Origin of the sequence: Acinetobacter sp. YH12058, from assembly GCF_013419805.1 — a bacterium.
In the GTDB taxonomy this organism is placed as follows: Bacteria; Pseudomonadota; Gammaproteobacteria; order Pseudomonadales; family Moraxellaceae; genus Acinetobacter; species Acinetobacter towneri.
The window spans coordinates 57,672-112,794 of record NZ_VOZL01000007.1; the positions used below are offsets into that span (position 1 = coordinate 57,672).

General features: G+C 41.6%; 53 protein-coding genes and 1 pseudogene. 34 read left to right on the forward strand and 20 right to left on the reverse strand.

The window, feature by feature from the left end:
• The first annotated feature begins 37 nt into the window (after window positions 1–37).
• Window positions 38–979 carry a hypothetical protein gene (locus tag FTU09_RS06375; RefSeq protein WP_180079859.1) on the forward strand — a complete coding sequence of 314 codons (942 nt, stop codon included), beginning with the start codon at window positions 38–40 and terminating at the stop codon, window positions 977–979.
• Window positions 980–1,014: 35 nt separating this feature from the next.
• Here FTU09_RS06375 and FTU09_RS06380 read toward each other — a convergent pair whose 3' ends face one another.
• The 4 genes from FTU09_RS06380 to gatC form a co-directional block, all read right to left on the reverse strand.
• Window positions 1,015–1,815 (reverse strand): NYN domain-containing protein, encoded by an 801-nt coding sequence (locus FTU09_RS06380; protein WP_180061215.1) that lies wholly within the window; start codon window positions 1,813–1,815, stop codon window positions 1,015–1,017.
• Between the two features lie 73 nt (window positions 1,816–1,888).
• On the reverse strand, window positions 1,889–3,364 hold the full coding sequence (gatB, locus tag FTU09_RS06385; protein ID WP_180079837.1) for an Asp-tRNA(Asn)/Glu-tRNA(Gln) amidotransferase subunit GatB: 1,476 nt from the start codon (window positions 3,362–3,364) through the stop codon (window positions 1,889–1,891).
• Window positions 3,364–4,842: an Asp-tRNA(Asn)/Glu-tRNA(Gln) amidotransferase subunit GatA gene (gatA, locus tag FTU09_RS06390; protein WP_180060373.1), complete on the reverse strand. Its 1,479-nt coding sequence runs from the start codon at window positions 4,840–4,842 to the stop codon at window positions 3,364–3,366. Before gatA ends, gatB begins: the two co-directional genes overlap by 1 nt.
• 52 nt (window positions 4,843–4,894) lie before the next feature.
• Entirely contained in the window at window positions 4,895–5,209 is a 315-nt protein-coding gene (gatC, locus tag FTU09_RS06395; RefSeq protein ID WP_004975405.1) for an Asp-tRNA(Asn)/Glu-tRNA(Gln) amidotransferase subunit GatC, read from the reverse strand.
• Between the two features lie 137 nt (window positions 5,210–5,346).
• Here gatC and FTU09_RS06400 point away from each other — a divergent pair, with 137 nt between their 5' ends.
• From FTU09_RS06400 to FTU09_RS06425, 6 genes are all read left to right on the forward strand, one after another.
• Window positions 5,347–6,393 (forward strand): rod shape-determining protein, encoded by a 1,047-nt coding sequence (locus FTU09_RS06400; RefSeq protein WP_004975408.1) that lies wholly within the window; start codon window positions 5,347–5,349, stop codon window positions 6,391–6,393.
• A gap of 16 nt (window positions 6,394–6,409) precedes the next feature.
• On the forward strand, window positions 6,410–7,267 hold the full coding sequence (gene mreC / locus FTU09_RS06405) for a rod shape-determining protein MreC (RefSeq protein ID WP_167846190.1): 858 nt from the start codon (window positions 6,410–6,412) through the stop codon (window positions 7,265–7,267).
• Window positions 7,254–7,760, forward strand: a complete 507-nt coding sequence (gene mreD / locus FTU09_RS06410) for a rod shape-determining protein MreD (protein WP_154320436.1) — start codon at window positions 7,254–7,256, stop codon at window positions 7,758–7,760. The genes mreC and mreD overlap by 14 nt, the downstream gene beginning before the upstream one ends.
• Complete coding sequence (locus FTU09_RS06415) at window positions 7,748–8,314, forward strand: Maf-like protein (protein WP_004975413.1); 567 nt, start codon at window positions 7,748–7,750, stop codon at window positions 8,312–8,314. The genes mreD and FTU09_RS06415 overlap by 13 nt, the downstream gene beginning before the upstream one ends.
• A 39-nt stretch (window positions 8,315–8,353) precedes the next feature.
• Window positions 8,354–9,808 carry a ribonuclease G gene (rng, locus tag FTU09_RS06420; protein ID WP_104852376.1) on the forward strand — a complete coding sequence of 485 codons (1,455 nt, stop codon included), beginning with the start codon at window positions 8,354–8,356 and terminating at the stop codon, window positions 9,806–9,808.
• Between the two features lie 129 nt (window positions 9,809–9,937).
• A complete protein-coding gene (locus FTU09_RS06425; protein ID WP_004975418.1) occupies window positions 9,938–10,108 on the forward strand; it encodes a PA1571 family protein in 171 nt (56 codons plus the stop codon).
• A gap of 59 nt (window positions 10,109–10,167) precedes the next feature.
• Here FTU09_RS06425 and FTU09_RS06430 read toward each other — a convergent pair whose 3' ends face one another.
• Both FTU09_RS06430 and FTU09_RS06435 read right to left on the reverse strand, forming a co-directional pair.
• A complete protein-coding gene (locus FTU09_RS06430; RefSeq protein WP_096901778.1) occupies window positions 10,168–11,547 on the reverse strand; it encodes a wax ester/triacylglycerol synthase family O-acyltransferase in 1,380 nt (459 codons plus the stop codon).
• A 178-nt stretch (window positions 11,548–11,725) separates the two neighbouring features.
• Window positions 11,726–12,457 (reverse strand): phosphoadenylyl-sulfate reductase, encoded by a 732-nt coding sequence (locus FTU09_RS06435; protein ID WP_131261538.1) that lies wholly within the window; start codon window positions 12,455–12,457, stop codon window positions 11,726–11,728.
• A gap of 190 nt (window positions 12,458–12,647) precedes the next feature.
• On the opposite strand from FTU09_RS06435, the gene thrH reads away from it, so the two are divergent.
• A complete protein-coding gene (gene thrH / locus FTU09_RS06440) occupies window positions 12,648–13,265 on the forward strand; it encodes a bifunctional phosphoserine phosphatase/homoserine phosphotransferase ThrH (RefSeq protein ID WP_131261537.1) in 618 nt (205 codons plus the stop codon).
• Between the two features lie 73 nt (window positions 13,266–13,338).
• On the opposite strand, the gene FTU09_RS06445 is transcribed toward thrH, so the two are convergent.
• The 6 genes from FTU09_RS06445 to FTU09_RS06470 all read right to left on the reverse strand — a co-directional run bounded on the left by FTU09_RS06445 (window position 13,339) and on the right by FTU09_RS06470 (window position 21,917).
• Complete coding sequence (locus FTU09_RS06445; RefSeq protein WP_180079839.1) at window positions 13,339–14,520, reverse strand: OmpP1/FadL family transporter; 1,182 nt, start codon at window positions 14,518–14,520, stop codon at window positions 13,339–13,341.
• A 315-nt stretch (window positions 14,521–14,835) separates the two neighbouring features.
• Window positions 14,836–16,071, reverse strand: a complete 1,236-nt coding sequence (locus FTU09_RS06450) for an OmpP1/FadL family transporter (protein WP_180079841.1) — start codon at window positions 16,069–16,071, stop codon at window positions 14,836–14,838.
• 356 nt (window positions 16,072–16,427) lie between these two features.
• Entirely contained in the window at window positions 16,428–18,050 is a 1,623-nt protein-coding gene (locus FTU09_RS06455; protein ID WP_180079843.1) for an iron ABC transporter permease, read from the reverse strand.
• Window positions 18,051–18,137: 87 nt separating this feature from the next.
• The gene (locus FTU09_RS06460; RefSeq protein ID WP_180006050.1) at window positions 18,138–19,154 is read right to left on the reverse strand and encodes an extracellular solute-binding protein; all 1,017 of its coding nucleotides are present in this window, start codon (window positions 19,152–19,154) and stop codon (window positions 18,138–18,140) included.
• A 21-nt stretch (window positions 19,155–19,175) separates the two neighbouring features.
• Window positions 19,176–20,294 (reverse strand): ABC transporter ATP-binding protein, encoded by a 1,119-nt coding sequence (locus FTU09_RS06465; RefSeq protein ID WP_180079845.1) that lies wholly within the window; start codon window positions 20,292–20,294, stop codon window positions 19,176–19,178.
• A 267-nt stretch (window positions 20,295–20,561) separates the two neighbouring features.
• Window positions 20,562–21,917, reverse strand: coding sequence for an amino acid permease (locus tag FTU09_RS06470; protein ID WP_171287414.1), 1,356 nt, complete (start codon window positions 21,915–21,917; stop codon window positions 20,562–20,564).
• A gap of 321 nt (window positions 21,918–22,238) precedes the next feature.
• On the opposite strand from FTU09_RS06470, the gene prpF reads away from it, so the two are divergent.
• Both prpF and FTU09_RS06480 read left to right on the forward strand, forming a co-directional pair.
• The gene (gene prpF, locus FTU09_RS06475) at window positions 22,239–23,429 is read left to right on the forward strand and encodes a 2-methylaconitate cis-trans isomerase PrpF (RefSeq protein WP_180006239.1); all 1,191 of its coding nucleotides are present in this window, start codon (window positions 22,239–22,241) and stop codon (window positions 23,427–23,429) included.
• Between the two features lie 423 nt (window positions 23,430–23,852).
• Window positions 23,853–24,788, forward strand: coding sequence for a polyprenyl synthetase family protein (locus FTU09_RS06480; RefSeq protein WP_178866902.1), 936 nt, complete (start codon window positions 23,853–23,855; stop codon window positions 24,786–24,788).
• Window positions 24,789–24,912: 124 nt separating this feature from the next.
• Here the strand turns inward: FTU09_RS06480 and FTU09_RS06485 are convergent, their stop codons facing one another.
• The gene (locus FTU09_RS06485; protein WP_096901797.1) at window positions 24,913–25,269 is read right to left on the reverse strand and encodes a hypothetical protein; all 357 of its coding nucleotides are present in this window, start codon (window positions 25,267–25,269) and stop codon (window positions 24,913–24,915) included.
• Between the two features lie 440 nt (window positions 25,270–25,709).
• On the opposite strand from FTU09_RS06485, the gene ndhC reads away from it, so the two are divergent.
• The 16 genes from ndhC (at window position 25,710) to FTU09_RS06565 (ending at window position 42,579) form a co-directional block, all read left to right on the forward strand.
• Window positions 25,710–26,255: an NADH-quinone oxidoreductase subunit A gene (ndhC, locus tag FTU09_RS06490; RefSeq protein WP_004975445.1), complete on the forward strand. Its 546-nt coding sequence runs from the start codon at window positions 25,710–25,712 to the stop codon at window positions 26,253–26,255.
• A gap of 6 nt (window positions 26,256–26,261) precedes the next feature.
• Complete coding sequence (locus FTU09_RS06495; RefSeq protein WP_004975447.1) at window positions 26,262–26,939, forward strand: NADH-quinone oxidoreductase subunit B family protein; 678 nt, start codon at window positions 26,262–26,264, stop codon at window positions 26,937–26,939.
• Window positions 26,940–27,024: 85 nt separating this feature from the next.
• Window positions 27,025–28,812: an NADH-quinone oxidoreductase subunit C/D gene (gene nuoC, locus FTU09_RS06500; RefSeq protein ID WP_004975450.1), complete on the forward strand. Its 1,788-nt coding sequence runs from the start codon at window positions 27,025–27,027 to the stop codon at window positions 28,810–28,812.
• 14 nt (window positions 28,813–28,826) lie between these two features.
• Window positions 28,827–29,336 carry an NADH-quinone oxidoreductase subunit NuoE gene (gene nuoE, locus FTU09_RS06505; protein ID WP_004975451.1) on the forward strand — a complete coding sequence of 170 codons (510 nt, stop codon included), beginning with the start codon at window positions 28,827–28,829 and terminating at the stop codon, window positions 29,334–29,336.
• On the forward strand, window positions 29,333–30,670 hold the full coding sequence (nuoF, locus tag FTU09_RS06510; protein ID WP_004975453.1) for an NADH-quinone oxidoreductase subunit NuoF: 1,338 nt from the start codon (window positions 29,333–29,335) through the stop codon (window positions 30,668–30,670). Before nuoE ends, nuoF begins: the two co-directional genes overlap by 4 nt.
• A gap of 11 nt (window positions 30,671–30,681) precedes the next feature.
• Window positions 30,682–33,366 (forward strand): NADH-quinone oxidoreductase subunit NuoG, encoded by a 2,685-nt coding sequence (nuoG, locus tag FTU09_RS06515; protein WP_131261530.1) that lies wholly within the window; start codon window positions 30,682–30,684, stop codon window positions 33,364–33,366.
• Between the two features lie 3 nt (window positions 33,367–33,369).
• Window positions 33,370–34,389, forward strand: coding sequence for an NADH-quinone oxidoreductase subunit NuoH (nuoH, locus tag FTU09_RS06520; protein WP_004975457.1), 1,020 nt, complete (start codon window positions 33,370–33,372; stop codon window positions 34,387–34,389).
• 18 nt (window positions 34,390–34,407) lie between these two features.
• Window positions 34,408–34,950 carry an NADH-quinone oxidoreductase subunit NuoI gene (gene nuoI / locus FTU09_RS06525; protein WP_004975460.1) on the forward strand — a complete coding sequence of 181 codons (543 nt, stop codon included), beginning with the start codon at window positions 34,408–34,410 and terminating at the stop codon, window positions 34,948–34,950.
• Entirely contained in the window at window positions 34,950–35,468 is a 519-nt protein-coding gene (nuoJ, locus tag FTU09_RS06530; RefSeq protein ID WP_171062597.1) for an NADH-quinone oxidoreductase subunit J, read from the forward strand. Before nuoI ends, nuoJ begins: the two co-directional genes overlap by 1 nt.
• Window positions 35,468–35,776 carry an NADH-quinone oxidoreductase subunit NuoK gene (gene nuoK / locus FTU09_RS06535; protein ID WP_004975463.1) on the forward strand — a complete coding sequence of 103 codons (309 nt, stop codon included), beginning with the start codon at window positions 35,468–35,470 and terminating at the stop codon, window positions 35,774–35,776. The genes nuoJ and nuoK overlap by 1 nt, the downstream gene beginning before the upstream one ends.
• Complete coding sequence (gene nuoL / locus FTU09_RS06540; protein WP_096901802.1) at window positions 35,773–37,668, forward strand: NADH-quinone oxidoreductase subunit L; 1,896 nt, start codon at window positions 35,773–35,775, stop codon at window positions 37,666–37,668. Before nuoK ends, nuoL begins: the two co-directional genes overlap by 4 nt.
• A 1-nt stretch (window position 37,669) precedes the next feature.
• Complete coding sequence (nuoM, locus tag FTU09_RS06545; protein WP_004975471.1) at window positions 37,670–39,283, forward strand: NADH-quinone oxidoreductase subunit M; 1,614 nt, start codon at window positions 37,670–37,672, stop codon at window positions 39,281–39,283.
• 3 nt (window positions 39,284–39,286) lie between these two features.
• Window positions 39,287–40,780 (forward strand): NADH-quinone oxidoreductase subunit NuoN, encoded by a 1,494-nt coding sequence (nuoN, locus tag FTU09_RS06550; protein WP_154320447.1) that lies wholly within the window; start codon window positions 39,287–39,289, stop codon window positions 40,778–40,780.
• 126 nt (window positions 40,781–40,906) lie between these two features.
• Window positions 40,907–41,542, forward strand: coding sequence for a uracil phosphoribosyltransferase (gene upp, locus FTU09_RS06555; RefSeq protein ID WP_004975475.1), 636 nt, complete (start codon window positions 40,907–40,909; stop codon window positions 41,540–41,542).
• An 81-nt stretch (window positions 41,543–41,623) separates the two neighbouring features.
• A complete protein-coding gene (locus FTU09_RS06560) occupies window positions 41,624–41,917 on the forward strand; it encodes a cold-shock protein (protein ID WP_004975478.1) in 294 nt (97 codons plus the stop codon).
• A gap of 86 nt (window positions 41,918–42,003) precedes the next feature.
• A complete protein-coding gene (locus tag FTU09_RS06565; RefSeq protein WP_180060380.1) occupies window positions 42,004–42,579 on the forward strand; it encodes a cold shock domain-containing protein in 576 nt (191 codons plus the stop codon).
• 38 nt (window positions 42,580–42,617) lie between these two features.
• On the opposite strand, the gene gigC is transcribed toward FTU09_RS06565, so the two are convergent.
• A complete protein-coding gene (gigC, locus tag FTU09_RS06570; RefSeq protein ID WP_019837525.1) occupies window positions 42,618–43,499 on the reverse strand; it encodes a LysR family transcriptional regulator GigC in 882 nt (293 codons plus the stop codon).
• 84 nt (window positions 43,500–43,583) lie between these two features.
• Here gigC and FTU09_RS06575 point away from each other — a divergent pair, with 84 nt between their 5' ends.
• Both FTU09_RS06575 and FTU09_RS06580 read left to right on the forward strand, forming a co-directional pair.
• Window positions 43,584–44,345 (forward strand): ferredoxin--NADP reductase, encoded by a 762-nt coding sequence (locus FTU09_RS06575; RefSeq protein ID WP_180060381.1) that lies wholly within the window; start codon window positions 43,584–43,586, stop codon window positions 44,343–44,345.
• A 58-nt stretch (window positions 44,346–44,403) separates the two neighbouring features.
• Window positions 44,404–45,024: a hypothetical protein gene (locus FTU09_RS06580; protein ID WP_180079847.1), complete on the forward strand. Its 621-nt coding sequence runs from the start codon at window positions 44,404–44,406 to the stop codon at window positions 45,022–45,024.
• Window positions 45,025–45,162: 138 nt separating this feature from the next.
• Here the strand turns inward: FTU09_RS06580 and FTU09_RS06585 are convergent, their stop codons facing one another.
• Window positions 45,163–45,585: a hypothetical protein gene (locus tag FTU09_RS06585; protein ID WP_004975486.1), complete on the reverse strand. Its 423-nt coding sequence runs from the start codon at window positions 45,583–45,585 to the stop codon at window positions 45,163–45,165.
• A 201-nt stretch (window positions 45,586–45,786) separates the two neighbouring features.
• Between FTU09_RS06585 and FTU09_RS06590 the strand changes: the two genes are divergently transcribed.
• The 4 genes from FTU09_RS06590 (at window position 45,787) to FTU09_RS06605 (ending at window position 48,647) form a co-directional block, all read left to right on the forward strand.
• Complete coding sequence (locus FTU09_RS06590) at window positions 45,787–46,065, forward strand: hypothetical protein (protein ID WP_004975487.1); 279 nt, start codon at window positions 45,787–45,789, stop codon at window positions 46,063–46,065.
• 254 nt (window positions 46,066–46,319) lie between these two features.
• A complete protein-coding gene (locus tag FTU09_RS06595; protein WP_180079849.1) occupies window positions 46,320–48,044 on the forward strand; it encodes a mechanosensitive ion channel in 1,725 nt (574 codons plus the stop codon).
• 95 nt (window positions 48,045–48,139) lie between these two features.
• Window positions 48,140–48,310 (forward strand): hypothetical protein, encoded by a 171-nt coding sequence (locus FTU09_RS06600; protein WP_004975491.1) that lies wholly within the window; start codon window positions 48,140–48,142, stop codon window positions 48,308–48,310.
• 169 nt (window positions 48,311–48,479) lie between these two features.
• Window positions 48,480–48,647 carry a hypothetical protein gene (locus FTU09_RS06605; RefSeq protein WP_004975492.1) on the forward strand — a complete coding sequence of 56 codons (168 nt, stop codon included), beginning with the start codon at window positions 48,480–48,482 and terminating at the stop codon, window positions 48,645–48,647.
• Between the two features lie 183 nt (window positions 48,648–48,830).
• Here the strand turns inward: FTU09_RS06605 and FTU09_RS06610 are convergent, their stop codons facing one another.
• Entirely contained in the window at window positions 48,831–50,033 is a 1,203-nt protein-coding gene (locus tag FTU09_RS06610; protein WP_180079851.1) for an NAD(P)/FAD-dependent oxidoreductase, read from the reverse strand.
• Between the two features lie 618 nt (window positions 50,034–50,651).
• The gene (locus FTU09_RS06620; RefSeq protein WP_180079853.1) at window positions 50,652–51,524 is read right to left on the reverse strand and encodes a 1-aminocyclopropane-1-carboxylate deaminase/D-cysteine desulfhydrase; all 873 of its coding nucleotides are present in this window, start codon (window positions 51,522–51,524) and stop codon (window positions 50,652–50,654) included.
• A 124-nt stretch (window positions 51,525–51,648) separates the two neighbouring features.
• Here FTU09_RS06620 and FTU09_RS06625 point away from each other — a divergent pair, with 124 nt between their 5' ends.
• Both FTU09_RS06625 and FTU09_RS06630 read left to right on the forward strand, forming a co-directional pair.
• Window positions 51,649–51,858 carry an NF038215 family lipoprotein gene (locus FTU09_RS06625; protein WP_178867172.1) on the forward strand — a complete coding sequence of 70 codons (210 nt, stop codon included), beginning with the start codon at window positions 51,649–51,651 and terminating at the stop codon, window positions 51,856–51,858.
• 75 nt (window positions 51,859–51,933) lie between these two features.
• Window positions 51,934–52,557 (forward strand): LysE family translocator, encoded by a 624-nt coding sequence (locus FTU09_RS06630; RefSeq protein ID WP_180079855.1) that lies wholly within the window; start codon window positions 51,934–51,936, stop codon window positions 52,555–52,557.
• A gap of 61 nt (window positions 52,558–52,618) precedes the next feature.
• Here FTU09_RS06630 and FTU09_RS06635 read toward each other — a convergent pair whose 3' ends face one another.
• From FTU09_RS06635 to FTU09_RS06645, 3 genes and pseudogenes are all read right to left on the reverse strand, one after another.
• Entirely contained in the window at window positions 52,619–53,596 is a 978-nt protein-coding gene (locus FTU09_RS06635; protein ID WP_180079857.1) for an MBL fold metallo-hydrolase, read from the reverse strand.
• Between the two features lie 46 nt (window positions 53,597–53,642).
• Complete coding sequence (locus FTU09_RS06640; RefSeq protein WP_257226853.1) at window positions 53,643–54,575, reverse strand: LA2681 family HEPN domain-containing protein; 933 nt, start codon at window positions 54,573–54,575, stop codon at window positions 53,643–53,645.
• Between the two features lie 430 nt (window positions 54,576–55,005).
• Window positions 55,006–55,123, reverse strand: a pseudogene (locus FTU09_RS06645) (IS982 family transposase); the annotation flags it as partial.

Consider the following 55,123-nt stretch of genomic DNA (forward strand, 5'->3'; position numbering starts at 1 on the left):
TGAGAATTGAAACGTGACCTGCAAAAAAATACTTTTGATGGGGGGGGTGGGCAGCCTATTATTTGGTTGTGCAACAGTCGATCAATATAGCCCAAATTCGGTGAAGCATTTTGCATCTGCACAAGAACTGATTGTTCAAAAAAACTTAAATCAGCCCAGTGGTGCCGCTAAAGAATATGTCTATTATTGGGGGCCACAGCGCAAAGATCAGCCTGCTGAATCTATGATTCCACGTAAATATATGGGCAGCTATTGTCAGTCACAACATGGACGCTTAACGCTTGCCTATAAAAGCTCAATGAGTTTAGTTAAAAATGCATGGTCTAAAAAATTACTCAATACTTATCGAGATGTAAAACAGGGGATTGGGGCATACCGTTGTGTAGGTAATCAGGGCGAAAGTTGGATTGTGTCTATCGAGCCTGTGGCAGAGCGACAGTTGGAACAGCGTGGTGAAGCGCGAGTGGTGAGTTTGGTTACTAAAATAATGTCTGAAGATGAAGCACGACGTTTTTACCGCGCGGTTTCTACACCTGCAAAGGCTGCACCTAAAGCAGCTCAAAGTAATCCAAAAACAACAAATGCAACCAAAGTTGCTGAAATGAAAGAAAAACCTGAAGAGAAAAAAGAGCCTGTAGTTGCGCCAGTAAAAACAGCTCCACCACGCGTGGTTGAGACACCACAACAGCAACAGACACGTTTATATGTTGCAGCACGTCGTGATTTAAATAGTGGGCGTAATCAGATTAATGCCTGTAATAATGCGCAACGTGCTTATAACTATGGCAAGTTACAGGGCGCAGAGGGTACACGTATTTATACAGAATCTGGCATGTTGGTGGCACGTTGTTTAACGGGTGTTTCGAGTTATCGGAGTCGTTTTCCAAATTCAGATGCGCAGGCGAAACGTATTTTGCAGAATTTAGCCAACAATTATAATCACGCAGGGGCTAAGAATATGTTGAGAGGCATGAAGTGAGGGTAACTCTCACTTTCAAAGCCCAACTTTTAATTTTAAATTTTTAATTTTATGTAAATTTGTTTATGTCCACTATCAAAAATACGTTCGTCATAGTCAAAAATATTTGTATAACTTTTAATCAAATCAACAACTTTTTTAAAGCCATAGTTTCTGGGATCAAAGTCATTTTGTAAAAGTTTCCATTGCGATGTAAATGAAGAAGCTGGAATCCATTCAGTATCATGATTGTCAAAAATTTGTTTAATAATATGTAGTGGTAGTTTCTGCGCTGAAGTGGTGTTGTTTAAGGCTTCAGTTTTACTAGAGGGTTGAGGATTCTGTTCTTTCTTCGTTTCAATCAAAGGGAGCTCTTTAATTTGAGGTTCTTCATATCCACTTAGGTTCTCTACATAGGTGAAGTGAGAACAAGCATTGCGGAAGGCTTCGGGCGTTTGTTTCTTGCCAAATCCATAAACGGTGGCCCCTTGCTCTTTAATGCGTATTGCTAAGGCTGTAAAGTCACTGTCACTTGATACAAGGCAGAAGCCATCAAAACGGTCTGTATAAAGTAAATCCATTGCATCGATAATCATAAAACCATCGGTTGCATTTTTACCTGTTGTATAAGCAAATTGCTGCATAGGTTTAATAGCTAAATTATTAATAGCTTGCTTCCAACTCCCATTTTGACTGACAAAGTTACCATAAATACGTTTTACCGTTGCCTCACCGTATTGAGTGATCTCATTTAAAATATTTTCAATATCTTTTGCAGAAGCATTATCTGCATCAATTAATACTGCTAATTTTGCTGTTTTTTCTTCTGAAACATTAAAGATCGTTTTTAAAACCATTTTTTTCTCTAAAAATAAAACCCTACACAAGGTAGGGTCTTTATCTCATAAAAACAAATAATTAGTCAATTAATCAACCAATCAATTTCTTCATTAATTCATTTACTTGTGCAGGGTTGGCTTTACCTTTCGCAGCTTTCATCACTTGACCAACAAGACCGTTAAAGGCTTTCTCTTTACCAGATTTATACTCTTCAACCATCTTCTCGTTCGCAGCAAGTACGTCTTTAATAATTGCTTCAATTGCGCCTGTATCAGTTTCCTGTTTCAAGCCTTTTGCAGCAATAATTTCATCCGCAGATTTGCCTTCTTCCCACATAAAGCCGAATACTTGCTTCGCGATCTTACCATTAATCGTGTTGTCCACAATACGCGCGATCATACCGCCAAGTTTTTCCGCAGATACAGGAGAATCAGCCAAGTCTAAGCCTGCTTTATTTAAAGCACCTGAGAATTCGCCCATTACCCAGTTTGCAGCAATCTTACCTTGTGCCGCACCACCAGCCGCAGCAACTACAGCTTCGTAAAATTCTGACATTTCACGAGTCAATGTGAGCACGTGAGCATCGTACTCAGTCACACCAAAGTCCGCCACGAAACGTGCACGACGTGCAGCAGGAAGCTCAGGCATAGTTGCTTTAATGGCTTCAATTTGCGCATCAGGAATAATCACAGGCAACAAGTCTGGATCAGGGAAGTAACGGTAATCGTTGGCTTCTTCCTTCGAACGCATTGAACGCGTTTCCATCTTCACAGGGTCGAATAAACGTGTTTCTTGGTCAATCGTGCCATCCCATTCCAAAATTTCCATTTGACGTTCAATTTCAACATTGATCGCTTGTTCAATGAAACGGAATGAGTTCAAGTTTTTAAGCTCACAACGTGTACCGAAGGGTTGACCCGGACGACGTAGCGACACGTTACAGTCCGCACGGAATGAACCTTCTGCCATGTTGCCGTCAGAAATGCCTAACCAACGTACCAAAGTGTGAATCGCTTTAATATAAGCAACCGCTTCTTCAACCGAACGCATATCGGGTTCAGATACAATTTCAAGCAAAGGCGTACCTGCACGGTTGAGGTCAATACCTGACATGCCTTCAAATTGATCATGAATCGACTTACCCGCATCTTCTTCAAGGTGTGCACGGGTTACGCCAATGCGTTTGGTCGTGCCATCTTCAAGTTGGATGTCGATATGACCCAAGCCTACAATCGGGTTATCCATCTGGCTAATTTGGTAGCCTTTAGGCGAGTCTGGGTAGAAGTAGTTTTTGCGCGCAAACACAGACGCTTGGTCGATGTAGGCATCAATACCTAAACCAAAACGGATTGCCAAATCCACCACTTCTTTATTCAACACAGGCAAGACGCCCGGCATAGCTAAATCAACAAGGCTGGCTTGCGTATTTGGGTCTTGACCAAATTCGGTTGATGAACCTGAGAAGATTTTAGAATTGGTTGCAAGTTGCGTGTGAATTTCAATCCCAATTACGACTTCCCAGCCATCAATCAGGTTTGATTTCGCTTTCTTTTGATTGCTCGCCATTATGCATTCTCCTCAGCAATTGCCGCGCGTTTGCTATGCCAGTCTGTCGCTTGTTGGTATTGATGTACCACAGATAGCAGTTGTGATTCAGACCAGTAGTTGCCAATCAGTTGTAAACCAACAGGCAAGTTGTCTTGGTCAAAACCAACAGGCGCACTAATTGCTGGTAAGCCTGCCAAGTTCACCGCAATGGTGTAAATATCACCCAAATACATTTCAACAGGGTCTAAAGACGCGCCAATTTTGTAGGCAGTTGTTGGTGCAGTTGGTGCTGCAATCACATCGACCTGTTCAAAGGCTTTTAAGAAGTCTTGCTGAATTAAACGACGCACCTTTTGCGCTTTCACGTAATAGGCATCGTAATAACCTGCAGAAAGGGCATAAGTACCAATCAAGATACGACGTTGTACTTCTGCACCAAAACCTTCAGAACGCGAGCGTTTGTAGAGGTCTAAAATATCTTGAGGATTTTCTGCACGGTAGCCATAACGCACACCATCGTAACGAGAAAGGTTAGATGATGCTTCTGCAGGGGCAATCAGATAGTAAGTTGGCACGTAGCTTTCAGTCATGTTGAGATCAATCTCAACCAATACTGCACCCAATTCTTCTAATTTTTTTAGTGATTCTTCAACACGTGCTTTCACCGCAGCATCTAAACCAGCCACATTGAAGTATTGTTTCGGAATACCAATGCGTAAGCCTTTGAGCGTTGTTGCATTCAGGTTCGCCACATAATCTTCAACCGCTTTATCCATAGAGGTTGAGTCTTTGGCGTCATGACCTGCCATTACATTCATTAAATATGCGCAGTCTTCTGCAGAGCGTGCCATTGGGCCTGCCTGATCTAAAGATGATGCATAAGCGATGATGCCGTAACGTGAAACACGTCCGTAAGTTGGTTTGAGACCAGTCAAACCACAGAAAGACGCAGGCTGACGGATTGAACCACCTGTATCTGTACCTGTAGCAAATGGTGCAAGGTCAGCCGCCACGACAGCAGCAGAACCACCTGACGAACCACCCGGTACATGGTCAAGTGCCCATGGGTTTTTGGTCGCGCCATAGAACGAACTTTCAGAGGTTGAACCCATTGCGAATTCGTCCATGTTCACTTTACCCAAAGTGACCAAACCTGCATTTTTACCTTGTGCCACCACAGTTGCGTCATAAGGCGAGATAAAATTGTCCAGCATTTTTGAACCCGCAGAGGTTTTAATGCCTTGGGTACAAAAAATATCTTTATGTGCAACAGGAATACCTGTCAGTGCTGTCGCTTGACCCGCCTGACGTAATGCATCGGCTGCATCCGCCTGTGCCAGTGCTACTTCATTGGTCACGGTGACATAAGAGCGCACTTGCGGATCAATTTTGGCAATACGTTTTAAATAATGTTCTGTTAGTTCGCGAGAGGAGAATTTGGCTGCCGCTAAACCCTCAGAGATTTCACGAATCGATAAGCGATGTAAATCTGTCATGAGAAAAATTCTTTTACCTTTTTATGAAGTCAAAATGTAACAGCCGAATAAATTATTCAATCACACGTGGAACAAGGTACAAGCCATCCTGAACTGCAGGGGCAACAGCTTGATATTGCTCACGATGATTCTGTTCGGTTACGACGTCTTCACGTAATGGTTGAGGGTGGTCAAATGGGCTTTTTAAAGGCTCAACGTCATCGGTATTTATGCCTTTTAAGCTTTCCATCATGCCTAAAATTTTATTTAGACTTTGAGCATACTCAGCAGATTGCGTATCATTGAGTTTAAGACGAGCAAGATGGGCAATTGCTGAAACTGTTTGTGCATTTAAATCTGCAGAATGCTGAGCATCCGAGGTAGACATAACATCACCTAAAATCAGTATTAATAAAAAATTTCAAAATATCGTGCGTTATAATAAGCGATTGACTTGTTCAACGCACCACATTTAGTTAAAGTTGCCAACTTGCGTCCACATAAAGTTTAATCGAGAACGACTCCGTGATTCTAAAACGACTAATTGGCTTGTTTTCGCCAGACCTAGCCATTGATTTAGGTACAGCAAATACACTTATTTATGCGCCAGGACGAGGCATTATATTAAATGAACCGACAGTTGTGGCAATTCGTCACAGCGGTTCACAGAAAATTGTTGCCGCAGTCGGTCTTGATGCCAAACAAATGTTGGGTCGTACCCCTGCAAACATTTCTGCAATTCGCCCAATGAAAGATGGTGTTATCGCTGATTTTGAAGTGACTGAAACCATGCTGAACCAATTTATTGGCAAAGTGCATGAAAAACGTTTATTCCCACCTGCACCGCGTGTAGTGGTGTGTGTACCATGCAAATCTACTTTGGTAGAGCGCCGTGCCATTCGTGAAGCCGTGTTTAATGCGGGCGCACGTGATGTACGTTTAATTGAAGAGCCAATGGCAGCAGCAATTGGTGCAGGTATGCCTGTCGAGCAAGCTTGTGGCTCAATGGTGGTAGATGTTGGTGGTGGCACGACAGAAATCGCGATTATTTCATTACAAGGTTGTGTTTATTCAGATTCATTGCGTATTGGTGGCGATGTGTTTGATGAGCAAATCATTAACTACGTGCGCAAGGCACATGGTTGTGTGATTGGTGAAACCACAGCAGAAACTATTAAGAAAGAAGTTGGCATGGCATTGCCAGATGAAGGTGCTAAACCACTGGAAATTGAAGTGCGTGGTCGTAACTTGGCAGAAGGTGTGCCACGTGCCATTACTGTAACTTCTGATGAAATTACCCAAGCCATTTCTGATCCGTTACAAAGCATTGTATCGGCAGTAAAATCTGCACTGGAACAAACTCCACCAGAACTTTCTTCCGATATTGCAGAGCGTGGAATTGTGCTCACCGGTGGCGGTGCGTTATTGCGTAACCTAGACAAGCTTTTGGCACAAGAAACTGGCTTGCCTGTGGTAGTCGCAGAAGAACCATTAACTTGCGTTACCCGTGGTGGTGGCAAGGTCTTGGAATTCTTTGATAATCCAAACCACGATATGTTATTTGTTGGCTAATACATAGGATTCGGCGGTGCAAACAAATCTGTTTTCCAGACAACCGCCATCTTTTCGCTCTTTTATAATTGCGGTCATTACTTGCTTGGTCATCCTGTTCTTTAACTGGCGTGTCCCGCATGTAATTCAACCTGCACGTGATGTTTTGTATGCGGCATATAATCCAATTTATGCCCTTGCAAGCTATCCTGTATTGTCGCGAGAATGGCTAAGTCAACAAAGTAAGTCTGAGGCTCAATTGCGTCGTGAAAATACCGCGATGCAGGCAGAGCTATTACAGGCTCAAGTCCGTTTGCAAAAATTGTCTGAACTCTCTGCAGAAAATACCCGCCTGCGTGGTCTACTCGATACGCCTCTAATCATTGATGGACGCATGGAAATTGCTGAAGTAATTGGTACCGATGCCGATCCTTTGCGCCACATTATTGTGATTAACCGTGGTTCACAAAATCAGCTCAAAGTCGGGCAAACCGTTTTGGATGATAAAGGCATTATGGGGCAGATCATTGCGGTGTATCCACACAGTAGCCGTGTCATGTTGCTTTCTGACAAAGAACACTCACTTTCAGTGCGTTTGGAACATACAGGCATGCGAGCCATTGTGTCGGGTACGGGCGATTTAGGGCGTTTGAAAATGGAATATGTACCGACCAGTGCCAATATTCAGGTTGGAGAGAAAGTCTATAGCTCAGGCTTGGGCGAGCATTTCCCTGCAGGATATTTGGTTGGAAGCATTGCCAAAATCAGCCGACATAATTCTGGTGAGTTTGCACAAATTGATGTGATGCCTGCAGCACAATTGGCGGGTGGTCATCATGTGGTGGTGCTGTTCTCAGAATCTTTAGCGAAGGAGCAGCCAAATGCCAATCGCTAAAATTGGACAAACCCGACTCGGACAAAACAAGAATAAAGATCCACTATTTCCGATTATTTTTTCTGTAATTGCTGCATCTGTACTCATGGTGTATCCGCTGTCTTATACAGGCTCGGGTTGGCGACCATTGTTTATGTTGATGGTGACCTTGTTTTGGGTGCTTGGGCAACCAACTTGGTGTGGTATTTGGTTTGCCTTTGGTACAGGCTTGTTTGCAGACTTGCTCCTCGATGCACCTTTGGGCATGAATGCCTTGAGTTTTGTGGTGATTACTTTTGTGGCGCGTTTCCTGACTCGTGAGCGCCGTATTATGACGTTTGCGAATTTATGGGTCATTAGTGTAATCGCAATTTTGGCTCACCTCGCCCTGATTTGGGTGATGCAAGTCATGGGTGGGATTCAGTTCCCATTTGCCCGTCATTGGCAACCTTTGCTGAGTAGTATTTTGCTCTGGCCTGTGCTGTATTATTTCTTGCGAAAATGGCGCATTTAATTCTTGCCTCAAGTTCACCGCGCCGTCGGGAACTCCTGCAACAGCTTGGGCTGGAATTTGAAATTTACAGTCCAGACATCGATGAATCTATTTTAGCGGGCGAAGATGTTGCCGCGTATGTTGAGCGGTTGGCATGTGCCAAAGCCGATGCGGTTTTACGGCTATTTCCTGATGCTATTGTGATTGCTGCCGATACCAGTCTAGGCGTAGATGGGCAGATTTTGGGCAAGCCAGAATCCAAAGCACATGCCTTTGCCATTTGGTCACAACTTTCTGGTCGAAAACATGATGTTTTTTCAGGGGTTTGTGTGCGTACAAAACAGAAAAAATCCAGTATAGTGGTACGTACACAGGTTGAATTTCAATCGCTTAGCCTAGATGATATGGAAAGCTACTGGGCAACAGGTGAGCCGATTGGAAAAGCGGGTGCTTATGCGATTCAGGGCATCGCAGCACGTTATATTCCGCGTATTGAGGGCAGTTATAGCAATGTTGTCGGCCTGCCACTCTATGAAACCGTACAGTTATTACAGACAGTTAAGGCACTAAATTAACTGCTGCACAAAAATTTTTATAATGTTTTGAGTTTTATTATGTCTGACGAGTTGTTGATTAACGTCACACCGATGGAGTGTCGGGTGGCGTTAATTCAAAACGGCACGGTCAATGAACTATTCGTTGAGCGTACAGCCAAGCGTGGTTTGGTGGGCAATATTTATAAAGGCAAAGTGGTGCGCGTGCTGCCAGGCATGCAAGCCGCTTTTGTCGATATTGGCTTATCGCGTACTGCTTTTTTACATATCAATGACATGATTTGGCCGCGCAGCCAACCTACACCGAATGTCTTTGAATTATTGCAGCCTGGGCAAATTCTGACCGTGCAAGTGATGAAAGATATGCTCGGTACTAAAGGCGCACGACTGAGCACTGATCTTTCCATTCCTTCGCGTTATTTGGTTCTAATGCCGTATGGCAGTCATATTGGCGTATCACAACGCATTGAATCGAGTGAAGAACGTGAGCGTCTACGCGGGATCATTGAAACCATTCAGGCTGAGCATAAATTACCAGGCTCAGTGATTGTACGCACAGCAGCCGAAGGCGTCGATGAAGCGGCCTTAGTGCAAGATATGTGTTACTTGGCAAAATTGTGGGAATACATTCAGCGTAAACAAAAAAGCATTGCTGTGCCTTCTTTGATTTTTGAAGAGTTGCCGTTACCGCAACGCGTAATTCGTGATTTGGCGAATGATAACACCGCCAAAATTTATGTCGATTCTCGTGAAATTCACGCCAAATTAAAAGAATTTGTGGATGAGTTTGTGCCCAATATGCACAATCGCCTGATTCATTACCCAGGCGAGCGCCCACTGTTCGATTTATACAATGTCGAAGAAGATATTCAAAAAGCGTTGCAAACCCGTGTGGCATTAAAGTCAGGCGGTTATCTGATGATTGATCAGACCGAAGCCATGACCACCATTGATGTGAATACGGGTTCTTATGTCGGTGGTCGGACTTTAGAAGACACTGTTTTTAAAACCAATATGGAAGCGACACAGGTCATTGCCCGCCAGTTACGTTTGCGTAATTTGGGTGGCATCATCATTATCGACTTCATTGATATGCAAGAAGTACAGCATCGTGATGAAGTCTTGAGTCAGTTTGAGCGTATGCTTGAACGAGATCATGCCAAGACCAAAATTACCCAAGTGTCTGAACTGGGCTTGGTCGAGATGACCCGTAAACGCACCCGTGAATCATTAGAACATTTACTTTGTGAAGCCTGTCCAACTTGTCAGGGGCGGGGATATGTCAAAACAGCAGAGTCAGTGTGTTACGAAATTTTTCGAGAAATTTTAAGATATGCACGCGCATTTGAATCACAACGTGGCTTTACTGTCGTTGCACACCCATCGGTGATTGACCGATTGTTAACTGCCGAAGCGCCAGCAGTGGCGGATTTAGAGCACTTTGTCAGCCGTGTGATTAAATTTCAGGTGGAAAATTTATATACGCAAGAGCAATACGATATCATTCTGAGCTGAAATTGTAACAGGATATCGCTAAACAGTTGTTACATCTGAAATTTTACTTTTTTGAGTGAATTCTCAATACTAAGCATACAGAGTAGCCAAAGCCGAACATCTCCCTCGGTTTAGCAAATGAGGTATGTCATGGGTATGAGTAAAGTTGTGATTCAAAAGAGTTTAAAAGTATTAGATCGTAAAGTGACACATAACGGTTATATTGTGGATGAGCAAGGTAAAGAAACTCAAATTACCACTGCAATGGTTAGCGCAGTTTGTCAGCAATTATTAAAACAGTGTCGTACTATTCAAAAATAAGGGGCAGCAATTGCCCCTTAATTGATTCTATTGAATTATTTTTCTGATGGATTGACGTATCAATCCACGATTTTATTGACCCCTTCAGGCGCATCAATAATCTGTTCAAAGCGCTGAATTTCATCTTCTAAGTGTTGCAATAAGTTTTGCATTTTCGGTAAGGCATGACGACAAGCAGTTAAACCAACTTCTAATTTGTCTAAATAGCTGGTCATGGTAATGTTTAAAGCCTGTCCATCTAACACGATTGAAGCAGGGTATAGTGCATCTAGCTTTGCACCATTCCAATACAAAGGTTCACGTGGGCCAGGTACATTGGAAATAACCAAGTTAAAGGCCTGACGTTTTGGCATAATGCCTGACAAAATATTTAAACCAGCAGCGCCGTAAACAAAAGCACTATAGTTCATAATTTGATTGGCATTCATGCGCTTAAAACGCTGCTTGGCATTTTGTACACTGCGGCGCACAATTTTTAAACGCTCAAGCGGATCTTCTTTGTGCGTACCTAAGTTGGCTAAAATCATGGTGATTCGATTGGATACTTCAGAATCGTCATCACGAATAGAGGCAGGCACCATTGCAATAAGAGGTTTTTTAGGTAATGCATATTGGCTGAGTAAGTACTCACGCAATGCGCCTGAGCAAATTGCCAGCACCACATCATTAATAGTTACACCCAAAGCTTTAGCAATACGGTGCAAACGTGCAAACTCAAAAGATTGAGCGGCAAAACGACGTGAGGCGCTCACACGTTGGTTTAAGATGGTGCTTGGTGCTTGGAAGCTAGAAACATAATCGGGGTTACGTCCCATATCTTTGGCAACAGTTTGTGATACTTCATAAACTGCGCGAGGGGTTGCTTCAAACTGACCTTTAACTCCACCAAAAATTTTCTTTAAACGGCTGACTTTCGGTTCTTTCAGGCGTTTAGCACGTGGGCCTTCTACACACCAAGGTGGTACAATTCTTTTTGCATTTTCGTCGTGCGAAAGGGATTTTTCCACCAAACGCATGCCAGCAATACCATCTACCATGGCATGATGAATTTTAAAGAACATCGCAAAACGATTATCTTCAATACCTTCAATAATATGGCAAGTCCAGAGTGGTTTGGCGCGATCAATCAACGAGCTGTGTTCTTGTGAAATATAAGTTAATAATTCACGAATACGGCCTGGCTTTGGCAAGGCAATATGACGGAAGTGATGATCGAGATCGAACTCTTCATCTTCATCCCAAAACAGACCATTGAGCTTATTGTTAAATGGTGCAATAGGCATCGACTTTGAATTGCGAATATCGGCAACCAAGTCTTGAATAAAAGTGGCTGGTGCATGTTCTGGAATTTGGAATAAGAATAATCCACCCACATGCATGGGCTGTTGACGTTTTTCGAGTGATAGGAAAATAAAATCAATAGGGTGTAATGGACGCATATTGTGGATTGCCTCACTGCAATTTCTACGCTTGTTCTTATCTGAACAAGGTTTTTAGAGTTATATAAGATTTAATTCAGTATATCTTTTTTATCAAACAAATATAGTGATTTTTGCGCCATCACAAGTCAATAAAAATCACAGTAAAACTGTGATTTTTATTGTAGTAATAGATGTGTTATTTTAAATTTCCAGCATGTAGACCGCATTCTTTGTGTGTTGCTTCTTCCCACCACCAACGCCCTTCGCGTTCATGTTGGTTCGGAAGAACAGGGCGGGTGCAAGGTTCACAGCCAATTGAAATAAAACCTTTTTCATGCAAACGATTGTATGGAATTTCCATCATGCGAATGTAATTCCACACGTCACTACTTGACCAGTTTGCCAGTGGATTGTATTTGATTAATTGCTTGTTAGGGCCTGAAAATCCTGCATCTGCTTGTACGACAGGAATATCTTGGCGTGTACCTGGACTTTGGTCTTTACGTTGACCTGTAATCCAGCCATCTAGTGTTGCCAGTTTTTTACGTAAAGGTTGAACTTTACGAATCCCACAACATTCTTGATGCCCATCTTCAAAAAAGCTAAATAAGCCTTTTTCTTGAACCAATTGTTGCACTGCTTCAGTTTCAGGAAAGCAAATTTCGATCTCAATATTATAATATTTGCGTACAGTTTCTAAAAATTGATAGGTTTCAGGATGCAAACGTCCTGTATCTAAACTAAATACACGAAATGGCACACCTAAATTGGATGCCATATCAATCAGCACTACATCCTCCGCACCTGAAAATGAAATCGCGACTTCGCCTTGCTGACTTAAGGCAAGTTTTAAAATGTCACTCGGTGATTTATCGGCATATTCAGTCGCGAGTGCATCAACAATGTCTATGGTGGGAATGGTGCGCATAAATCTTCCTGCAGTCGGCTTGAGGGCTAATCTTTGTTCTTTAGCGAATTATTTTAATGGAATTCCTAAAAAGGTCTTATCACTAAAAAATAAATGCTTATGAATGAAATAGATTTAAAAAAGAACAAGGCAAATACCAAATCTTCGGCTATGATAGGGAAAAATTTTTACAGGTATTTTGGGAGAACCCATGGAAATCGTATGTCTTGATCTTGAAGGTGTGTTAGTTCCAGAAATTTGGATTAACTTTGCTAAAAAAACTGGCATTAAAGAACTTGAAGCAACTACACGTGATATTCCTGACTACGATGTGTTGATGACTCAGCGTTTAAATATTCTAAAACAGCATGGCTTGGGTTTGAATGATATTCAAGCGGTGATTGCGGATATGGGGCCATTCCCTGGCGCGAAAGAGTTTGTCGAGTGGGTGAGCACACACTTCCAATTGATTATTCTTTCAGATACGTTCTATGAATTTGCACATCCGTTGATGAAGCAATTGGGTTGGCCAACAATTTTCTGCCACAAGTTAGAATCAGATGAAAATGGCATGATTACCGCTTATAAATTGCGTCAACCAGACCAAAAACGTCAAGCTGTTAAAGCCTTACACGGTTTAAATTTCCGTGTAATTGCTGCAGGTGATTCATATAACGACACCACGATGCTAGGTGAAGCGGATCATGGTTTCTTATTTGATGCACCTGAAAATGTGATTGCAGAATTCCCACAATTCCCTGCAATTAATGGTTATGAAGCATTAAAAGAAGCAATTCGTGGTGCTTCGGTACGTGATATTCCAGCTTAATCTGAAGCTGAGTACAACAAAGGGCATCATTTGATGCCCTTTGTTATTTATTCGGTTTTAACAGTGCATTGATTTAGAAGCGGTAGCCGAATTTTAGACCATAACCCAAAGCATAGTTGTCTTCAAATTCACCAACGTCTGTTGTACCCGTACGTGCAGTGGCATCACCCAACCAAAAATATTTTACGCCAGCTTGAATAAAATAGTTTTCTGCTGGGCTATATTGACCACCTAAGCCAACACTCCAATAACCTTCTGTTGGACCTAAAGTGGTGACAGGGTTACCCGCACCAGAGTCATAACCTACAGAAGCAGAACCAGACCAATGACTATTAAACTTGCGACCCACGCCTACGGTTGCAGACCATTGATCATCTGAATAGTCGATGAGGTTTTGGCGCTGTGCTGTAGGTTTTTGGATAATGGATAAATCCCCTAATAGTGAGGGTTTAACAGCAAATTGATCCCAATGTACCCAGCGAATATTGGCAAAAACTAAAGTATTCGCTGCAATACCTGTTTGAAAATCTATATTTACAGATTGTGGTGTTGTTGCATTTAGTTTTTCTAAGCGTGTTTCTTCAATTCCATTTGGTAAGTGGGGGAGGTAACCCGCAGGAATTTTTATATCCGATGTTTCTACTGAGTTAGCATTGTGCTTAATTTCAGAACGATAGGTAACAGCAGTCTTTAATGCAATTTCTGGAATTTGATAAGCAAAACCAGCAAGCCAACCCCAAGCTTCTTCCTTTTTAACCTCAATGTTGTAACCAGTATTACCATACGCTTGACCACGTAAATTAATATCTGCTTCTACTGTCTGCCAAACTGGTCCAGCGTAGAAATTCCAGTTTTCTGTAGGTTGGTAACCAATTAAAGCGGTAAGATTGTGTGTTTCAACTTCAACTTTTGTGCCTTCAATTCCATTAGTAAACATGCTCTGTTCTAGGCTATACATCGCATCTGCACCAAATGGCTGGTCATATAAAAGACCTAAAGAAATTTGTTCAGTCGCTTGTACTTTAATTGCAGCGGAAGGGAAGTAATAGTCTTCAGCCATATCGCTGACGTTATTTTTTATAAGATCTTTTCCTTTAACTGTTGGATCTAAAATTGAAATACCTGCTTCTGCATAATTGCCTGATTGTAAAAATGCAGCAATAGATTGACCAGAACGGTCTAGACCAGCAGCAAGCGCAGGTGTAAGTGGAAGAGTGCTAAGTAAAATAGCCGAATAAATTTTATTGAGCTTCATGGTCGTTCCCTGATGCTTTATGTAACAAAAAGTGCAGGAAAAGTAACACAATTTTAAAAAGAGTAAATGCTCAGCTTTGCCGAAGAAATGAACTAAAGCGGTTAAGAAAAGGGCTTGCTTAGAGTATTTATACTAGATTTTTATAATTAACTATTTGAAAAATATAAATTTTAAAATATTTAAAATAGTGCAAAAGAACTAAAAAATTATTAATTTTAATTGATGGTAAAATAATCGAATAATATGCAAGTGTATAAAAATAGAATGAGACAATAAAAAACCACCCGAAGGTGGTTTTTTATATGAAATTATAACTTAGAAGCGATAACCCATTTTTAGGCCATAACCCCAAGCATCATTATCTTCAAATTTACCAACGTTATCATTAAGTGCTGTTTTAGCAGTTGCATCTCCAAGCATGAAGTATTTTACACCACCAGCAATAAATGTTGCCGGAGTTGGGCTAAACTGCAGACCTAAACCCACATTCCAATAACCTTCTGTAGGGCCTAATGTTGTAACAGGATCACCTGCACCTGTGTCATAACCTACAGAAACATTACCTGCCCACTGTTCGCTAAATTTACGACCTACACCAGCAGTTGCAGACCATTGGTCCTTAGAATAATCAACTAAATTAATAGCTTCTCCAAGCACGATCTGTGCTGCTTGACCAAAATAATTTGGACGAATTGAAAAATCTTCCCAGTTCACCCAGCGTACATTTAAGAATGCTACTGTATCGGCCATAATACCTGACTGTAGATCTAAGTTTACCGATTGAGGAGTAGTTACATCTGTTTTACCTGGTGTCATTGGAGCAGGAATTACAGTAGTAATATCTTGACCAAACCCTGCTGTTTCAGTTGCTTGTAGTTTATGTTCAATTTCTGAACGATAAGTTGCAGAGGCTTTTAGTGCAATTTCAGGAATTTGGTAAGCTAAACCAGCAATCCAACCTAATGCAGAATCTTCTTTCATACTAGCATCATATGATCCAAAACCTGCAGCACCACCATATGCAAGACCTCTTAAAGAAACATTGCCTTTTACTGTTTGGTAAACTGGGCCAGCATAAATATTCCAGTTTTCATTTGGTTGAAAGCCGAATAAGAAAGTTAAATTTTCAGTTTCAACTTCAACATTTGTGGCTTGATTTGCTACGCCTGCCATCGCTGCTGTGATAGGGGTCGTACCGACTAAACCTACAACTTCATCTGGATTTACTGCAAATATACTACCTGGGCTATAAGCTGCTTCAGCACCAAAAGGTTGATCGTAAATTAATCCAAATGAAAAGTTATCGGTAACTTGAAATTTTAGAGCAGCACTTGGGAAATAATAATCTCCAGCCATATCACCGGTTGAATTACCAGCAGCATCTTGACCAGATACATCAGGATCTAGAACAGAAATACCTGCTTCAAAGTAATTACCTGGTTGTAGGAAGGCTGCAATAGATTGGCCTGAACGATCTAGAGCTGCTGCAAATGCACCCGTCATTGGTACAGTTGCTAAAATCATTGCTGTGCTTAGTGCTTTTAATTTCATTATACATTTCCCTTGGGCTATAAAGTCTTTTATGACAGTTTTTGTTGATGCTTTAAGCTTTCATTTAGGATGATTTCGATTTGTGCAAACCGAGACCATTTGTTACTCCATGTGACAAAAATATCACAATTAAAATAAGAGTAAATGCTCTAGAAAAAACTAATCAGTATAAAAAACACGCTGAATAGAGTATTTGTTCTAATTGGCGTGGGTTTTTGGCTTGTTAGTGATTGAAATTAAATAATAAAATTTAAAAATCAATCTCTTGTTTAAATGTTTTTAATTGGTTAAAAAAAATACTTTTTTATCTAAACTCATTTTGTTGCAAGGCATATTTTGCAACAAAATGGGGTGCATTAACGTGTGGTTTTTCCAAGCTTTGCCAAAAGAATGACAGGAATCAGCCCAACCAATACAATTAGTAAAGCTGCTACTGCGCCATCTTCATAAGTGCCCCTAGACGCTTCTGCATATAGCTGGGTAGCGAGTGTTTCCATATTTAAAGGACGGAGCAACAAAGTGGCAGGTAGCTCTTTCATGCAATCTACAAAAATTAATAAAGCTGCAGAAATAATAGCAGGGCGTAATAATGGTAGGTGTACACGCCACAACAGTGCGAAGTTGTTTTGCCCTAAATTGCGTGCAGCATCATCAAAAACACCATGAATACGGTTATAGCCTGACTCAATGCCGCCCACCGAAATAGCTAAAAAACGCACAGCATAAGCATAAATAAGGGTAAAACTAGTACCGAGAAATAATAAACCTGTGTGTATCCCTAATTTAAACTCTAAAAAATCTGCAACGGCATGATCAATTTTGCCCAAAGCCAACATGAGACCAATGGCTAAAACAGTTCCTGGAATGGCATAGCCTAAGCTAGAAATGCGGCTAAACCAGTTGTGTTTGCTAAAACGTGCCGCACTGACAATAAAGAAACCAATCAAAATGGTGACGATGGTGGCAAGGCTGGCAAGGATTAGTGTGTTGATTGAGGCTTGGATTAGGAAATCTGAAAAGCCTGCATATTGAATGCGTTTGTAAGATTCTACAAGTAAGTGACTGGTGGGAATTAAAAAGCCAATACAAACAGGAATTAAGCCCAAGCCTAATAACACAAGCGCTTTAAGCCCTTTGACCGATTGTGCAGGCATTAAACGGCTGCGTTGAGCCGAGTTCATATAGCGCTGTTTACGTCGTCCTAAACGCTCTACTAACACCAATAAGGTAATAATCATCAACATGAAAATGGCAATTTGTGCAGCACTGGCTAAATCGGACTGATTGGTCCAGGTTGAATAAATCGACAAAGTTAAGGTTTTAATGCCTAAAAATTCTGTTGCACCAATATCATTAATGGTTTCCATTAAAACCAGACTAGTACCCACAGCAATTGCAGGACGTGCCAGTGGAATTGCAACACGTAAAAACACTTGATCGGGTTTTAATCCTAATGTACGTGCAACCTCAATTAAACTGGCCGATTGCATCAGAAACATTGCACGGGTGCTTAAATACACATACGGATACAGCACAAAGCTAAGCAAGAAGATGCCGCCCCAAACGGTACGAATATTAGGAAACCAAAACTGTTGTAATTCTAAATTAAACCCATCCCGCAGGATACTTTGCACAGGGCCAATGGGGTGCAAAATGTCGATATAACTATACGCAATAATATAAGTTGGTACGGCTAAAGGCAGCAGTAAGGCCCAATCTAAAAATGCACGACCTCGGAATTGATACGCCGTTACAATCCATGCGCTGCCTGTACCAATCAGGATGGTGAGAATCCCCACACCCAACAATAAAATCCCTGTTTCTGCCAACGTGTGTGGAATTACATAACGCAGCAGATGCCCCCAAATTTCGCTATCACCTTGTAATGCTGTCCAAATTAAAGCGAGCACAGGTAAACAGGCGAGTAGCGTCAATAACCCACTGAGCGAAAATAAAAAATTAAATTTATTTTTAAGCATTGCAATAGAGGTACTAAATAAGGGGGAGGGATCAGCTAAGCATCTTACAGTGCAAAGCGATGCACTGTAAGACAAAAGCAGAAAATTTTAGCGGTTAAACTGGACTTTATCGACCAATAAGTTGGCGGCTTTACGGTGACGTGCAATATCGCTTAAACGAATTGAATCAATATTCAGTTTGCCAAAACTAGCGATAATCGGGTCAATTTTCACTCCAGGTTTGACAGGGTATTCAAAGCCGTTTTGTGCGTAGATGGCTTGCGCATGATCTGAAGCTAAAAACTCGAGCAACTGTACCGCTTCTTTACGGTTTGGTGCATGTTTAGAAACCACTGCACCCGATACGTTTACATGCGTTCCACCATTTTTAAAGCGTGGTAACACGACATTAATCGCATTGCCCCAGCGCTTTTGTTCCGCATCACCTGTACGCATTGTGCCGACATAATAGGTGTTGGCAACGCCAATATCACAAATTTTACCTAAAATATCACGTGCCACATCACGGTCACCACCGCTGGCTGGACGAGCTAAATTGGCTTTCACACCACGCAACCAAGTTTCGGCTTGTTTTTCACCATGATGGGCAATATAAGCCGCAATCAAAGCAGTGTTATATGGATGGTTGCCTGAGCGAATACAGATTTTATTTTTCCATTTAGGATTGGCTAAATCTTCATAAGTAATCGCATTAAGCGGTGTACGGTCTTTAGAGGCATAGACTGCACGTGCACGCATCGACAAGGCATACCAATGTCCATTGGCTGCACGTAAGTTAGCAGGAATCGCACTATTTAATGTTTTAGAGCTAACTCGCTGGGTTAAGCCACCTTCTACCAAGTCCACTAAATTACCAAAATCTACGGTTAGCATCACATCGGCAGGTGAGCGACGACCTTCTGCTTTTACACGTTCCAATAAACCATCTTTAATAAAAACAGTATTTACTTTTACACCTGTTTTTTGCGTGAATTCAGTCAATAACGTTTGAATTAAAACAGGTTCACGTGTGGTGTATAGGTTAACTTCAGTTGCTTGCGCCACACTTGCACCAAACGCAAGTAGACCTGTAACAACCAGCGATAATTTAGACATTGGTTTCATACGGTATTCCTAATCGAAAATTTAAATGTGAATAGCAGCTAAAGCAGAATCTGGTGTGGTTGATGATTGCTCATCAGATGCCAAGAAAAAACAGCTGTTTAAATCTACAGAAACATAGACTTGTTCGGTATGCTGGAAATCTTGAAGATGATTAACTTGTGCCAAAAGCGTGAGATCATGATCGCGTAGTTTTAGATGGAGTTGTTGTGCATGACCCATAAAACTGGATGACACAATGCTTGCTGGCAATGCATTTTCACTTGTTGTTTGACTGAGGCGCAATTGATGCGGACGGAAGCAGCAAACGATTGAGTCTTGAGCGTTTACATGTTCTGGTAAATCAATCTTGCCAAATACAGTGTGAATTTCTTGCTGCTTGATGCGCGTTGGAATTTCATTCAATGCTGAAAAATAACGTGCAGCAAACAAGGTTTTAGGCTGTAAATAAAGTTGTTTCGGTGAACCAATTTGAATAATCTGCCCTTGATGCATCAAAATAATTTGATCGGCAATTTGCAGTGCTTCTTCTGGGTCATGTGTCACGATAACCGTAGTCGTTTCAGTTTGCTTGAGCAGTTGAATGGTGTTTTGACGAATTTGATCACGCAGGCGATGATCTAAATTTGAAAAAGGTTCATCCATTAACAAGACTTGTGGTTCTGGTGCTAAGGCACGTGCTAAGGCAACGCGTTGTTGTTCACCGCCTGAAAGTGTATATGGATAGCTGTCTTGATGATGCAACATGGAAACATGCGCTAAAGCTTGTTTGGCAATGGTTTCCCGCTGCGCTTTGGGAAATTTCTTTAAGCCAAACATAACATTGTCTAACACACTTAAATGTGGGAAAAGTGCATAATCCTGAAACACTAAACCAATATTGCGTGCTTCCGCAGGAATCTGTGCTTGCTCACTCCACAAGGTATTTTGTTCCAGTTGGATTGTGCCGCTGCTTGGTGTTTCCAAGCCTGCAATCAGACGTAGCATTGTGGTTTTGCCGCAGCCTGAATGACCTAATAAACACACAATTTGTCCACTCATCGCTGACCATGTTGCTTGTTGCACTGCAAAACGCGAACCAAACTTTTTACTGAGCTGTTGGATCGTCAAGACATTGGCAGGTTGAGCAGCGTACGCATTCATAGTTTATTCACACGACAAATTTTGTGCTCAAATGATAACTAAGAACTCTTCTCATGTAGAGTCTTTTTATCATTTAGAATGTAAATGATGTAGTTTTTGCTACAAAAAGTTGAAATATCAACTGAAAACAATAGGTTGGAATTTAAATTATTTTAAGTGCAGCACTTTATTTATGGGCTATTAAAAGGGGGGCTTAAAAGCAAAAAGTTACTGCCGAAGCAATAACTTTTTAATTTTTAGAAATCTGTACTATGCGTACTATGCAAATTAAGGTTTTTTCGCATTAAGCACTCTAAATAAAATGTACATCAAGACCACCCATACAGGAATCATAATGACTGATTCTTTAAAGCCTTGTGTCCACATAATATAAAGTACCACTGCAATAAACGCTAAAACCAAATAGTTGCTAAATGGTGACCATAGCGCAGGGAACTTAGTTGGAATCGCTAATTTTTTCAGTGTGCTGGTAAATTTAAGGTGAGTCAAACTGATCATCGCCCAGTTTAAAACCAATGCACCCACAACAATATACATGAGGTGGCTTAAAGCTTCTTCGGGTACAAAGTAGTTCAACAATACACAGCCGAAAATTAATACCGCAGAGAATAATACTGCTGGAATTGGCACACCTTGTTTATTCACTTTTAGGAAAATTTTTGGTGCGTTACCTTGTTTGGCCAAACCAAACAGCATACGGCTGTTGGCATACATCCCACTGTTATACACAGAAAGTGCCGCAGTCAAAATCACGAAATTCAGTAAGTGCGCTGCCCATTCAATGCCCATTTGACTAAAAATCATTACGAATGGACTTTTATCTAAACCACCTAAATCTAACTGATTCCAAGGCACTAAAGACAATAGAATGGTGAGTGAACCGATATAGAAAATTAGAATACGGAACACCACTTGGTTAATGGCTTTAGGAATGGTTTTTTCAGGATCTTGCGCTTCTGCGGCAGCCATACCAATCAACTCAATGCCGCCAAAGGCAAACATGAGGAATGCAAGCATGAAGAACAGACCTTCAAAGCCATTCGGGAAGAACCCCCCATGCGCCCAAAGGTTGCTGAATGATGCGGTTGAATTGGCATCTGCAGAAAGTAAGAGATATAAACCAAACACAATCATCGAAACCACAGCAGCGACTTTAATGATTGCTAGCCAGAATTCTGACTCACCATAGAACTTTACATTGCCCAAGTTAATAATGGTAATCACAATGAAAAAGAACAATGCCGAAGTCCAAGCAGGAATATGCGGCCACCAGTAGTTAATATATTTGGCAACTGCGGTGAGTTCTGCCATTGCCACCAAAATATACAAAATCCAGTAGTTCCAACCTGCTAAAAAGCCAGGGAATTTACCTGCATATTTATAGGCAAAGTGACTGAATGATCCTGCAACGGGCTCATGAACAATCATTTCCCCCAATTGGCGCATAATTAAAAATGCAATAAGACCACCAATGGCGTAACCCAAAATAATAGAAGGGCCAGCAGATTGGATGACCTGCGCGGAACCTAAGAATAAGCCTGTACCAATTGCTCCACCCATGGCAATCAATTGAATATGGCGGTTCTTTAAGCCACGCTGAAGTTGTGAAGACTCGTTGTTCAAAGTATTCAGCCCGACAAGGAAAAAGTGACAAGATTGTAATAGATCAAATTTCATTAGCCTAGTAGCTAGACAATAATGAAATAAATTTATGATAAATATTAAAATATTTTATGGTTTTTATTTGTATAAAAGATAAGTGAATCAATATATTAATTTTATTTTTGCCTTATAAATCAAGATGACTGGTTAGGGTAAAATTTACCAAATGTTGTTTTTTTATACTTAAGTCAAGACCGCGATACCTTTTGAATAAAAACCGTTATGATGCAAAAGGGTCTTTTTATATGGCCATAACAATCAAAAAACAAGGGAATAAAATTCATGCGTTTTGCACCACAAGTTAAAATTCCAGCGACTTATATGCGCGGCGGTACCAGTAAAGGCGTATTTTTTAAACTTGATGATTTACCTGCAGCGGCACAGCAGCCAGGCAAAATTAGAGATCAAATTTTATTACGTGTGATTGGCAGTCCAGACCCTTATGCCAAACAAATTGATGGAATGGGCGGTGCAAGCTCAAGTACCAGTAAAACCGTAATTTTAGCCAAAAGCACTCAACCCGATCACGATGTCGATTATTTGTTTGGGCAAGTTTCGATTGATCAGCCATTTGTCGATTGGAGTGGCAACTGCGGTAACTTAACAGCTGCAGTCGGTGCATTTGCGATCAGCAATGGCTTGGTTGATGCCAGTAAAATTCCACAAAACGGCATTTGTACCGTACGTATTTGGCAGAAAAATATTGAAAAAACCATTATTGCGCATGTTCCAATGACGCATGGTCAGGTGCAGGAAACGGGTGATTTTGAGTTGGATGGCGTGACTTTTCCTGCCGCAGAAGTACAAATTGAATTCTTAGACCCTGCCGATGATGGCGAAGAAGGTGGGGCGATGTTCCCAACTGGAAATGTGGTGGACACTTTGCATGTGCCAGATATTGGAACATTCCAAGCGACCTTTATTAATGCGGGTATTCCAACAATTTTCCTAAATGCAGAAGAAATTGGTTATACAGGCACAGAACTGCAAGATGCAATCAATGGTGATGCACAAGCTTTGGCACGTTTTGAAACCATTCGCGCTTATGGTGCTAAACAAATGGGTTTGATTCAGGAAATTGCTGAAGCTGAAAAACGCCAACATACGCCAAAAATTGCCTTTGTTTCTGCGCCAAAAAGTTATGTATCTTCAAGTGGTAAACAAATTCAGGCTGAAGATACCGATTTATTGGTACGTGCATTGTCGATGGGTAAATTACACCATGCCATGATGGGTACAGCAGCAGTCGCGATTGGTACAGCTGCAGCCATTCCGGGAACATTGGTCAACTTGGCTGCGGGCGGGGGAGAGCGTGAAGCAGTGCGCTTTGGACATCCATCAGGTACGCTTCGTGTGGGTGCGCAAGCCGTGCAGGAAAATGGACAATGGCAAGTCAAAAAAGCTGTGATGAGCCGTAGTGCACGTGTATTAATGGAAGGTTGGGTGCGTGTACCTGCGGAAACATTAGAATAAGTTTTGCTTCGAACAGATTTGGGGTTTGTTGACATTTCATAAATGGCTTGCGCTGTAGGCTAAAACTGAGCAGATCAGGCATGAAACGCAGGGAATAGTGGGTCTATTGCCAAGTTTCATAACGCAATCTGAGAAAGTTTTAGCCACAGCCTTTCAGGACAAGCATATTTTTTGCTGCTATTGCGTTATGTGCCAGTCATTTAGAATGACTAAATTTCCTGTCCCATGCCTTATATCAGCTAAAAAATATGCGTTGTCGCAAACATAGATGAAGTGTCAACAGACCCTAATTAACTACATATAGCCTCTATCTCGATAGGGGCTTTCTTATGGCTGAAATGTTATATCAGTTCAGTTAAGGCTTAAAAAACTTTGAATTACAGGTACAATGCTGCAACACAGGCAGCTTACTGCTTATTAGACATGAACCAACCACTCGAGGCGAATGTGTCATCACTTCACGATTTACAGGCGCATGCATTAACCGCAGCCCAACAACGTATTCAGCAAGACTTGCTTACCGCTTTAGAGGCTTTTGCATTGCCAGAACCGTTAAAGTCTGCCGTGCATCATGCCGTCATGTTGGGTGGAAAACGTGTTCGCCCTGCCTTGTGTTATGCCACCGCAGCATTAAGACCGAATCAAAACTCTGCTGCGGTACGCCGTGCTGCAGTTGCGATTGAGCTGATTCATTGCTATTCATTGGCACATGATGACTTGCCGTGTATGGACAATGACTTGTTGCGTCGTGGGCAACCGACGTGCCATGCAGCGTATGGTGAAGATACAGCATTGTTGGCAGGCGACATTTTACAGTCGATGGCATTTGAAATTTTAGGCAGTCGTTTGTTTGATCAGGCTGTTGCAGTAGATCAAGGCATTGTGCTCAAACAGATGCAAATTTTAGCCACCGCTTCTTCAAAAATGGTCTGTGGTCAGGTTTTAGACTTGCAGTCTGAAGGTAAACAGGTAGATCAGGCGACTTTGGAAAATATCCACCGTAATAAAACAGGGGCGTTAATTTCTGCAGCGGTGATGATGGCAGCTGTGACCGTGTTTGATGGACGAGATAAAGCGATTCCGCAATTGCGTGAATATGCGCAGGCAATTGGTTTAGCCTTTCAGGTACAAGACGATATTTTAGATATTATTTCGGATACTGAAGTGTTAGGTAAAACTGCGGGGAAAGATGAACAAGTTGAAAAGTCGACCTATCCTGCACTCATGGGCTTGGAAAAAGCACAAGCTTATGCACAAGAATTGCACGATCAAGCCTTTGCTGCGTTGGCATATTTTAAAACTGATACCGTCTTAGAGTTACAGCAAATTTCCGAGTTTTTATTGTCACGTAAAAGCTAAATTATTCTAGATGGAGGGCTTGTGGCTCTCAATACTCAAAAGCGAGCAGATGCTCGCTTTTTTGTGCTTTATGAAAGTGTTGGCTGTTTTAAGCAACACACTTTAATGCAGATTCTATACGGCTTTATTCTTGTAGCGTTGCATCAGGTGGTAAAATTGCTTTGCCTTGTTTTAAGCTGTCTAAAGCCTCGCGGTTAAAATCTACCAACAAAGAATTATTTTGTGGATCAATCGCATAACGGCTAATTAATTTTTGATCGCCTTGTAAGGTTTCAAGGCGGTATTCATCTGCAATATTCATAATGCCGTCTAAATTAATGGTGGCAGATGCTTTGTCTTGGCGAAATAACTCGTAAATATCACGCAGGTCAAAAATTGCATTTTGTGCGTCAGGATGTTTTTCAAAATAATTTTGCAAATGACGAATAAATAATTGCGCAAACATAAAGTAATTTGGTTTGTGGGTATAGTCTAAGCTCATGTGTTTACTCCTTATTATTCAAATTTTTAATGCTTACTAGGAATAGCACACTCTGGGTGAAAAATTAAAGAAACTCAGGGTCTAAGTTGCAAAAACTACACAAAATTTTGTGCGGCTTAAACTAAGCTGAAACCTGAAGTTGCGATGATCTCTCTATAAATTTAAAAACTTTGCAACGAAACGCTCAATTGGTGTTTTGGAAAAAATAATCACAACTGACTTATCTATTTGTTAAAGCGATTAAGAGCCCTACGGAGTAGTGGAATTCTAAAATATCAAGTATTTGAATAAAAAATCATCCGAAAGACTAAGACTTATGAACTAGCAAGTGAAATCATAAATCAGGTACAATTGGCGTGATTAATTTTGTGTTTGGTGTATTTGAAGGCCAATACATACATTCTTTGTTAATAAATAGGCCTGCCAGGAGTTATCCCCGCATGAGTGCCATTACTCCATACGAATGGGCAATTATTGCCTTCGTGATCGGCGTTACATTTTTATGCGTCTTTATGCTGACCGTTCCTTTACTCCTTGGGGGTAAATCATGGGGGCGTGCGAAGCAAGAGCAGTTTGAGTCGGGTGTTGTAGGTGCTGGTGGAGCACGTATCCGCTTATCTGCAAAGTTCTATTTGGTTGCAATTTTCTTCGTTGTTTTCGACTTAGAAGCACTTTATCTATACGCATGGGCAGCTTCTGTTCGTGAAGTAGGTTGGGTGGGCTTTGCAACGGCTGCTGTATTTATTTTAGTTTTACTCGTTGGCTTAATTTATGAATTATCAACTGGTGCGCTGAACTGGGCTCCATCTGATAAGCGTAAAGCAGCAGGGATTAAACCTAAAATTGGTTCGCCAAATATGGATCTTGCAGAAATCACACGCTTTAACTCAATTGAAGAATTGGTAACGGACCCTACCGGTCAAATTCCAGCTCAATCCTCTGGTCGTGTAAAAAAATCTGCGACTACCTCATCTGACAAGGAGTAACTCGGGATGAAATATACCTTAACCCGTGCGAATCCCGATGCTGATCAATATCCACTTCAAGAGCGTCAGATCGTAACCGATCCGCTTGAAGAAGAAGTGAATAAAAATGTGTTCATGACTCGTTTAGAGGACTTGGCACATACAGCAGTAAACTGGGGACGTAAGAACTCAGTTTGGCCGTTTAACTTTGGTACATCGTGCTGCTACGTAGAGTATGCAACTACCTTAACAGGTGTGCATGACTTGTCACGTTTTGGTGCAGAAGTTATTCGTGCTTCACCGCGTCAGGCAGACTTGATGATTGTTGCAGGTACGTGTTTTGTGAAAATGGCACCTGTAATTCAACGTTTGTACGAGCAAATGCTTGAGCCTAAGTGGGTAATCTCAATGGGCGCATGTGCAAACTCAGGTGGTATGTACGACATTTATTCAGTTGTGCAAGGTGTGGATAAAATCATTCCTGTGGATGTGTACATTCCGGGTTGCCCACCACGTCCTGAAGCATTAATCCAAGCATTGATGTTATTACAAGACCAAATTCAATTAGAGCGTCGTCCGTTGTCTGCGGTGATTGGTGATGATCTTAAGCCAGTGTATAAGCCGAAGATGATGCCAGAACGTGACCGTAAGAATGCACAGCGTATTGCGGTGAAAAACTTACGCTCTATGGATGAAATTAAATAATTTAAACGTACAAATATTGATGCACCCGACGGGTGTAGTTGTCGTTTAGGTTGACTGAATTTGTATTAAATAGGAAGCCAAGCCAATGGCTGAAACTGACATTGCTATGCCAGAATCAACAGCAGTTGATTCACGCCCAGCATTTGCAATTGTAGAAGAGCTCAAAACCAAATTTGGTGAGAACTTCTATGTGCAAACGACTTTTGAAGATTTTCCAACAGTCTGGGTTGAGCGCGCACGTGTACAAGAAGTTTTAATGTTCTTGCGTACAGTGTCACGTCCATACGTGATGTTGTTCGACTTGTCTGCGGTAGATGAGCGTTTGCGTACTCACCGCGATGGTCTACCTGCGTCTGACTTTACTGTGTTCTATCACTTGTTATCGCTAGAGCGTAACACGGACATTCGTATTAAAGTTGCGTTGAATGAGAGTGATCTCAATATTCCAACAGCAACCAACATTTGGCCAAATGCCAACTGGTACGAGCGTGAAGCTTACGATATGTTTGGTATCAACTTCGAAGGGCATCCAATGCTTCGTCGTATCTTGTTGCCAACATATTGGGAAGGTCATCCGTTACGCAAAGAGTATTCTGCACGTGCAACGGAATATACACCGTATATGCAGAACCAAGCCAAACAAGACTTCGAGCAAGAACACCTTCGCTTTGTGCCTGAAGATTGGGGCTTAAAGCGCGGTAATAAAGACGAAGACTTCATGTTCCTGAACTTGGGTCCTAACCACCCATCTGCGCACGGTGCGTTCCGTGTAATTTTGCAGTTGGATGGTGAAGAAGTGAAAGACTGTGTGCCAGATATCGGCTATCACCACCGTGGTGTGGAAAAGATGGCTGAGCGTCAAACTTGGCATTCATTCATTCCTTATACAGACCGTGTGGACTACTTGGGTGGTTGTGCGCAAAACATGCCGTATGTCATGGGTGTGGAACAACTGGCAGGCATTACTGTGCCAGACCGCGCACAATGTATCCGTGTCATGATGTCGGAATTGTTCCGTATCAATAACCACTTATTGTTCATTGGTACTGCAATTCAGGATGCGGGCGGTATGACCCCTGTATTCTATATGTTCGCAGACCGTCAAAAAATCTACGATGCGATTGAAGCTATTACGGGTTACCGTATGCATCCAGCATGGTTCCGTATCGGTGGTACCGCACACGACTTACCAAACAACTGGCAACACCTGATTCGTGAAATCTTAGAGTGGATGCCAAAACGTATGAACGAATACTACACTGCGGCATTACGCAACTCGGTATTCATGGGTCGTACGCAAGGTGTAGCGCAGTATGATGCGAAATCTGCCTTGGCTTGGGGTGTGACAGGTACTGGTTTACGTGCAACAGGTATCGACTTTGACGTGCGTAAATACCGTCCATACAGTGGTTATGAAAACTATGACTTCGAAGTACCTGTAGAGTACGAAGGCGATGCTTACGCTCGTGTACTGGTTCACTTCCGTGAAATCGAAGAGTCATTGAAAATCATCAAACAATGTCTAGATAACATGCCATCTGGTCCATATAAAGCAGACCATCCATTGGCTGTTCCACCACCAAAAGACAAGACATTACAAGATATTGAAACCCTGATTACGCACTTCTTAAGCGTGTCTTGGGGTCCTGTAATGCCTGCTGGTGAAGCATCTGTAATGGCAGAAGTGGTGAAAGGTGCATCGAATTACTACTTGACTTCAGATAAGTCAACGATGAGTTACCGTACCCGTATTCGTACACCAACTTTCACGCATTTACAGCAAATGCCTTCTGTGATTAACGGCAGTCTGGTATCTGACTTAATCATTTATTTAGCGACCATTGACGTCGTAATGGCAGACGTGGATCGCTAAGGGGTAAACGCATTATGATGATTTTGACTGATAAAAAGCCACGTGTGAATGTTGAAGGGATTTTGACTGCGGAAGAAATCCATGAAATTGAACATCACATTGGTCATTATCCGTACCCACGTGCAGCATCTTTAGATGCCTTGAAGTGTGTACAGCGCCGTAATGGCTGGGTAGATGATGCGCAGCTCAATGCGATTGCACAGCTTCTCACCATCAGCGTTGCTGATTTAGAAGGTGTCGCAACATTCTATAACCGTATTTATCGCCAGCCTGTAGGTCGTCACGTGATTTTATTGTGTGACTCGATTGCATGCTTTTTGATGGGTGCAGAAACACTGGCAGAAGCATTCCAGCGTGAATTAGGCATTCAGTTTGGTCAAACGACTGCAGATGGTCGTTTCACGTTATTGCCAATTTGCTGTTTAGGAAATTGCGATAAGGGTCCAACCTTGATGATTGATGAAGATACTCACGGTTTAGTTGAGGTGACATCGGTGCAACAGTTATTGGAGAAGTATGTATGAATACCGAACCAAGACCAATTTATGGTGACGGTAACCCAGAAACGCATCCATTAACTTGGCGTTTAAGCAAGCAAGAGCACGTGCGTAATGCAGATGATTACGAAGCACTAGAAGGTTATGCAGGCTTTAAGAAAGCGATTTCTATGCCGCCTAAAGATGTGCTTGAAGTCATTAAAGCTGCGACAGTAAAAGGTCGTGGTGGTGCAGGCTTCCCAGCAGGGATCAAATGGTCACTGATGGCGCCAAACGACAATTCAGGTCCACGTTACCTGATTTGTAATGCCGATGAGATGGAACCGGGTACTTTCAAAGACCGTTTGTTGATGGAAAAACTTCCACACCAACTGATTGAAGGTATGCTGATTGCTGCGTACACGCTTGAAGCTACCCACGGCTATATCTTTATTCGTGGCGAATACATCGAAGCTGCACAGTACTTAAATGAAGCGATTGAGCAAATTCGTGCCAAAGGTTATTTGGGCGAAAACATTTTAGGTACTAACTGGGGCTTTGAGCTATACGTGCATACAGGCGCAGGTCGTTATATCTGTGGTGAAGAAACCGCATTGATTAACTCGCTTGAAGGTCGCCGTGCTAACCCACGTACTAAACCACCATTCCCGCAAGTTGCAGGGGCATGGGGTCGTCCAACGATTGTCAACAACGTAGAAACCTATAACAACTTACCTGCAATCATGTTGCGTGGTGCAGAGTGGTATATCGGTTTATCTGCAGGTAAATCGAAAGACCCTGGCACAAAAATTTACGGTGCTTCTGGTAAGGTGAAATTCCCAGGTCTATGGGAGCTTCCATTTGGTACGACTGCACGTGAAGTAATTGAAGACTATGCGGGTGGCATGCGTGATGGCTTGAAGCTAAAAGCATGGTTACCGGGTGGTGCATCTACCGACTTCTTGGCAGCAGAACACATTGACTTGCCTATGGATGCAGAAAGCATCATGAAGGCAGGTTCACGTTTAGGCACGTGTTTGCTTATGGTGGTCGATGAAACCCAATGTATGGTTTCTGCAACCCGTAACTTAGAAGAATTCTTTGCGCGCGAATCATGTGGTTTCTGTACCCCATGTCGTGATGGTTTACCGTGGGCTGTAAAAGCACTCAAAGCAATTGAAAATGGCGAAGGGAAAGAAGAAGACATTCAACATCTTCAAGAACTCACCAAAAAATTGTGGATTGGTAAGACCTTCTGTGCTCACGCACCAGGTGCGATGGAGCCATTAATGGGCGCACTCAAATATTTCCGTGGCGAGTTTGAAGCAAAAGTGGCAAATAGCCGTCCTGCTGCTCAAGCTAGCAACGTAGAACAAGCTTAAGGAATTCGACTATGGCTACAATTCATGTCGATGGAAAATCGTACGAAGTCAATGGCTCGGAAAACTTGCTGCAAGCATGTTTGAGCCTTGGGATCGACATTCCGTACTTTTGTTGGCATCCATCCTTAGGTTCTGTCGGTTCTTGCCGTCAATGTGCCGTGACCCAATATGCGAACCCTGAAGATACTCGTGGTCGCTTGGTGATGTCATGTATGACACCTGCTGCTGACAATACCTATATCTCGATTGAAGACAAGGAAGCAACTGAGTTCCGTGCTTCAATTGTAGAGTTCTTGATGACCAACCACCCACACGACTGTCCAGTCTGTGAAGAAGGTGGTCACTGTCATTTACAAGATATGACTGTAATGACACAGCACGATCGTCGTCGTTACCGCTTTACTAAACGTACTCACTATAACCAAGAGCTTGGTTCGTTCATCGCGCATGAAATGAACCGTTGTATCGCGTGTTATCGTTGCGTGCGTTACTACAAAGACTATGCAGGCGGTACAGACTTTGGTGTCTATGCCAACGCATCACGTGTTTACTTTGGTCGTCCTGAATCGGGTACTTTGGAATCTGAATTCTCAGGTAACTTGACTGAAGTCTGTCCAACAGGTGTATTCACCGACAAAACTCACTCTGCGCGTTATAACCGTAAGTGGGACATGCAGTATGCGCCTAGCGTATGCCAAGGCTGTTCTTCAGGTTGTAACATCTCTCCGGGTGAGCGTTATGGCGAATTGCGTCGTGTAGAAAACCGCTTTAACGGTGAAGTCAACCAATACTTCCTATGCGATAAAGGTCGATTCGGTACAGGTTATGTGAACCGTGAAGATCGTCCACGTCAGCCTCAGTTCCGTAACGGTGCGAGCGTAGAAACCGTTTCTGTAGATGCTGCACTTGATACGATTATTGCCAAAGTTCAAGGCAAAAAAGTTTTGGGTATTGGTTCACCGCGTGCATCGCTTGAATCAAACTTTGCTTTGCGTGAGTTGGTTGGCCAAGACAACTACTCAACAGGTTTATCGCAAAAAGAGCAAAACTTGGTTGAACTTGCAGCTTCAATCATGCAAACCGAAGGGATTTACAACCCGGGTATGCGTGAAATTGAAGACTACGATGCTGTGTTAATTTTGGGTGAAGATTTAACCCAAACTGCACCACGTATGGCGTTGTCTGTTCGTCAAGCGGCGAAAAACAAAGCCAAAGAAATGGCGGCAGAGCGTCGTACGCCAGATTGGTTGGCTGAACCTGTGCAACGTATTGCGCAAGATGCAAAATCACCAATTTACATTTTGGCTGCAACGCAAACTCGTTTAGCTGATGTCGCAACAGGTGAAGTGGTTGCTTCTCCAAATGATATCGCACGTTTAGGTTTTGCCATTGCTGCTGCGGTTGCAGGTGACGTGATCACAGGTTTAGATGACGATGCGAAAGCATTTGCACAAACCATTGCTGACACGTTAAAAGCTGCGAAAAAACCATTGGTGATTTCAGGTACAAGCTTACTAGACGCTGCCATTATGGAAGCGGCTGCACAAGTGGCACAAAACTTGGGTGAAAACGCAGGTTTAAGCTTAACTGTGCCAGAAGTGAACTCAATGGGCTTGGCTATATTTGGTGGGCAAAGCTTAGAGCAAGCATTTGCACAAGATTATGATGCTGTGATTGTGGTTGAAAATGACTTATATCGTCGTTTACCTGCAGTACAAGTCGATGCAGCTTTAGCGAAAGCACAAGATGTCATCGTGCTAGATCATGCTGAAACCGCAACTGTGCAAAAAGCCAATATCGTACTTTCTGCAGCAAGCTTCGCGGAAGGTGATGGTACGGTGGTGAGTCAGGAAGGTCGTGCACAACGCTTCTTCCAAGTTTATGACCCAAGCTACTACAAACCTGAATTGGCGATTAAAGAATCTTGGCGCTGGTTACACGCACTTGAAACAGGCTTAAAAGGCAAAGCAATTGCTTGGACTGTTTTAGATGACGTGATTGAATCTGTAGTGAAGAATGTTCCAGCACTTGAAGCAATTCAAGATGTTGCACCAGATGCAGGTTTCCGTGTACATGGCTTAAAAGTTGCGCGTGAACCACGTCGTTACTCAGGTCGTACCGCTATGCGTGCACCGTTATCCATTCACGAACCAAAACAACCTGTCGATGTAGATTCAGCATTAACATTCTCTATGGAAGGTTATGTGGGTAATCAAACGCCAGCGGCACTTGTACCATTTGCTTGGTCTGCAGGTTGGAACTCGCCACAAGCTTGGAACAAATTCCAAGACAACGTGGGTGGTCACTTAAAAGGTGGTGACGCAGGTATTCGTTTATTCGACCGTTTGGCGAAACGTCCTGCACGTAGCTATGTTGCACCTGCACCAGTACTTGCAAATCCAGACAGCTTCCGTTTAATTCCAATGCATCACATTTTTGCATCGGGGGAATTTACGGTGAAAACACCTGCAATGGAATCACGTATTCCTGAAGCAGTATTTGCTGTAGGTACGCAGGATGCACAGCGTTTGAATCTACAAGATGGTCAAACAATTACTGTACAAGCAGGCGAAACATCTATCGTGTTGCCAGTGCAAGTGATTGAATATTTACCTACAGGTTATATTGGCTACCCAATTGGTCTTGCACCAACGGTATCTCTTGCAGAGCCTGTTTCAGTCGCGGTAGGAGTGTAATTCATGCAACAAGAATTAATCCGTCAGACGCCGCTGTGGGCTGAGAACTGGCCAATTGCCTATTCAGTCATTCAAGCGATTGTCATCTTACTGGTTGTGGTATTGATTGCTGCGCTCATGTCTTTTATTGAGCGTCGTTTACTGGGCTTATGGCAAGACCGTTATGGTCCGAACCGTGTAGGTCCAGGCGGTATGTTCCAGATTGTTGCCGACATGCTGAAAATCATGTTCAAAGAAGACTGGACACCAAAATTTGCCGACAAACTTACGTTCCGTATGGCACCAGCAGTTGCAATGGCAACTGCGGTACTGTCGTTCATGGTTATTCCTGTATCACCTTATTTAGGTGTGGCAGACATGAGCATTGGCCTGTTGTTCTTTATGGCAATGGCAGGTATCGCAGTGTATGCGGTGTTATTTGGTGGTTGGTCATCAAACAACAAATACGCATTGCTTGGTGGTTTACGTTCAGCCGCTCAAACCATTTCTTATGAAGTGTTCTTGGGTATTTCACTCATGGGTGTGGTTGCTATTGCAGGCTCATTCAACATGCGTGAAATTGTTGAAGCGCAACGTGATGTTTGGTTTGTGATTCCACAATTCTTAGGTTTCTTGATTTTCGTGGTTGCAGGCGTTGCGGTAACTCACCGTCACCCATTTGACCAACCAGAAGCAGAACAAGAATTGGCTGAAGGTTATCACGTCGAATATGGCGGTATGAAGTGGGGGATGTTCTTCGTTGCAGAATATGTCAACGTGGTACTGATCTCTGCGCTTATCGTGACTCTATTCTTCGGTGGATGGCTAGCGCCGTTTAACCTTGAAATTCCATTCATTCCAGCAGCTTTCTGGTTCATTATCAAAACAGCATTCTTTGTGATGATGTTTGTCTTGGCTCGTGGTTCTTTAATGCGTCCACGTTATGACCAAGTGATGAACTTTGGTTGGAAAATTTGCTTGCCATTGGCGCTTGTTAACCTTTTGGTAACTGGTGCTGTGATTCTTATGAATCATTCGGCCTAAGACAGCAGGGAGAACAATATGTTTAAGTTTCTAGCTGGGTTTGGGTCAATTGTACGTTCACTGTGGATGGTTTTCTCACACGTGACACGTAAACGTGACACCATTTTGTATCCGGAAGTACCAGCCGAAGAAATTGTACCTCCACGCTTCCGTGGTCGTATTGTGTTAACACGCGATCCAGATGGCGAAGAGCGTTGTGTAGCATGTAACCTCTGTGCAGTTGCTTGTCCAGTAGGTTGTATTTCACTGCAAAAAGCAGAACAGGAAGATGGTCGTTGGTACCCAGAGTTTTTCCGTATCAACTTCTCACGCTGTATTTTCTGCGGTATGTGTGAAGAAGCATGTCCAACGACTGCAATTCAGTTAACACCTGACTTTGAGTTAGGTGAATATGTGCGTCAAGACTTGGTGTATGAGAAAGAACACTTACTCATTTCAGGTCCTGGTAAATATCCTGACTACAACTTCTACCGTGTAACGGGTATGGCTGTTACAGGTAAAGACAAAGGTCAAGCGCAACGTGAAAGCGCACCTATTGATGTACGGAGTCTATTACCATGATGTGGCCGTTTTATTTGATGGCACTCGTGGCCATTGTTTCTACGGTTCGTGTAGTGACTAACGCGAACCCAGTACATGCTTTATTAAGCTTGATCGTGTCATTACTTGCGGTTGCAGGCATGTTCATGATCGTGGGTGCACCATTTGCTGGCGCCTTGGAAATCATTGTTTATGCGGGTGCGATCATGGTCTTGTTCGTATTCGTGGTGATGATGCTCAACCTTGGTCAGCAAACTGTTGAGCAAGAGCGTAAATGGTTGACTTCATCAACTTGGGCATACCCAGCTTTGATGAGCTTCCTGATTGGTTTGGTTTTAGTGTGGTCATTAAGCTCAGACTACACTGCACCAAGCGCACTTATGGGCACCGAAATGGTGGGTCCAAAAGCAGTGGGTCAAGCACTCTTTACTCAGTACTTATTGTTGGTTGAAGTTGCCGCAATGTTATTACTTGCAGCTTTGGTTGCAGGCTTCCACATCGGTAAACGTGAACCAAGTGCAGAAGAGGAAAAAGAATAATGGGCAACATCCCTTTAGAACATGGTTTGATTGTCGCAACCATTCTTTTTGCACTCGGTTTTTACGGTGTGATGGTGCGACGCAACCTACTATTTATTTTAATGGGCCTTGAAATCATGATGAACGCTGCGGCATTGGCGTTTGTCTTGGCTGGTAGTGCATGGGTACAACCAGATGGTCAGATCATGTTTATCCTGATCTTGACACTTGCTGCGGCAGAGGCGTGTATCGGTCTTGCGATCGTCCTTCAGTTCTATCATCGCTTCCATCATTTGGATGTGGATGCTGCTAGTGAGATGCGCGGATGAGTTATTTATATCTAACAGTATTGTTTCCGCTCATTGGTTTTATCCTTTTAGCGGCAGGGCGTAACAACTTACCTGAAAAAGTTGCTGCGATTATTGGCGTAGGTTCAGTCGGTCTGTCTGCATTATTTGCGTTAATTGCAGGCATGGACTTTGTGAACAACGGTTCAGTTGCAACGACTCAACATTTATGGACTTGGTTCAATGTAGGTGGTTTTGCACCTGCGTTTAGCTTGCACTTAGACGGTTTATCTTTGCTCATGCTGGGCATGATTACAGGCGTGGGTTTCTTAATTCACATCTTTGCATCATGGTATATGCGTGGTGAAGAAGACTTTGCACGTTTCTTCTCTTACTTCAACTTGTTCGTTGCGAGCATGTTGTTGTTGGTACTTGGCGATAACTTGGCGTTATTGTTCCTAGGTTGGGAAGGTGTAGGTTTGTGCTCTTACTTGCTGATTGGTTATTACTACCAAAACCCTGCAAACGGTTTTGCAGCAATCAAAGCATTTACCGTAACACGTGTGGGTGACGTTTTCCTACTGATCGCGTTGTTCTTGTTGTATCAACAATTTGGTACGTTGAACACACAATACATCGTAGAAAATGCAGCCAATGTAATGACTCAAAGCTCGTCGATCACCATTTGGACAGCGTTAATGTTGTTCTTGGGTGCTGCGGGTAAATCTGCACAAATTCCGTTGCAAACTTGGTTAGCCGATGCGATGGCAGGTCCTACACCTGTATCTGCATTAATCCACGCTGCAACCATGGTAACTGCGGGTGTTTACTTATGCTGCCGTATGTTCAGCGTATTTGAACTTGCACCTGAAGTGATGTTATTCATTTCAATTACAGGTGCTGTGACCTTGCTAGTTGCTGGTTTTGCAGCATTGGTTCAAACCGACATCAAACGTATTTTGGCTTACTCAACTATGAGTCAGCTAGGCTATATGTTTATGGCAGTCGGTGCAGAAGCATACCAAGCGGGTCTGTTCCACATGTTAACTCACGCATTCTTCAAGGCATTATTATTCTTGTCTTCTGGTGCGGTGATTTTGGCTTACCATCACGAACAAAACATTTTCAAAATGGGTGGCTTGTTCTACAAGAACAAATTCCTATTTGCATGTTTCGCAATTGGTGGCGGTGCATTGGCAGCGATTCCATTCTTGACCATTGGTTTCTTCTCAAAAGACGCTATTTTGGCAGCAGTTTGGACGCAAAGTCATATCGCAGGTATTCCGCTATATAACACCTTATATTGGGTGGGTGTAGCAGGTGCATTCTTAACGTCAATTTATACATTCCGCTTAATTTGGGTTGTATTCTTTGGTAAAGAAAACACACCGTATCACGAGATCAAAGGCGCAACTTACTGGTTCCCATTGGCAGTGCTTGCAGTACTTTCAACTGGTTTAGCGATTGTATTAAAAGCACCAGTGATGAGCATTCTTGATGCTGCAAAAATCCCAGCATTTGTGATTCCTGAAGCATTAGAAGCAGGTGCACATGGTGCAGAGTATGTTGCAATTGGTGTGGCTTTGGCTGGTTTAGCTGTAGGCGTGGTGTTATTTGCCTTTGCTTACAACGCTGTAAAAGGTTTCGCGCAAACTTCATTGGGTGCGGGTCTTGCCAACATTTGCCGTAATGCACTTGGTTTCGATGCGTTGTATGACATCGTATTTGTAAAACCATTCTTGCTGATTGCCAAACTATTAGGTCGTGATCCAGTTGATGGTATGTGGTTGGTACTGCCTGCACTGGTGAAAGGTGGTCATAGCTTCACAAGTTCACGTCAAACAGGTTCATTGCGTGAGTACGCATCAAGTATGGCACTTGGTGTAGTGGTCTTACTAATGATCTTGATCGTGATTCAGGTCGTGGGGAAATAAGATGGATACTCCAAACAATTTAATTCTACCCGCGCTGATCCTTGTTCCGTTCATTGCAGGTTTTATTTGCTGGTTGGTCGATAAACTCGACGATAAATTACCGCGTTACATTGCTTTAGTGGGCATGCTTGTTACTTTGGGCTTAACTGTCGCATTGTGGCAAGGTGCTAGCTATAACTATGAATTAGGCGCTCAAGTTCCAACTTGGTCGGCTGAATTTATGCTGCCTTGGATTCAAACCCTAGGCATCAACATTCACTTAGCGGTGGATGGCTTATCTTTACTCATGGTGGGTTTAACTGCATTACTGGGTATTTTAGCGGTAGGCTGTTCATTTGGTGAGATTCAAAAGAACGTCGGTTTCTTCCACCTTAACCTTTTATGGTCTTTGGGTGGGGTAATTGGCGTATTCCTTGCGATTGACTTGTTCCTGTTCTTCTTCTTCTGGGAGATGATGCTTGTACCAATCTACTTCCTGATTGCGTTATGGGGTCATAAAGGTTCAAACGGTCGTTCACGTGTTTACGCTGCAACCAAATTCTTTATCTACACGCAAGTTGCTGGTTTAATCATGTTGATTGGTATCTTAGGTCTAGTGATCTATGGATACATGATGTCAGGTACTATTTCATTCAACTACAACTATTTATTGGCTGTAGCGAATACCCTTGACGCACAATTACCAGCAGTCGCTTATGCTTTCATGATCTGTTTATTCATCGGTTTTGCGGTAAAACTTCCAGTTTTCCCATTACACGGTTGGTTACCAGATGCACACGCACAAGCGCCTACAGCGGGTTCTGTCGACCTTGCAGGTATTTTGATTAAAACTGCGGCATACGGCTTATTACGTTTCGTGATTCCATTCTTCCCAGCGGCTTCTGCTCAGTTTGCAGACATTGCCATTATTTTGGGTTTAATTGGTGTGTTCTACGGCGCGTGGTGTGCTTTCCAGCAAACCGATATGAAGCGTTTACTTGCCTATACCTCAATTTCGCACATGGGCTTTGTATTACTTGCAATTTATGCAGGTAATATCCTGACTTACCAAGGCTTAATGATCATGATGTTGGCACATGGCTTGTCATCTGCAGCATTGTTCATTATGTGTGGTCAAATTTACGAGCGCGTACATACACGTGACATGCGTTTAATGGGCGGTATTCGTGGTCAATTCCAATACCTTTCATTCTTCCTCATGTTCTTTGTGGCTGCGTTAGTCGGTATTCCTGGTTTAGGTAACTTTATTGGTGAATTCCTGATTTTAATGGGTTCATTTGAACAGTTCCCAGCCTTCACAATTATTGCGGCAATCAGTTTAGTTTTTGCAGGTGTTTACGGTTTAATCCTGATTCACAAAGCCTTATTTGGTGTACCAAATGAAGAGCAAAAACAACACTATGCAAATCCGTTAAAAGATTTAAATGCACGTGAAGTTGTGATTCTTTCAATTTGTGCGCTGGGTCTAGTATGGCTTGGTCTGTATCCACAAACCTTCCTTGATATTTCAAATTCAAGTATGGCGTGGTTAGCAAATAGCTACATCCCAGTTCAAGAAGTAGTTGAAGTTACACAAGAAGTAACAGCTCAACTCGAAAATGTGGAGATCCAATAAGCCATGAACTTCACAATGTCATTTTCTGAGCTTATGCCTTTAGCTCCTGTGATGATCGTGGCTTTAACTGCGATTATCGTGATGATCCTTACTGCAATTAAGCGTAACCATAACTTAATTGCTACAGCATCAGTGGTGGGCTTGAACCTCGCTGCGGCTTACCTTTTACTCATGATGTTTGGCGGGAATTTTGCTCCTGCCAGCGTGATGGGCATGTTTATGATTGATCCGTTCACCTTGTTATATCAACTGGTGATTCTGATCGCTGCATTAGCATGTTCTACTTTGTCACATGCGTATATTGAAACGTATAAAGACAACCGCGAAGAACTCTACATCTTAATGTTGTGTTCAGTGGCGGGCGCTATGTTGATGGTGTCAAGCTCGCACTATGCGTCGTTCTTCATTAGCCTTGAGTTAATGTCAATTCCTGTTTATGGCTTATTGGCATACACTCACCAACGTTCTAAATCTTTAGAAGCAGGCGTGAAGTACTTAGTCTTGTCTGCAACCGCATCTGCAATGTTGCTCATGGGTATGGCGTACATTTATGCATACACTGGTTCATTGTCTTTCTATGACTCTGTACAAGCATTAATGCAAAATATCCAACAGCCATTGGTAGTTTTAGGTCTAGGCTTAATTGTCTTTGCTGTTGCATTTAAATTGTCGTTGGCACCATTCCACAAATGGACGCCAGACGTTTATGACGGTGCGCCTGCACCAATCGCAACCTTTCTTGCGACTGCAGCAAAAGTAGCAACCATTGGTTTGTTTGTACGTTACATTTTGGGTTCAGGTGCAATCCTGATCGACTCAATTGTAACCATCATGACCATTATTGCTGTGCTTTCAATTTTGGTGGGTAACTTCCTAGCTGTACGTCAAGTTAACTTGAAGCGTATTTTGGCTTACTCATCTATTGCGCACTTTGGTTATTTGTTGATTGGTTTAATCAGCATGACCTATGCAAGTTTGGGCAATGTCAGCGTATATGTGATCACTTATGTATTGACCACCATTGGTGCGTTCGGTGCAGTGGCATTAATGTCTAGCCCGTATAACAACGTAGCTGAAGCAGAAAGCTTAGCAGACTACCGTGGTTTGTTCTGGCGTCGTCCTGTATTGACTGCTGTATTAACTGTCATGATGCTTTCTCTAGCAGGTATTCCACTCACTGCAGGCTTCATTGGTAAGTTCTTGGTGGTGATGGCTGCTGTTACGACTCAGCACTGGTTCTTAGCTGCGATGATCATCGTAGGTTCAGGTATTGGTTTGTACTACTACTTGCGCGTTATGGTGGTGATGTATATGACACCGCCAGATGAACCAAAAATGGACGCTGTTGATCATTGGGGTCAAAAAGTGGGCGGTATTATGGTATTGGCTGCAGCTTTAGCGGTATTGGTGATTGGTGTTTATCCAGACCCAATTATCAAAATTGCACTTGAAGCTGAAATTTTGTCACCAATCCATTTCATGCTGTCACAGCAATAATTTGAAAGAAGTTTAACTTTCAGTCAAAAAGCCTTCATAAATTGAGGGCTTTTTGGTTTATATACACAATAAAAACAGCATATAATAAAATGATATTTGCTTTTCTTTCCTTTTAGGTGTTCTCCCGTGGCTATTCATGAAATCCGACATCCGCTTATTCGTCATAAATTAGGGCTATTACGTCGTGCTGATATCAGCACCAAAAACTTCCGTGAATTGGCACAAGAAGTCACCATGTTGCTGACTTATGAAGCGACCAAAGATTTGCCTATGGTCGAGCACGAAATTGCGGGTTGGAATGGTGCAGTCACTGTAGACCGTATTGCGGGTAAAAAAATTACGGTTGTGCCTATTTTACGTGCAGGTATTGGCATGTTAGATGGTTTCTTAAACTTGATTCCAAGTGCCAAAGTGTCTGTACTTGGCTTGGAACGTGATGAAGAAACTTTAGAAGCGCGTACGTACTACAAAAAATTAGTACCAGATGTACAAAACCGTATTGCGATGATTATTGACCCTATGCTTGCCACAGGTTCATCTTTAGTGGCAGCGATTGATTTGCTCAAAGCCAGTGGTTGTAAAGACATTCGTGTGATGGTTTTGGTTGCAGCGCCAGAAGGCATTCAACGTGTAGAAGCCGCGCATCCAGATGTGGTGATCTTTACTGCATCGGTAGATGAAGGTTTAAACCAAGATGGTTATATTGTGCCTGGCTTGGGTGATGCAGGCGATAAAATTTTTGGTTCAGTGCAAAAAGATTAAGCCGAATGTCGGTGAAAAAGAGGCATTAACTGCCTCTTTTTTATATACTCATATAAAGTGCAGCTCGTAAAAGGTTAAGCCATGAAATCTGAACAATATCAAGGGAAAATCAAACAATATAATGCCGAAAAAGGCTATGGATTTATTGCCGCACCTGAAGGTGAAGTGTTTTTCCATATCTCGGATTTTCCTGCGGCTGAAGGCGAGCCAAAGCGCAATGATCGCGTTAAATTTAATGTGGTTCAAAATGGTGATCGTTATAAAGCCATTAATATTGAACCTGTAGAAGATAAATCCAAAAAAGCGAAAAAGGCCAAAGCGGTTGCTGCGAATACGTCGATTACGTCTGCATTGTTATCAAACTTAAAGCGTTAGTTTTAAATGTTTTCATGCACAGAAAAGAGGCATTTTCGCCTCTTTTTTTGTACAATAATCAAAAATTAACGTGAAAAGAGTAATTTATGTTTTTAGAAGGGAAAATAAAAACTTATAACGAAGAACGAGGCTTTGGTTTTATTCAAATAGAAGGAGAGCCTAAAGATTTATTTTTTCATATTAAAGATTTTCCCAATAAAAATATTCCACTAAAAGTGGGAGAAAATCTAAAATTTCGTAAAGTAGAAGAAAATGGCAAGTTCAAAGCAGATAATATTGTCCGTCTAGATATTAAGGTTGCAGTCGAAAGGCATACGCCTCAATCAAGGGCAATTCATACGACAAAGCAGATTCAAAAAAGACAGCAGAAGTCTGAAAATAACTCATCCAATTTTGTGACTTATATGGGTATATTGATTATATTCGTCTTGGCTTATGCAGTATTTAATAAGTACCAAGCTTGGCAAAATAGCCAGCCTGAAGCTTTATCAGTACAAAAAGCAGTAGAAGTTCCAGTTGTCGAACAGAACTTTACTTGTGATGGGCGTGAGCACTGTAGTCAAATGACGTCTTACGAAGAAGCGTTATTCTTTATACGAAATTGTCCAAATACTAAAATGGACGGTGATGGTGACGGCATACCATGTGAGAGTCAGTTTTAATTGTTAAAAAAGAGTACCTTGATTGGTACTCCTATGAATTATTTCGCGTCGCAAAATTTCATAAATGCCCTTAAACCAGGCCCTTGGTATTTCTGACGATGCACCAACATGAATAACGGGCGCGTCAGTTGCCAGAAAGGTGTATCCAAAATTACCAATTGACCTTTTTCTAGTAAAGGTTCAATCGCCAATCGTGAAATACACGACATACCAATTCCACCTGCGACAATTTTTAAAATCGCTTCGTTATGACCCAAAGTTAAACGAATATTGGCATCAGGCAGGTCTTTTAAAATTGCATTGTCAAACACTTCACGGGTACCTGAACCTTCTTCACGTAAAATCCACTCGGCGTCTTCAAAATCTGCGATACTTAAAGCACGGTTTAACTGCGCTAAAGGATGACTTGGTGCACAGCACACTGCAAGCTCATCATCACGCCAATGAATACATTGGAGTTGTGGCAAGTGACAAGAGCCTTCTATCAGGGCTAAATCTAGCTGAAACTGATTTACAGCTTCAATCATTTGGCGGGTATTGCCCACTTGTAATTGTAAATGCGCCTGTGGCTGAATTTGCAAAAAGTCTGCCATTAAATCAGGCATCAAATAGTCACTGATGGTGAGGGTTGCACCTAAACGCAAATCGATGCTTTGTAGTTCGCCTTTAGCAGCTTGCTCAAACGCTTCACAACGCCCCAAAATTTCTAAGGCTTGTGGCAATAAAAAACGACCCAAATCATTTAGTTGTAGACGCTTACCCAAACGGTCAAACAGTGGAGCACCCAAGCCATCTTCCAAATCTGCTAAGGCCATGCTTGCAGCACTTTGGGTGAGCTTAACGGCATCACTGGCTTTGGTTACTGTCCCTTCTTGGGCAACTGCTACAAAAACCGCCAACTGGCGTAAAGTCATGCGCATGAATCAAGCCTTAACATTTAAAAATATTCATAAATTACCCCAACATGCTAACATGAGCACAGTCTTTCATGCCACGCTCAAATCATGTCAATTGAAAAATTTACTTTAGAAAAAGTGCTTTCGGTTCATCGTTGGACCAACACCTTGTTTAGCTTCACCATGACTCGTCCTGCGCACTTTAAATTTACCGCAGGGCAGTTTGCACGTATCGGGTTAAAAGTGGATGATGAATTGGTGGTACGTGCTTATTCGGTGGTGTCATCACCCTTTGATGAAACTTTAGAGTTTTTCTCAATTGTCGTGCCAGATGGTGCGTTTACTTCTAACTTGCAGCACCTTCAAGTGGGGGATGAGCTGTACTTGGAAAAAATCCCTTATGGTTTTTTGACCTTGGCGCGTTATCAATTGCCTGCCCCACACGATTTATGGTTACTGGCCACAGGTACAGGTCTTGCACCGTTTTTATCCATGCTGCAAGATTTTGAAACATGGACAAAATATCAACATATTTATTTGGTTTATAGCGTGCGTACCGAAGCTGAATTGGCTTATGTCGATAAAATTCAAGAAATTGCCGAAACTTTTGGCGAAGGGCATTCGGGCTTTAAATTTATCCCAATTGTCACCCGCGACCCTCAAGCTGCTTTGCATGATCGTTTACCTGTATTAATTGCTAATGGCGAATTGGAACAGGCTGCAGGCAGTGTACTCAACCCTGAAACCAGCCATGTGATGTTATGCGGTAACCCTGCCATGGTCGATGACACCAAAGAAGCCTTAAAAGCGCGTGGTTTAAGCATGAACCGCCGCGGGGAAGGTAATATTGCAGTTGAAAATTATTGGTGAGGATGTGATACAACTATTCAAATATCAACTGTTCAAATATATAGCCAGCGCAGGGCTGATGTTTATAGTCGCACAAACCGTACAGGCTGAAACGGTCGAAACTCAGGTTGCTGTGCAAGATCACGTACTCATTTATGATGGGCCACTTAGCCCTGAAGCCAACGCACGTGCAGCGGAATTACTCAAACAGTCAGATAAGATTGATACCTTAAAAATCAACAGCCGTGGTGGCGAGATCGGCTTAGGCATTGATTTGGGCAATTTGGTTTATGACCATCAACTGAATGTAGAAGTTGGACAATATTGTTTTTCTTCTTGTGCCAATTATGTATTTCCTGCGGGCAAAGTAAAATATTTAAACTTGCGTAGCCAGCTCGGTTGGCATGGCGGCAGTTTGCAAAAAATGCAATTTGAAAGTGCTGAAATGGAGCAAATGTATAATGAATATATTGGCCCAATCCGTGCAAAGGAAACCGCTTTTTTTCAGAAAATTAAAGTTCAGCAAAGCTCAACCATTGCAGGGCAGGCACCTGAATATGAAAAATATCAAGACTGTGTCGGTTGGCGCTATACATCTAAGAAAATGCGAAGTTTTGGCATAGATCAGGTGCGTTTTAAGCAGGTTTTGTGGCTGCCTAAATCGAGTTTTGAAAATAAATGTATTTTCACAATTCGCTAAAAATTGGTTGTTGAGGTGATCTTCACCATTCATATAAAAACCTCATCTACAACGCTGCAGATGAGGTTTTTGCTTGGTGCGATTCAATTTTGAAAGCAACTTTTGAACGCAATGCTTGAAAGTGACTCTTCAAAGAAATTAGTGCACAAACATATCCATATATTCGCGGATTTCCTGAATCGCGCTATCGACATCGCTACTTAGCCAAGTCGGTTCAAAAAAACCTGCATAATGCTCTAAGCGCTCTTGAGGAACCACCAAACGCACAGGACATTCTTCTTCAAGTAAGCGCCACGGTAAAATTGGCACTTCATTATCCAGAAATGCAGCAATGTTGCGAATATCAATGATCATGGCATTCACACAATCTGGAAATGGCATGACCGAAAATTCTTCGGTACGACGACGGAAATATTCCAAATCGCCCCATTTGAGCAGATAGCTGGGCTTGCTAAATTCAATAATACCAATGAGATGCCCATCACGGGTATAGTGCAAGGCACATTGATGAGTGACGTCAGTGTCAAGATCAAGCGATACACTTTGTTGACGATACGCCATAAAGTTCAAAGTACACAAAAAAACGGTACGTGATTATAGCGCATTTCCCCGTGAGAGGCAGCTTTGTCGATATTGGGCAACATAGGTGGTACTTGAGGTATATTACATCTTTTCACCATCTTGCTATGTATTGTCACACAATAAGCGTGAGGAGCTTGTTAGTATAAAAATTCATCAGATAAATACATAAGTGAGGGGAACATGCCACATGATTTCAATAAACCACCTCATGTAAACTCAGCTGAAGACATTAAGCGAAAAAAACGTATTCCAGTCTATATGCTTCTACTGGTGGGAATCTTTTTATTGGCATTGCTGATTTACATGATGGCGGATCGCAATCCGAGTCCGAGCGAAGCACCTCCTGGACATCCTAATCCAACCGTACAACAAGCAACGCCAAATAGCACGACAACGGGCACAGCTGGAGATGAAGCACGTGCAGAGGACAGCAATACTGCAACAGCAACAGATCGGTAGTTTAGCCTAAGCGTCAAAAAATCGTATTTACAAATTCAGCCTTGCCTAGATGCAGGGCTTTTTTGTGGATTTTCGCAAGGTTTATTATCCCTCCTTTGTAGAATTGTTGCGATTCTGCATCCCAAGGTTGAATAAAAAATATGCAAATTCTATGGTGGGTAGAGCTTTACTCAATAATTTGAATCGATAAAAAGCAGTTTTGCGCTGTAGTGCAAACCTAAAAATGAAGCTAATCACCATGAGGATTAAACAAGATGAATGATTATTTTAATGGGAACCTACATGGCAGAGGTTTTGATGCCATGTATTATTGGGAGCAATTTCAACCCATTTTAGCTGCAGTCGCAATTTTACTTGTCGGGTGGGTGATTGCATTATTGGTTGCGGGTGGAATTAAAAAGGTTCTACAAAAATTAGGTACCGATCAAAAATTATCAAATGCAACGGGGCATCGTTCAAATATTGAAGTGATTGTGTCGCGGGTCGTGTTTTGGGTGATTTTAATTATTGCGGTCATTGGTGCGCTGAATGTGTTGAATCTGACCAGTGTCAGTGGGCCATTCAGTAATATGATTCAGCAGTTCTTACTGTTTATTCCTTCTTTACTGGCTGCTGTAGCCGTTGCTTTTATTGGGTGGATTTTGGCAAATCTGGTCAAAGTGGGGATGCAAAAACTGTTGGCACGTACCCAGTTGGATGAAAAACTCAGTGCCGATGTGGGTGTGAGTGGCTTAAGTCAAAATATCAGTGAAATTGTTTATTGGCTGATTTTATTGCTGTTCTTGCCAATTGTGCTGTCAATTTTAGGCTTAAACGGTCTGTTGTTCCCTGTGCAAAACATGGTGAATGAAGTTGTGCTGTATTTACCGAACATCTTCATTGCAGGCGTGATTGTTTTTGTCGGATACATTCTGGCAAAAATTGTTCGTGGCATTGTCGAAGGTTTATTAGGCAGCCTGAATATTCAACAGCATGCTGAAAAAGTTGGCATTTTTAAAAATTCAAATTTACCTAAATTACTCGGTTCGTTTGTTTTCGCCTTGGTGATCATCACCGCCTTGATTATTGGTTTTGAGGCACTTGGAATTGAAGCCATTTCGCAGCCTGCGACAGCCATGCTGTATGAAATTATGAATGCGATCCCGCATATTATTGCGGCAGGTCTGATTCTTATTTTGGCTTATGTGGTGTCGCGTTTTGTAGCCAATATTGTGGTGGAAGTGGTTGCAGGTACAGGAGTCGATGATATTCCTGCCAAACTCGACTTACAGCGCTTTTTAGGTACGACTAAAATTTCATGTGTAGTCGGTTATCTGATTGTATTCTTTACCATGCTATTTGCGGTATCTGAAGCGGCGAACCGTTTGGGCTTTGATCAAGTCAGCGGCTTGATTGCCATGTTTATCCAGTTTGGTGCAGATATCCTGTTGGGTGCTGTCATTTTGGTGGTGGGTTTCTGGCTCGCGAATTTGGTCGCCAAAGTGGTACAGCGCGGTGAATATAACAGCTCACGTTGGTTGGCAAACTTAGTCCGTATTTTAATTATGGGTTTGGTGGTAGCCATGGGCTTACGCGCGATGGGTATTGCCGACTCGATTGTGAACTTGGCCTTTGGTTTAACTCTCGGTTCTGTTGCAGTGGCTTTCGCACTTGCCTTTGGTTTAGGTGGTCGCCAACCTGCAGAGCGTGTGTTAACTGATTTGATTGATAAAGCCAAATGTGAGGCGAATCAACCGAATCCTTTGCACAAAACAGAAACGGCAACGTCGTCAGCATCAAGTGTGATGACGCCTATCGTAACTGAGCAGCCACAAGCGTCTGTAAGTGATGTGACTACAACACCTGAAGCGGCAACTGATCATGCTGTGCCAGATACGTTAAAGGTTGATCCTGAACATCCACCAGTCAATAACCCATTTGGTTCGACAGGTGAGGCTGAACCAGATGTTGATGAACATCCAAAAAATGACCCGAAATAACCTGTTCAAATTTTGATTTGAATCGCTAAGATGATCGACCAATCACCGTATTGGTCGATTTCTTTTCGGTATTCATTAAAAAAGAGGAAACGATAATGTCCAAATCAGCACCCGATAAGTTTTTTGCCCCAATCGTGATTGCTGGCATCACCATCGGCTTTTTTGTTGCAGCCTATAAATTTGTTTTTGCCAAGCCAGAAGCCACCGCAAAACCAACTGAAAATGTTGAGAAAAATCATCCAAAAGAGGATAGACCAAGCTCTTAAATTATGTTAAAAATTAATCAACTTTGGCAGGAATGAGCCAAAGACTGATTTGGATAAATCAGATCAATAACTTGGAAAGCTTGATGAGGGTTTAAGGGAAAAATAAAAAACTTGGGTTTTAACCAAGCTGAAATATTTGAGTCTTAAAATTCGCGCAAGGATGACAATAATGAGAGAAATCAATATGCTAAACAAATTACGTATCAGTTTAAAAGTTCAAGTGGCAAATTCGTTACCTATGCATCAACAAAATGCTGTGCTTAAAATGCAGCAAACTGAATCACGTTTGGCAAATACGCCAAAATTGGTATTATTTCGTACCGATTATTTAGAATAAAATAACAGGATTCACGTATTGCTAAGTCTTTATAGTACGTGACGGTGTTAAAGAAAAAGCCAGTTTAGAAAAAACTGGCTTTTGTCATTTTGCAATTTGATCGGCAAGATCAATATTATTCTGTTTAGACTAGAATCATTTTTATCACATTCATTTGTTTGCATGTTTCATCTAAAAGCAAACTTAAACATACTCCGATGCTGCATGTGCAGATGACCACGCCCATTGGAAATTATAGCCGCCCAAATGTCCCGTTACATCTAAAACTTCCCCAACAAAATACAAGCCTTTTTGTTTTTTACTTTCCATAGTTTTAGAGGAAACTTCTTGGGTATCGACTCCGCCTAAAGTGACTTCGGCAGTACGATAACCTTCTGTGCCTGATGGTTTGACTTCAAAGGCATTTAAACGTGCTGCAATCTGTTCTAGCTTTTCATCACTGATATTGCCAATTGCCGTTTCAGAGAGTGCAGGCCAAATCAGTTGCTGTAATTCAGCCACTACACTTTTTGGCAGATGCTCGCTGAGTAAGGTGCGCAGTAAAACTTTAGGACTGCTTTGCTTTTTATTTTTAAAAAAGTCATAGAGTTCTAAGTAAGGTAAAAAGTTAATTTTAAAACTTTGTCCGACATCCCAATAATTAGAAAGCTGTAAGGCACTCGGCCCACTCAAACCGCGATGGGTGAATAGCAATGCTTCGGTAAAACTAGTCAATGAATTTGATAAAGTCGCATCCACCGCATTACCGCTTAAACGTGTAGTGACTTCTTTAAAGCTGTCTGAGAAGGTAAAAGGCACTAAACCTGCACGGGTCGGGTAAACACGATGACCAAACTGTTTAGCAATTTCATAGCCAATTCCAGAGCCACCTAAAGTTGGAATAGATAAACCGCCAGTTGCTACGACCACAGCGCTTGCTTGGAAATAACCCAAAGTCGTTGCAATTTGAAAACCTTGATCATCTACCGCATTCACGGCTTTGACTTCACAATTGGTTTGAATATCGACCAATTTGGTTTTTTCACATTCGGCTAAGAGCATGGCTAAAATTTCTTTAGCGCCGTTTAAAGTGAATAATTGTCCGTGTTTGCGTTCTTCATATTCAATGCCGTATTCGCAGACTAAACCAATAAAATCCCAATTGGTATAACGGGTGAGTGCAGAAATGACAAAGTGTGGATTATGTGAAATATAATGGTTTGGCTCGACTTCTAAGTTGGTAAAGTTACATTTACCACCACCCGACATCAGAATTTTTTTGCCCACTTTATTGGCTTTTTCTAGCACCAATACTTTACGACCACGTTGTGCTGCCATGTAAGCAGTCATCAGCCCCGATGCGCCCGCACCTAATACCAAAACATCATATTGATTTGCAGTTGCCATGTTGCACCGAGAGAAATGAGAAAGCGCATTATTATAGACTCTATCGTTTGTCGTTGCCGCTTTTTTGCAATTGAATTGTGGTTGAGATGTTTATCTTTTTTAATAAAACATGAGGAATTTATCATCAAATAGACCATCGTTGTGTTGCACTCACTTCGTGTGTGTTGCATTAACCTATCTGTTAAGACTTGTCCTACAATATAATTTTAAAATGAATAAGCCTACAATTAAACTTTATCGTACCACCCATTTGTCTTCATATAACTGAGCGCATCAATCGAGGAAATATTGCCATTTGGTTGGATCCAGAACTAGGCATTAGTCTGCACAATCAAAAGGCAAAAGCGACGAAAACAAACAAACTTCGACGCAGCCATCAAATACTTTCTAATTAAATCCTTGAAGTTGGGTTGAAACTAAGATGCATTGCATCAAATGATCAGGAGATAAACTCAGCGCAAGTCGCTTTAATTGTCAAGTCAATGAAATGTTCGTACCTGTAGCAGTCCTCAACAGATTTACGCTATTAGGTCGAACACTTACCCAAGTTACGCCTTAAATTTGGCTGAATTCGGGGCGCTTTGCCTTTCAAATCTTTGTGCAAAAAAGCCTGTTGAATCAGGCAGGTGCAATACGCCTGCCTTGTAAACCACCTGTATGAATCACCAAAATACGCTTTTTATGATTCAATTCATTTCTTTGTAGCATTTTTGACAATCCCCATAGCATTTTTCCGGTATAGACCTGTTCTAGGGGAATTTGATATTGATCTTCAAAGGCGCGAATAAACGTCAGTAATTCAGGTGTGGTTTTGGCATAACCGCCACAGCAAAACTCATCAGTGATTTGCCAATTTCTTTTCATGGTCAGTTGTTTAACATCCTGCGTTAAAAAATCTCCCTTTAATGCAGAAAAACCCAAAATCTGTTGATGTGGATGACTCGCTTCAATCAAACCTGTAAGCGTGCCACCTGTGCCAACGGCACAACAAATCAGATCAAACTGATGCAAATCATCGGCACTTAAAATTTCCTGACAGCCCTGAATTGCCAATGCGTTAGTACCACCTTCAGGAAGAATATAAGCATCGGGATATTCATGCTGCAAATCCTGTAAAAACTCGGGACTGCTTTTCTGACGATACATTTCACGTGAAACAAATTGAAATTGCATGCCCATCTCATGGGCTAAAGCCAAAGTTGAGTTCAAAGGGCGTTGTGCCAACTCTTCACCACGGATGATTGTGGTACTTTTCCAACCAAACAATTGAGCGGCAAAAGCGGTTGCAGCAATATGATTTGAATATGCGCCGCCAAAAGTCAGAACGTGTTGATAACCCTGCGCTTGGGCAGCTAAAAAATTATATTTTAGTTTGTAAAACTTATTGCCCGAAATATAGGGATGCACTAAATCGAGGCGTTTAATCCACAGTTCACGACCATAAAAATCAATACGTTGTAATGGAATTTCTTGAGCGATGGTATCGAACATACAGATCAGCAATAGGATTAGACACATAATTATAAATGGCACTTTATTAAACACAATGAATTTACGTGCTGAATGAATGTTATGCTCGAACTATAAATATAAATAGAAGAACAGGAGAAAAATCATGTCATTCTTTTCTCATCAATGGTGTTCTGTATTTTTGCTTGGTGTGGTTGTGGGTTTATGTGGATGTGATGCCGCAAGTGTGCAAAAGACACAAACTCAAAACTCACAAAAAATAGAAACGCGCGGCATGATTATGGTGGGCATGCCTGTACATGAACATGACTATCAATTGGTTACGACATCCAGTAGGAAAATTGCCAAGAAATAATTTGATCAAATAGTACAACCATGCAGTAAAAATTGTAAAATAATAGAATCGATTTTGTTGTGTCGGGTGTTGGTTTTGGAATCCTTGCTTATATTAGGTTCAATTGCGGCAGCATTAATGCTAGGTGCAATGAGTCCTGGGCCTACCTTTATTTATGTGACAAAAAATTCCATAGCCATTTCACGTAAGCATGGTTTATTTACGGCTTTAGGCACGGGTACGGGTGCCGCAATTTTTGGTTTATTGGCGGTAATGGGGTTGCAGGCTATTTTATTGGCAGTGCCTTCAGCATATTTTCTGCTTAAAATTTGTGGTGGTTTATATTTGTTGTTTTTGGCTTATAAAATTGTGAAGCATGCCAAAGCGCCTATTCAAACCAATCTTGCGGATGGGCAGCAAATGTCGCTTCGCCGTACGTTTACTACAGGTTTAATTACGCAGTTATCTAACCCTAAAATTGCAATTGTCTTGGCGAGTATTTTTACGGCTTTGTTGCCTAAAGAAATTCCGAACTATTTTTATGTGGTGCTGCCAATTCTGTGTTTTTTTATTGATGCAGGTTGGTGTTCATTGGTTGCAGTGGCTTTGTCTGCAGAAAAACCGCGTCAGGCTTATATTAAGTTTAAGGCTATTTTTGACCGTGCAGCAGGGGCGGTAATGACAGTATTGGGCTTAAAATTAATTTTTGGGATGAAATGATGCAGCAGAAAAAAGCGACAGAGAAGGTCGCTTTTTATTGCCTAGAATCAGCTTGTTCAGCTTAATCTTTAAAATGTACAGGAATCCATTGATAGCTTTTTTCATCCGCAGAGTAAATATGTCCAATGCCGGGGAACGGTAAATGTGGAGCGGCAATGGTTTGTCCATTTTGAGCAAAATTTGCAAATTGCTTTAAACGTGTTTGAACCGCTTTTTTCGGGTCTATGTCGTATTCAATTGCCGTTTCAGGTTTATCAAATTGCACAGTATGTGAATGTACGATATCTCCAATAAACACCACGTTTTCATCTTTGGTTTTTAGCTCATAGCTAAAATGCCCTGGTGTATGTCCTGCCGTATTAATGACTTTAAAGCCCTGAATGTCATCTCCGAGTTTATAGGTTTTAAAGCGTTGTTTGGATTGGTAAGGCGCAATCGCTTTTTTAATTTTCTCAACCGTACCTGAGTAATTGGCTTGTTTTTCTTTCGGTAGTTTTGTTGCTTGTTTCGGATCTAACCAATATTTTGCTTCATCATCAGATACATAGACTGTCGCATTAGGGAAATTGGCAACGCCATCTTTACTGATTCCACAGACATGATCGGGATGTAGATGTGTGAGTAGAATGGTATCGACTTGTTCAGGTTGATAGCCTGATGCTTTTAGGTTCGTTAAAACTGAACCTAAATGAGCACCAAAACAACTCGCTGCACCGCTATCCACTAATACTAGAGATTTTCCTGTATTAACGAGGAAGGCATTGACGGAGGTTTGTACGCCTTTCTCTTGATCTGCATAGTATTTCTTTAAAATCTCGTGAACTTCTTGTTGTGGAATGTCTTTAAACAAGCTTGGTGACATAAAGTTTGTACCATCGAGCAGGGCTGTGATTTGTACATCATCTGCTTGGTATTGGTAATAGCCAGAGACTTGTTTTTGTTGTTCAATGACTGGTAGGGTTTTGCTAGTTTCTGCATGGGCGAGTAAAGGAACGCTGCTCAAGAATGAGATGGAAAGGAGTAGGACTGTTTTTTTCATTTATAAATATTCTCAAAATTTATTGAATGGTCTACTTTTTAACATGCTATGGAAAACCGTTAAACTCTTTTTTGTGAATTGTTATTTCAATAGAAGTATCTTTATCATCTGGTATTTTTTGACGTAGATCCTCAACAATTGCGAATACACTTGAAAATATAGCTGATCTTGTAAGCTGAATTAAATTAAGCAAACTACTTTCAAATTCACTAATTTTTACATAAGTGTGAGTTGAATCGTTCGATAGTTCAAAGTTATCAGGGACTAAGAACAAAATATGATGCTCAAGCGAATTTCTCCAAGTTTTATAGAAGCCAAATTGCCCATTTTTTTCATTTAAATCACAGATAAGACTGTTAATTGCGATTAAAGCAAAATTTTCTTTTTCTTCTAAAATTTTTTTGTTGTCATACCAAAAATTATTGAAAGCTGTATTAGGTCTAGTTTTAAGAGAAAAATACTGACATAAAAAGATTGCCAACTTATCCAAGATTGAAAAACACAGTCTGAAACAAGCTCTAAGTTTTTCTGTCCTAATATTAATAATTTCTCTATCATTTAGTTCAGAATAACCACTTTCAAAATCATGGCTAGAGCTATCAGAGAATTTAGATTCATATAGCATCAATCTCATCAACGAAAACTCAGCTTTTAATCTATTTAAGTATTGTTCATATTGAAGAATATTAGTCGATGAAATTATATTTTGAAATAGAGTTAAATTATCTCTTTCATTTGCAATACATGAGCAATACATGCCATGAATATTTAAAGTTAAAGATTCTACTATACACCATTGTCTAAAATGGCTCATTGAGGAATATTCTTTTTGAGTTTCTATTTCATCTTGATCTATATTTTCAGAGTTTAGTTGGTTGTTTAAGAATCTACTTTTATGTAAGTAGAAAGGTTTCCAATCAATAGGTACTAATTGGGATTCACAAGCAAAATCATAACCTTTGATAATTTCAATGATCATCTTATTAGTTCTATGATTTAATAGTTCATCAATTTTTTCTAAACACGAGCTTCTGTTGAGCCAAGCTTGAGGAAAAATTGTATTTTGATTTATTACTAAATTATAAAGCTGTAGCGCTTCAGAAAATCGAAATTGTTGTTTTAGAACATTAGCAAGATTAATTAAATTTTGTTGATATAACTCATAGTGTTGTTTCTTATCGATTAATTTAAATGTCTTCCAATATAGATTTTTTACCTCATTAAATAATTCTATATTTTTGAAATTTACTCTTTCATTTGAATGACCGCAGTCATTTGCAAGAGAAAGCTTTCCATTAGCTAAATTATAAAAAAAATTTATATTAAAATTTTCTTCAAAATATTCAGAGTTTTGCTCTAAAATTTTTATTCCTTTTGAAATTGCATCTATATTTTTTAAATAACCCCAGTTACGGATAAGCCAAAGATTTAATCACATGAATTTTAGGCTTATTCTTTTGGCAAAGTTGATACGCACATAGTGAAGAAAATACGCCTGCTAAAAAACCAGCAATCGAACGATGTTTA

What these genes read in the sequence shown, in the direction of transcription:
- FTU09_RS06375 (WP_180079859.1), top strand. Translation starts at nt 38, where the DNA reads ATGGGGGGGGTGGGCAGCCTATTATTTGGTTGTGCAACAGTCGATCAA.
- FTU09_RS06380 (WP_180061215.1), bottom strand. Translation starts at nt 1,815, where the DNA reads ATGGTTTTAAAAACGATCTTTAATGTTTCAGAAGAAAAAACAGCAAAA.
- gatB (WP_180079837.1), bottom strand. Translation starts at nt 3,364, where the DNA reads ATGGCGAGCAATCAAAAGAAAGCGAAATCAAACCTGATTGATGGCTGG.
- gatA (WP_180060373.1), bottom strand. Translation starts at nt 4,842, where the DNA reads ATGACAGATTTACATCGCTTATCGATTCGTGAAATCTCTGAGGGTTTA.
- gatC (WP_004975405.1), bottom strand. Translation starts at nt 5,209, where the DNA reads ATGTCTACCTCGGATGCTCAGCATTCTGCAGATTTAAATGCACAAACA.
- mreD (WP_154320436.1), top strand. Translation starts at nt 7,254, where the DNA reads ATGCCAATCGCTAAAATTGGACAAACCCGACTCGGACAAAACAAGAAT.
- FTU09_RS06415 (WP_004975413.1), top strand. Translation starts at nt 7,748, where the DNA reads ATGGCGCATTTAATTCTTGCCTCAAGTTCACCGCGCCGTCGGGAACTC.
- rng (WP_104852376.1), top strand. Translation starts at nt 8,354, where the DNA reads ATGTCTGACGAGTTGTTGATTAACGTCACACCGATGGAGTGTCGGGTG.
- FTU09_RS06425 (WP_004975418.1), top strand. Translation starts at nt 9,938, where the DNA reads ATGGGTATGAGTAAAGTTGTGATTCAAAAGAGTTTAAAAGTATTAGAT.
- FTU09_RS06430 (WP_096901778.1), bottom strand. Translation starts at nt 11,547, where the DNA reads ATGCGTCCATTACACCCTATTGATTTTATTTTCCTATCACTCGAAAAA.
- FTU09_RS06435 (WP_131261538.1), bottom strand. Translation starts at nt 12,457, where the DNA reads ATGCGCACCATTCCCACCATAGACATTGTTGATGCACTCGCGACTGAA.
- thrH (WP_131261537.1), top strand. Translation starts at nt 12,648, where the DNA reads ATGGAAATCGTATGTCTTGATCTTGAAGGTGTGTTAGTTCCAGAAATT.
- FTU09_RS06445 (WP_180079839.1), bottom strand. Translation starts at nt 14,520, where the DNA reads ATGAAGCTCAATAAAATTTATTCGGCTATTTTACTTAGCACTCTTCCA.
- FTU09_RS06450 (WP_180079841.1), bottom strand. Translation starts at nt 16,071, where the DNA reads ATGAAATTAAAAGCACTAAGCACAGCAATGATTTTAGCAACTGTACCA.
- FTU09_RS06455 (WP_180079843.1), bottom strand. Translation starts at nt 18,050, where the DNA reads ATGCTTAAAAATAAATTTAATTTTTTATTTTCGCTCAGTGGGTTATTG.
- FTU09_RS06460 (WP_180006050.1), bottom strand. Translation starts at nt 19,154, where the DNA reads ATGAAACCAATGTCTAAATTATCGCTGGTTGTTACAGGTCTACTTGCG.
- FTU09_RS06465 (WP_180079845.1), bottom strand. Translation starts at nt 20,294, where the DNA reads ATGAATGCGTACGCTGCTCAACCTGCCAATGTCTTGACGATCCAACAG.
- prpF (WP_180006239.1), top strand. Translation starts at nt 22,239, where the DNA reads ATGCGTTTTGCACCACAAGTTAAAATTCCAGCGACTTATATGCGCGGC.
- FTU09_RS06480 (WP_178866902.1), top strand. Translation starts at nt 23,853, where the DNA reads ATGAACCAACCACTCGAGGCGAATGTGTCATCACTTCACGATTTACAG.
- FTU09_RS06485 (WP_096901797.1), bottom strand. Translation starts at nt 25,269, where the DNA reads ATGAGCTTAGACTATACCCACAAACCAAATTACTTTATGTTTGCGCAA.
- ndhC (WP_004975445.1), top strand. Translation starts at nt 25,710, where the DNA reads ATGAGTGCCATTACTCCATACGAATGGGCAATTATTGCCTTCGTGATC.
- FTU09_RS06495 (WP_004975447.1), top strand. Translation starts at nt 26,262, where the DNA reads ATGAAATATACCTTAACCCGTGCGAATCCCGATGCTGATCAATATCCA.
- nuoC (WP_004975450.1), top strand. Translation starts at nt 27,025, where the DNA reads ATGGCTGAAACTGACATTGCTATGCCAGAATCAACAGCAGTTGATTCA.
- nuoE (WP_004975451.1), top strand. Translation starts at nt 28,827, where the DNA reads ATGATGATTTTGACTGATAAAAAGCCACGTGTGAATGTTGAAGGGATT.
- nuoF (WP_004975453.1), top strand. Translation starts at nt 29,333, where the DNA reads ATGAATACCGAACCAAGACCAATTTATGGTGACGGTAACCCAGAAACG.
- nuoG (WP_131261530.1), top strand. Translation starts at nt 30,682, where the DNA reads ATGGCTACAATTCATGTCGATGGAAAATCGTACGAAGTCAATGGCTCG.
- nuoH (WP_004975457.1), top strand. Translation starts at nt 33,370, where the DNA reads ATGCAACAAGAATTAATCCGTCAGACGCCGCTGTGGGCTGAGAACTGG.
- nuoI (WP_004975460.1), top strand. Translation starts at nt 34,408, where the DNA reads ATGTTTAAGTTTCTAGCTGGGTTTGGGTCAATTGTACGTTCACTGTGG.
- nuoJ (WP_171062597.1), top strand. Translation starts at nt 34,950, where the DNA reads ATGTGGCCGTTTTATTTGATGGCACTCGTGGCCATTGTTTCTACGGTT.
- nuoK (WP_004975463.1), top strand. Translation starts at nt 35,468, where the DNA reads ATGGGCAACATCCCTTTAGAACATGGTTTGATTGTCGCAACCATTCTT.
- nuoL (WP_096901802.1), top strand. Translation starts at nt 35,773, where the DNA reads ATGAGTTATTTATATCTAACAGTATTGTTTCCGCTCATTGGTTTTATC.
- nuoM (WP_004975471.1), top strand. Translation starts at nt 37,670, where the DNA reads ATGGATACTCCAAACAATTTAATTCTACCCGCGCTGATCCTTGTTCCG.
- nuoN (WP_154320447.1), top strand. Translation starts at nt 39,287, where the DNA reads ATGAACTTCACAATGTCATTTTCTGAGCTTATGCCTTTAGCTCCTGTG.
- FTU09_RS06560 (WP_004975478.1), top strand. Translation starts at nt 41,624, where the DNA reads ATGAAATCTGAACAATATCAAGGGAAAATCAAACAATATAATGCCGAA.
- FTU09_RS06565 (WP_180060380.1), top strand. Translation starts at nt 42,004, where the DNA reads ATGTTTTTAGAAGGGAAAATAAAAACTTATAACGAAGAACGAGGCTTT.
- gigC (WP_019837525.1), bottom strand. Translation starts at nt 43,499, where the DNA reads ATGCGCATGACTTTACGCCAGTTGGCGGTTTTTGTAGCAGTTGCCCAA.
- FTU09_RS06575 (WP_180060381.1), top strand. Translation starts at nt 43,584, where the DNA reads ATGTCAATTGAAAAATTTACTTTAGAAAAAGTGCTTTCGGTTCATCGT.
- FTU09_RS06580 (WP_180079847.1), top strand. Translation starts at nt 44,404, where the DNA reads ATGTTTATAGTCGCACAAACCGTACAGGCTGAAACGGTCGAAACTCAG.
- FTU09_RS06585 (WP_004975486.1), bottom strand. Translation starts at nt 45,585, where the DNA reads ATGGCGTATCGTCAACAAAGTGTATCGCTTGATCTTGACACTGACGTC.
- FTU09_RS06590 (WP_004975487.1), top strand. Translation starts at nt 45,787, where the DNA reads ATGCCACATGATTTCAATAAACCACCTCATGTAAACTCAGCTGAAGAC.
- FTU09_RS06595 (WP_180079849.1), top strand. Translation starts at nt 46,320, where the DNA reads ATGAATGATTATTTTAATGGGAACCTACATGGCAGAGGTTTTGATGCC.
- FTU09_RS06600 (WP_004975491.1), top strand. Translation starts at nt 48,140, where the DNA reads ATGTCCAAATCAGCACCCGATAAGTTTTTTGCCCCAATCGTGATTGCT.
- FTU09_RS06605 (WP_004975492.1), top strand. Translation starts at nt 48,480, where the DNA reads ATGAGAGAAATCAATATGCTAAACAAATTACGTATCAGTTTAAAAGTT.
- FTU09_RS06610 (WP_180079851.1), bottom strand. Translation starts at nt 50,033, where the DNA reads ATGGCAACTGCAAATCAATATGATGTTTTGGTATTAGGTGCGGGCGCA.
- FTU09_RS06620 (WP_180079853.1), bottom strand. Translation starts at nt 51,524, where the DNA reads ATGTTCGATACCATCGCTCAAGAAATTCCATTACAACGTATTGATTTT.
- FTU09_RS06625 (WP_178867172.1), top strand. Translation starts at nt 51,649, where the DNA reads ATGTCATTCTTTTCTCATCAATGGTGTTCTGTATTTTTGCTTGGTGTG.
- FTU09_RS06635 (WP_180079857.1), bottom strand. Translation starts at nt 53,596, where the DNA reads ATGAAAAAAACAGTCCTACTCCTTTCCATCTCATTCTTGAGCAGCGTT.
- FTU09_RS06640 (WP_257226853.1), bottom strand. Translation starts at nt 54,575, where the DNA reads ATGATCATTGAAATTATCAAAGGTTATGATTTTGCTTGTGAATCCCAA.